Source organism: Treponema primitia ZAS-2 (assembly GCF_000214375.1).
Classification (GTDB): domain Bacteria; phylum Spirochaetota; class Spirochaetia; order Treponematales; family Breznakiellaceae; genus Termitinema; species Termitinema primitia.
Genome location: NC_015578.1, coordinates 2,190,874 through 2,248,544 on the forward strand (window position 1 = coordinate 2,190,874; position 57,671 = coordinate 2,248,544).

The 57,671-nt window shown below is 49.6% G+C and carries 40 protein-coding genes and 1 tRNA gene (2 of these 41 only partly in view); 15 read left to right on the plus strand and 26 right to left on the minus strand.

The window, feature by feature from the left end; genetic code table 11:
- From TREPR_RS09590 to TREPR_RS18635, 11 genes are all read right to left on the minus strand, one after another.
- Positions 1-156 carry the 5' portion of a hypothetical protein gene (locus tag TREPR_RS09590; RefSeq protein WP_041611121.1) on the minus strand. The gene continues 1,926 nt to the left of window position 1, outside the view, so 156 of the gene's 2,082 nt are visible here — the first part of the coding sequence; the start codon lies at positions 154-156; its stop codon lies beyond the left edge, outside the window.
- 3 nt (positions 157-159) lie between these two features.
- Complete coding sequence (locus tag TREPR_RS09595) at positions 160-711, minus strand: hypothetical protein (protein ID WP_041611122.1); 552 nt, start codon at positions 709-711, stop codon at positions 160-162.
- Positions 711-1,085, minus strand: a complete 375-nt coding sequence (locus tag TREPR_RS09600) for an ABC transporter permease (protein ID WP_425358179.1) — start codon at positions 1,083-1,085, stop codon at positions 711-713. The genes TREPR_RS09595 and TREPR_RS09600 overlap by 1 nt, the downstream gene beginning before the upstream one ends.
- 47 nt (positions 1,086-1,132) lie before the next feature.
- Entirely contained in the window at positions 1,133-1,513 is a 381-nt protein-coding gene (locus tag TREPR_RS18970) for a hypothetical protein (RefSeq protein WP_015708116.1), read from the minus strand.
- The gene (locus TREPR_RS09610) at positions 1,510-2,034 is read right to left on the minus strand and encodes an NlpC/P60 family protein (RefSeq protein ID WP_245534716.1); all 525 of its coding nucleotides are present in this window, start codon (positions 2,032-2,034) and stop codon (positions 1,510-1,512) included. Before TREPR_RS09610 ends, TREPR_RS18970 begins: the two co-directional genes overlap by 4 nt.
- Entirely contained in the window at positions 2,031-2,258 is a 228-nt protein-coding gene (locus TREPR_RS09615; RefSeq protein ID WP_015708118.1) for a hypothetical protein, read from the minus strand. Before TREPR_RS09615 ends, TREPR_RS09610 begins: the two co-directional genes overlap by 4 nt.
- A 19-nt stretch (positions 2,259-2,277) precedes the next feature.
- Positions 2,278-3,789, minus strand: coding sequence for a hypothetical protein (locus TREPR_RS09620; RefSeq protein ID WP_015708119.1), 1,512 nt, complete (start codon positions 3,787-3,789; stop codon positions 2,278-2,280).
- Positions 3,786-4,664: a hypothetical protein gene (locus TREPR_RS09625; protein WP_015708120.1), complete on the minus strand. Its 879-nt coding sequence runs from the start codon at positions 4,662-4,664 to the stop codon at positions 3,786-3,788. The genes TREPR_RS09620 and TREPR_RS09625 overlap by 4 nt, the downstream gene beginning before the upstream one ends.
- On the minus strand, positions 4,661-5,095 hold the full coding sequence (locus TREPR_RS09630) for a hypothetical protein (RefSeq protein WP_015708121.1): 435 nt from the start codon (positions 5,093-5,095) through the stop codon (positions 4,661-4,663). Before TREPR_RS09630 ends, TREPR_RS09625 begins: the two co-directional genes overlap by 4 nt.
- Positions 5,096-5,118: 23 nt before the next feature.
- Positions 5,119-5,730 (minus strand): head-tail connector protein, encoded by a 612-nt coding sequence (locus TREPR_RS09635; RefSeq protein ID WP_245534717.1) that lies wholly within the window; start codon positions 5,728-5,730, stop codon positions 5,119-5,121.
- A gap of 69 nt (positions 5,731-5,799) precedes the next feature.
- Entirely contained in the window at positions 5,800-5,958 is a 159-nt protein-coding gene (locus tag TREPR_RS18635) for a hypothetical protein (protein ID WP_169313393.1), read from the minus strand.
- 177 nt (positions 5,959-6,135) lie between these two features.
- On the opposite strand from TREPR_RS18635, the gene TREPR_RS09640 reads away from it, so the two are divergent.
- The 5 genes from TREPR_RS09640 to TREPR_RS09660 all read left to right on the plus strand — a co-directional run bounded on the left by TREPR_RS09640 (position 6,136) and on the right by TREPR_RS09660 (position 9,703).
- Positions 6,136-6,975, plus strand: coding sequence for a type II toxin-antitoxin system RelE family toxin (locus TREPR_RS09640; RefSeq protein ID WP_015708123.1), 840 nt, complete (start codon positions 6,136-6,138; stop codon positions 6,973-6,975).
- 61 nt (positions 6,976-7,036) lie between these two features.
- Positions 7,037-7,702: a hypothetical protein gene (locus tag TREPR_RS09645; RefSeq protein WP_015708124.1), complete on the plus strand. Its 666-nt coding sequence runs from the start codon at positions 7,037-7,039 to the stop codon at positions 7,700-7,702.
- 152 nt (positions 7,703-7,854) lie between these two features.
- Positions 7,855-8,409 (plus strand): hypothetical protein, encoded by a 555-nt coding sequence (locus tag TREPR_RS09650; RefSeq protein WP_015708125.1) that lies wholly within the window; start codon positions 7,855-7,857, stop codon positions 8,407-8,409.
- A gap of 21 nt (positions 8,410-8,430) precedes the next feature.
- Complete coding sequence (locus tag TREPR_RS09655) at positions 8,431-8,709, plus strand: hypothetical protein (protein ID WP_015708126.1); 279 nt, start codon at positions 8,431-8,433, stop codon at positions 8,707-8,709.
- 226 nt (positions 8,710-8,935) lie between these two features.
- On the plus strand, positions 8,936-9,703 hold the full coding sequence (locus TREPR_RS09660; protein WP_015708127.1) for a hypothetical protein: 768 nt from the start codon (positions 8,936-8,938) through the stop codon (positions 9,701-9,703).
- Positions 9,704-10,259: 556 nt separating this feature from the next.
- On the opposite strand, the gene TREPR_RS09670 is transcribed toward TREPR_RS09660, so the two are convergent.
- From TREPR_RS09670 to TREPR_RS09690, 5 genes are all read right to left on the minus strand, one after another.
- A complete protein-coding gene (locus tag TREPR_RS09670; protein ID WP_015708128.1) occupies positions 10,260-10,676 on the minus strand; it encodes a DUF6884 domain-containing protein in 417 nt (138 codons plus the stop codon).
- A gap of 15 nt (positions 10,677-10,691) precedes the next feature.
- On the minus strand, positions 10,692-11,255 hold the full coding sequence (locus TREPR_RS09675; protein ID WP_041611125.1) for a hypothetical protein: 564 nt from the start codon (positions 11,253-11,255) through the stop codon (positions 10,692-10,694).
- A gap of 369 nt (positions 11,256-11,624) precedes the next feature.
- A complete protein-coding gene (gene dnaE / locus TREPR_RS09680) occupies positions 11,625-14,573 on the minus strand; it encodes a DNA polymerase III subunit alpha (RefSeq protein ID WP_015708129.1) in 2,949 nt (982 codons plus the stop codon).
- Positions 14,566-15,783: a DNA polymerase Y family protein gene (locus tag TREPR_RS09685; RefSeq protein WP_015708130.1), complete on the minus strand. Its 1,218-nt coding sequence runs from the start codon at positions 15,781-15,783 to the stop codon at positions 14,566-14,568. Before TREPR_RS09685 ends, dnaE begins: the two co-directional genes overlap by 8 nt.
- 2 nt (positions 15,784-15,785) lie before the next feature.
- Positions 15,786-16,589, minus strand: coding sequence for a DUF72 domain-containing protein (locus TREPR_RS09690; RefSeq protein ID WP_015708131.1), 804 nt, complete (start codon positions 16,587-16,589; stop codon positions 15,786-15,788).
- A gap of 112 nt (positions 16,590-16,701) precedes the next feature.
- On the opposite strand from TREPR_RS09690, the gene TREPR_RS09695 reads away from it, so the two are divergent.
- From TREPR_RS09695 to TREPR_RS09710, 4 genes are read left to right on the plus strand one after another with little or no spacing between them, the layout of a single operon-like run.
- Positions 16,702-17,325: a LexA family transcriptional regulator gene (locus TREPR_RS09695; protein WP_015708132.1), complete on the plus strand. Its 624-nt coding sequence runs from the start codon at positions 16,702-16,704 to the stop codon at positions 17,323-17,325.
- Positions 17,326-17,352: 27 nt separating this feature from the next.
- On the plus strand, positions 17,353-17,715 hold the full coding sequence (locus tag TREPR_RS09700; protein WP_015708133.1) for a hypothetical protein: 363 nt from the start codon (positions 17,353-17,355) through the stop codon (positions 17,713-17,715).
- 1 nt (position 17,716) lies between these two features.
- Entirely contained in the window at positions 17,717-22,717 is a 5,001-nt protein-coding gene (locus TREPR_RS09705) for a DEAD/DEAH box helicase (protein WP_015708134.1), read from the plus strand.
- 44 nt (positions 22,718-22,761) lie between these two features.
- Positions 22,762-23,913 (plus strand): hypothetical protein, encoded by a 1,152-nt coding sequence (locus TREPR_RS09710; RefSeq protein ID WP_015708135.1) that lies wholly within the window; start codon positions 22,762-22,764, stop codon positions 23,911-23,913.
- A gap of 466 nt (positions 23,914-24,379) precedes the next feature.
- On the opposite strand, the gene TREPR_RS09715 is transcribed toward TREPR_RS09710, so the two are convergent.
- Positions 24,380-24,937, minus strand: a complete 558-nt coding sequence (locus tag TREPR_RS09715) for an ASCH domain-containing protein (RefSeq protein ID WP_041611126.1) — start codon at positions 24,935-24,937, stop codon at positions 24,380-24,382.
- Positions 24,938-25,470: 533 nt separating this feature from the next.
- Between TREPR_RS09715 and TREPR_RS18435 the strand changes: the two genes are divergently transcribed.
- The 3 genes from TREPR_RS18435 to TREPR_RS09720 are packed head-to-tail and all read left to right on the plus strand — an operon-like array spanning position 25,471 to position 26,575.
- Complete coding sequence (locus TREPR_RS18435) at positions 25,471-25,710, plus strand: hypothetical protein (RefSeq protein WP_148257283.1); 240 nt, start codon at positions 25,471-25,473, stop codon at positions 25,708-25,710.
- Between the two features lie 57 nt (positions 25,711-25,767).
- Positions 25,768-26,097, plus strand: a complete 330-nt coding sequence (locus TREPR_RS18215; protein WP_015708138.1) for a hypothetical protein — start codon at positions 25,768-25,770, stop codon at positions 26,095-26,097.
- A gap of 58 nt (positions 26,098-26,155) precedes the next feature.
- Positions 26,156-26,575, plus strand: coding sequence for a hypothetical protein (locus TREPR_RS09720; protein WP_015708139.1), 420 nt, complete (start codon positions 26,156-26,158; stop codon positions 26,573-26,575).
- 38 nt (positions 26,576-26,613) lie between these two features.
- Here TREPR_RS09720 and TREPR_RS09725 read toward each other — a convergent pair whose 3' ends face one another.
- From TREPR_RS09725 to TREPR_RS09765, 9 genes are all read right to left on the minus strand, one after another.
- Positions 26,614-27,918: a phage major capsid protein gene (locus TREPR_RS09725; protein WP_015708140.1), complete on the minus strand. Its 1,305-nt coding sequence runs from the start codon at positions 27,916-27,918 to the stop codon at positions 26,614-26,616.
- 68 nt (positions 27,919-27,986) lie between these two features.
- On the minus strand, positions 27,987-28,682 hold the full coding sequence (locus tag TREPR_RS09730; RefSeq protein ID WP_015708141.1) for an HK97 family phage prohead protease: 696 nt from the start codon (positions 28,680-28,682) through the stop codon (positions 27,987-27,989).
- Positions 28,663-29,385 carry a response regulator transcription factor gene (locus TREPR_RS09735; protein WP_015708142.1) on the minus strand — a complete coding sequence of 241 codons (723 nt, stop codon included), beginning with the start codon at positions 29,383-29,385 and terminating at the stop codon, positions 28,663-28,665. Before TREPR_RS09735 ends, TREPR_RS09730 begins: the two co-directional genes overlap by 20 nt.
- Positions 29,375-30,625, minus strand: a complete 1,251-nt coding sequence (locus TREPR_RS09740) for a phage portal protein (protein ID WP_041611127.1) — start codon at positions 30,623-30,625, stop codon at positions 29,375-29,377. Before TREPR_RS09740 ends, TREPR_RS09735 begins: the two co-directional genes overlap by 11 nt.
- Positions 30,622-31,857 carry a phage terminase large subunit gene (locus TREPR_RS09745; RefSeq protein ID WP_015708144.1) on the minus strand — a complete coding sequence of 412 codons (1,236 nt, stop codon included), beginning with the start codon at positions 31,855-31,857 and terminating at the stop codon, positions 30,622-30,624. The genes TREPR_RS09740 and TREPR_RS09745 overlap by 4 nt, the downstream gene beginning before the upstream one ends.
- 2 nt (positions 31,858-31,859) lie before the next feature.
- Positions 31,860-32,396 carry a hypothetical protein gene (locus TREPR_RS09750; protein WP_015708145.1) on the minus strand — a complete coding sequence of 179 codons (537 nt, stop codon included), beginning with the start codon at positions 32,394-32,396 and terminating at the stop codon, positions 31,860-31,862.
- A complete protein-coding gene (locus TREPR_RS09755; RefSeq protein ID WP_015708146.1) occupies positions 32,380-32,706 on the minus strand; it encodes a helix-turn-helix domain-containing protein in 327 nt (108 codons plus the stop codon). The genes TREPR_RS09750 and TREPR_RS09755 overlap by 17 nt, the downstream gene beginning before the upstream one ends.
- Positions 32,707-32,835: 129 nt before the next feature.
- Complete coding sequence (locus TREPR_RS09760) at positions 32,836-34,275, minus strand: tyrosine-type recombinase/integrase (protein WP_148257284.1); 1,440 nt, start codon at positions 34,273-34,275, stop codon at positions 32,836-32,838.
- 176 nt (positions 34,276-34,451) lie between these two features.
- Positions 34,452-34,523 (minus strand) — tRNA-Cys (locus TREPR_RS09765).
- Between the two features lie 490 nt (positions 34,524-35,013).
- Here TREPR_RS09765 and TREPR_RS09770 point away from each other — a divergent pair.
- From TREPR_RS09770 to TREPR_RS09780, 3 genes are all read left to right on the plus strand, one after another.
- Positions 35,014-53,538, plus strand: a complete 18,525-nt coding sequence (locus TREPR_RS09770) for a hypothetical protein (RefSeq protein WP_015708148.1) — start codon at positions 35,014-35,016, stop codon at positions 53,536-53,538.
- An 81-nt stretch (positions 53,539-53,619) separates the two neighbouring features.
- Entirely contained in the window at positions 53,620-54,651 is a 1,032-nt protein-coding gene (locus TREPR_RS09775) for a hypothetical protein (RefSeq protein WP_015708149.1), read from the plus strand.
- Positions 54,629-57,671 carry the 5' portion of an Ig-like domain-containing protein gene (locus tag TREPR_RS09780; RefSeq protein ID WP_015708150.1) on the plus strand. Its footprint extends 1,355 nt past the window's final position, so only the first 3,043 of its 4,398 coding nucleotides appear in the window; the start codon lies at positions 54,629-54,631; its stop codon lies off the right edge, out of view. The genes TREPR_RS09775 and TREPR_RS09780 overlap by 23 nt, the downstream gene beginning before the upstream one ends.

The window sequence follows — 57,671 nt, forward strand, 5'->3', positions numbered from 1 at the left end:
CGTTCTCTTGTCCCCCCGCAGGGTATAGGAATCCCCGGTAATAGGGCTGAACCGCAGGGCATCCCTGCCCCAGCGGTTCAGCTTCCAGGAAGGGACTTTGCTCCCCAGGCTTACCATCAGCGGAAAATCTTGCGGTGATTGTAAAAATTGTGCCATGGTTTATTGTCCAAGAATAGTTATTTCCCACAGCACCTGCAGGGTATCGCTGATAGTAACATTCACCACCGGCGTAATCTGCGCATACGCCAGGCAATTAGAAGCCGTGGCGTTCCCGTTGAGCAGACACGCTTCGTTTATCCCGTTTGCGTTCAAAGCCCCGGCGGCAAAACTCGCCCGGTAGGTAATAGTGGTATCCCCGGTATTCCCCCAGGCCGCCTTCAACGCCGGGTACCCGCTGTCCAGAGCTTTCATACTCCCCGTAGGGGTATTGCACCGGACATTAGTCTTAACGCTGTTCCCGGTCCAGCCTGTCCCCACTTGAATAAATCCGGCGGAACTACTCACCTTTGTTTTCGTAGGCGAAACCAGCAACGCATCAGCAATCAGCGCGTCACCCTCTCTCGTAACAATATTGTGATGATGGTACAGCATAGGCCGCCCCGGCACACGAAAGAGCCTACCAAACCACCCAGGCGCCCTCCGTTTGATATTCCCGTCCTTATCCAGAACCCGAACCGTAACCATCCCACGAACCCTAATCCTGTCTTTCATTAGTTCCCCCCAAATATCAAAATACTTCCGGCGCCTAAAACAAGCCCGGAAAAAAGGCAAATCACCCCCGTAATAATCATCTTTTTCATTCTGCCCGCTTTTTCATCCCGGTACTGCTGTTCCCAGCGTCGCGCCTCCGCCAGGGCCGCCGCCGTTTCCCGCCGTGCCGTCCCTTCCCGGTCCAGGGCAGCCATGGACGCAGCCTTTGCCGCCTCAGCCGCCGCGCTTTCAATCGCTTCCTCCGCTGCCTCGGACAGTTCCGCCACCAGCGCCGTCACTTCTGTATCGCTGTAGAATCTCATCCCGCCGTTCCCGGAATCGCTCAACATTACTGTCGGAACTTCCCCGGACACCGGGAAGCTCCAAAAACTCATAAGGATCACGAGCGCTGTACTCCTCCCGCAATTCCTGTATTTCACGCTCAGCCTCCCATTGTTCGATAATCGCCAGGTCCCGTTCCCGGAGCCGAATCGCCGCAAGCGCCATCCCCACTAGCAGCAGAGCCGACCCCGCCCCGACAGCCACCCCCCGCCAGAAATCCCCCATCCCTGCTTCCTCCTCGTGCAATAACCTTGAGCCCCACAATCCCGAACAGCACCATTACCATAACCGCAAACCATATCCAGTCCCGGATAAGCCCCTTCACTAAAAGCCACGTTGCCAGGTACAAGCAGAAGGGCTTAAACCCCAGCATCTTGGAAGGCAGGGCAATAAGCCGCTTTCCCAGAATCACCAACAGTTCTTTTTCCGAATGTTCCCAGCTTGCCTTGTCGCTAATCTGTATCCCGTCAGAATCGCTCATAAAGCTATTTCCATATAGCGCCTGAGTTCCGGGTCCACATCGTAGCGCGATCCTTCATGGGACAAACGGACCAGTGCTGCCCGGTCCAGCCCCCGGATTGCGGTAGACGATCCCCGGTTCCAGAACCACGCAGAAAGGAAGTCCAAACTGCGGACCCGTGCGCCCCCTTCCTGGGAATTAAGCACCACGCCGTCCCCAACCAGCCCCGCAACATGGGAAGCCGCCCCGGTTTTCCCGTCAACAAAAAACGCCGCCCTGATACCGTCAGGTGAAGGGCGCTGTGCCGTAAACACCCGCTTGTACAAATCATCCGCAGTAGTCCTGATAAAGTGCCCGGTAGCCGCAAGCAAAGCCAGGCACACTGCGCCGGAACAGTCCGACGATTCCGGGTTTTCCTTCCCCCAGCCGTAGGGCGAATTAAACTGCAATAGCAGAAAGTAGATAAACTTCTCCGCCTCTGTCATCCGGTCAAACTGACGCTGTTCGTTCTCAAAAACCCTGTCCCATTTAATACCCATCATTTAGCTCCATGCCGAAAAAAATTGACAATAATACTCACCGCCAGCGCCGCCCCCGCAATAAGCACGCTCACCGTAGCCTTCAAATCCCCCCTCCGTTCTTTCTCCTGTTTTTCCAGCTTTTCAACCCGCCCCATCACATGAACCTTAAACTCCCGCAGTTCCCCTTTCAGTTCCCGCATTTCCGCAATGGTATCAACCAACAGCCGCTGTAATTCCTCGCCCATACAAACCCCCTAATTCCTGCTATTCTTCCATAATCCTGAACGCCGCCACAAACGCCGCATCCCGCTTATACCGCAGAGAAAAGGCATTAACCGTCCCCTGCACTGTTTCACCATTGGCTTTGATTTGCACCGTTGCGCCGACCCGCCCATGAAACAAAGCCCGGTGGGTCTTGACCGTAAACTCCCGCCGCTCCTGCAAGCGATCCGCAAGTTCCCGGGCCGCCCAGTCCTCGTATTGAGGGCGCCCATTAACCACATCTTCTGAAAAATAGGAGCCCGTAACATTCAGCGCACAAGTTCCCTGCAAATCAACCGCATTGCTGTCCCGCAAGAAGCAGGAGCGGTTCAGGTCCAGCACAATAGACCGCCCATGAATCGAAGCAATTACCAGATCCCCTTCTTTCCGTTTCTCAACTTCAATAGTAATGTACGCCCGGTCGTGCCTGGTAGTAACATCGTAGTGGGAATACGCAAATGAACAGCCGTCAAACATCAGCCGTTCCGTAGCTTCTTCCACCGTATCTATATTGTCAGCATATAGAACCGCCCGCTCATTTCCCTTTTCATCCCGGACCCGGTACTTTGCTTCATATTCTCCAAGCACAATACTCCGCAGGTTTATTAACCGGAACGGATAAAAATCCGTCATCCCATCATCATACAGCACTGGAGGGTCCGTATACCGCCAGATTTCCTGTTTTTCCAGAACCACCGGCATATTGATTTTAAGCCGCACCGTATTCCGGTACCGCTCCGCCCGCGCCGTTTTCCGCAGATAAAAAATATCCCTCCCGGAAAAAATATAGGAAGCGGAACCCTCCGGGTTTCCATCGTCAGCAGTATCCGGTTCCGCCTGGTAGGGCGAATGGGCAAAGACCAGGGGCTTCTCAACCGGGCATTCCAGGTGGCACCGATACGCCGTGGCCAGTTCAGACAGTTCTGCCCAGATATTTTTGGTTAATTTCACATAGGGCAGGGCAATAGGAATAGTTGCGCAGTCAATATCCGCCGCCTCAATCCCCGCCCGCTTCGCAATCAAATGAACCAATGATTTTTCCGGCTGTGTTTTGTCGCACACAACCGAGTAGGTAAAAACCTCATGCTGGGTCCAGTCCCGGCTCTCGTCAGACCGCCGCAGAAACACTGAACGGTCCCCCAGAGCCAGCCGCACCAACCGCCGCCGCCCCGGCCCCCGAATATCCTGGAACCCCTTATGGTCCACATACAGGACAAAACGCTGAAACCAGGGCAAGCCCTCACCCAGGGAAAAACTAACCCGCACTTCCCGGCCCGCCCCATTGCCGCTATAGGCATAGTTCCCAGAGGTGTTATCCAGCAGCAGTTCCCCCCGTGCCGTAGTCCCCCCGGCAGTTTCCTTGAGCCCAAAAAACGAAGCTTCAATAATATCCCGTTCAGATACGGTTTCAAAAACCCCATTCCCGGCAAAATCAAGGCTAACCCGTACCCGGACCGCCGCCATCCCCTTGTCAATCGCCTCTTTCAAAGAATCATCGACCGTATAAAACCTCATTCGATAACCCCTTCTTCGGTGTTATAAACCTCAGCCGAAAAACTCCCCGTACAGTAATACCGCAGTGGTCCGATAAGCGCATCAGCAGCATTAACCGCCGTTTCGTCAGCCATCAGCGCCAGCCGCGAAAGGGAAAGCCGGAACGCCCCGTACATACAGTGGACATAATGATCATTCAGTAATTGTGCGGTAATTTCCAAAGACTCAATAAGCGGAGGCAGTTCCCCCGTTTCTCCCAGAACTCGGTGTATCCATACCTCCGTTTGCGTCCCACCTGCCCTGCGGACAGCAATAGTCAGCCCATAGATATTCTTTTGCTCAATGCCGTTTATCCGGTAGCTAACCCTGTCTTCATTAAAGCGTTCTCCCCCGCACACCGCCGCCTTTTCCAGATATGGATACGGAACCGGCGGCATATCCCCGGCAATATCCAGTTTCAGCTTGATCAAGGAAGCTTGCTTCCATTCGTTCCTCATAACCCGCAGTTCAAACCCCCGGACCCGGCACCCTTCATACAATGTCCGCACCGCCCCCCGGTCCTGTATCAGGTCAAAGCTCAGGCCGCTTTCCATAGGCACCAGGCATACCGGATGGCAGTATAAAACCCGTGTCCCGCTCACATACACCGGAAGGCCGGCCCGCCCCAGGGCCAGCGCAAAAAGCAGCGGCGCCGTCCCGATGGAAAGGGGCGTAACCACGCACCCCGTACCCCCCCGGCTCACCCGGATAGCCCCGCAGTTTCCATCCCCTTCGATAGCCGCTTCTTCTTTCAATAGAGATACCGCTTCCCGGATCGTTTCCTCCGCGTAGGGCAGCCCCAATTCCCGGTACCCTGTTTTCAGGGTGATACCGCAGTCCCGTCCCTGTACGTTCATACCGTTATTCCCTCCACCGTAACCCGCAGGGTAACAATCAGTTCCCAGCAGTCCCCGCAGTACGGTTTCTTTGGGGGCACATATTTTTTCCCGGTTATAACCGCCCGGTCCGCCACGCCCCCCAGGGTAGGGTCCTCCGCCAGGGCCGTGCTAATCGCCGCCCCATACGCATAGACATCCCGTTCGCTGTCAGGCGTTTTCGGCACTTCCAGACTTAAGGTCAGCGCATACGCATCCACCCGGATAATCCGTTCCTTCTCTGACTGCTCATATTCCGCAAGCCGCAGGATCGGCACAGCAGAAAAGCCACCCAGGGGAACGCCAAACTCTATAGGGGGAATCTGAAATTCCGCTTCCCCCAGCAGTTCATTGACCCGCCCGGTCAGCATCTCTTTAATTCTTTGCAGAATAATTTCCTCTCTATATTTCACTCGACCCTCCCCATTCCTCATTGTTAAATTATCCTCCGTTGATACGGCTCCAAAAGTTCCTTAGCCCGCTCCGGCATCTTCGCTTCCAAAAACTCCCCGTTCATTCTTTGGCCCCCGCTGCCCCCTGCTACCCCAACCTTCTTCCCCCGGAACCGCGCCATGTTCCATACCGCCAGTTCAAGGCAAGCAGAAGCCAGGTCCGCCGGGGCATCTGTGGGCTTATACCCCGCCACATACCGTACCCGTACCGAAAACGGTGACGAAACCACTCCCGGCCGAATTTCCAGGCAAAACGGAATATCCTCCCCAACCCCGCACTGCGGTATGCAGTGGAACAATTCAGGATCAATGTCCTCAACGGGTTTCCAGGGCCTGTATTTTTGAGCCTCTAAAATTTTCCGTACCGGGTATTGCTTGAGCGGTACAAACGGATCGTCCGAATATTCATGTATTTCCGTCAGTTTGCTTATCAGAAGCCGCCGCCTGCAATATTGCTCTATGCTGTAGGTGGCGGTTACAAGACAGTACCGGGAGAGGGCATCGTCCCGGTCATCAATGCCGAGGATCTCCTTAAAGTCCGCAAGGGAGATCAGTGAATGAAAGGAACCTGCGGTTCCCATTGTTTGGTTTTCCATGAAATCAGGATAAAACGGCTTTCAACAACTGGATATTTCACAAAGGTAACTTTTTGGGGGAAATTTGGCCTAAAAGGTGACGGGCATTATTTTCACTTCGGTGTAGGTAGCCGTAATCAGAACATAGCGGGTCAGGGCATCCTCCCGGTCGTCAATACCGAGCAAAGCCTTAAATTCCCCCAGAGGGACCAGGGAAAAGAGCCGTTCTTGTTTTGGTGTATTGCCCATAATGGAGAAAGGATAAGCCCGAAATTTCAGGCCAAAACATAGGGCCGCCGCCCTATCCGGAAGCTTTTAGAAACAACTTACCAGAGTTATTTCTGATTTCTATGTAATAAAAATTATTGACTTTATTGTAAACTTAATGTTATTATAGTTGAGATTAATAAAGGCAGGAAATGGCTTATGACAAATCTCGTATTATCATCCAGTTTTTTTACCTCATTTATGGAATTACCTAAGCATGCCCAGGATAAAGTTAGAGACTTTTTCGAAAAATTTTGTAAAAATCCAAATTTGCCAGGAATACGATTTAAGTCAATTAATAAACATAATGGCAAGCAATTATATTCTGTACGAATTAATGATAATTATCGTGGAATAATTTGTAAAGATGAAAATGATTCAATAATTCATCTTCTATGTGTCGATAAACATGATGACGCTTATGAATGGGCGGATAGTAAAAAACAATTAAATGGTGAACCCGCAACTATTTTATTTTATGGTAAAGATTATTATAAGGAAAATGGGATAACTTTAAAACAAGGAACAAAATTATTTGCACGTATCTCTAATAAGGACCTTCTTTATCTAGGTGTCCCACAACAGCACCTATCTCTGATAAGAGGAATTTCAGATATTAATACTTTTCAAACATTTAAAGATTTATTACCTGAAAATGTATATGCAAATTTGGAATGGCTGGCCTATGGTTATCACATAAATGATTTGCGGGAAAATGATAAAAAAATAAGATTGAAATTATTTGATTTCATTAACATACAAGTACTGCAACCATGTTTAGTTCATCCTGATTTAGATGAAGATAAAAAAGAAAGCATAAGGGATACAATAAGGATGTTGCAAAATAAAAAAACGGTAAAAGAAATAGTTGATTTTATTGATGATGCCTTAGATAGAAAAAGAGGAAAAGAAATGCATAGCGCATTAAAGGCATGTGGCTTAACAACATTTGAAGATATAGAAAGCGATATTAGGGAAATGGCATATAATACAATATAAACAGTGTCTGTATTTATATTAAGAACTTATTGGGTTTACCATACTTAAATGGAGGGTTCATGTGAAATTCTTTTTTATTTCCATTATTTCAATTTTTTTTATAGTTAGCATATATGCAGAAGGAAGTACTGACTCACAAAGTCAAGCGCTTTTATTTAAACAGAAACGAACCGAATGGGAAGGGGCTCCCGATAGTGCTGTGTTTTATGAGTGCTATTTAGTTCGATATAATAATGACAGTACAACGCTTCTTGATTTTTACTTAAAAACAGGGCAATCTAAAGATTCTATTCTTTTCGTTAGTAATGACACTTCTATGAAAATTAGAGCACAAAATGCAGAAATAATGTTAAAGGAACCTTATATAATATATAAATGTATTGTTTTTTATTCAGTCGCTATGCTGGGTGAAGCAGTAGTGAATATATTTAAGGCCGATCCTGTTAATATAAGAATCGGAATATTGTACGGAGATAAAGCATATTTTTCTGATAACCAGCGTACATGTATTGTATTAGACCAATGGCCGAATCCAACTCTTTTTACAATTTTAGACATGATAGAATATTGGGAAAAAGAATATAATGAGATAATTAGTAATTATGATAAAGGATTAGAAGAAGCAGAAACAGAACAAGAAAAATATTCACTGTTAGAAAGTAAGGCAGAATATATAAAATATTATGAAAATATTATATCACAACCATTATTGAGCCTTGAGTTATAGGGATAGAAAATATGAAAGTAAGCGTTTCACAATTCCTGTATATAGCACTACCATCTTTGGAATAAACGATGATTCTTTTTCATGCAAATTATGGCTATAAAATATAAAAAAATTATTATTTATGCATATAAAATAACAAAGGAGATAATAACATGAAATTGGAAAACAAACTTACTAAAAATAATATAAATGAAGTTATTGATAAATATTTAGAATGTTTAAAAGAAATAAATATGAATGAATTTATGGAAAAAATGTCAAAGCTAAATATCTTAGATTATTTAACTTATTTAAAACGAGATTCCTTTAACAAAGGGCCTTATCCAGATGTATCTATATTTGAAGCTTCGAATAGAATCATGACAGACATGGTAATATTAAATGGTATAAGTATTCTTTTAGAAGGAAGATATCCAAATATTAATTTTTCTGAATATATTGTTGAATATGGAAATGATAGGAATTTAGAACATGACATAAATGCTAAAGAAAATGGTTATATTTTACATGGTGAAGCTTTTAATGTAGCACCATCTTTTTTTCAAAGCAAAAAAACAAAAGCGTTGGCAAAATTAAGAAAAAATATGATCGATAATAAAACGATTTCAATATTACTATTTAATAAAGATTCTGTAAATATTAAATATAAACCAAAATTAAAAAATAGCGAGTATTTTATTCCAGTTGAAATAAATGTTAAAATATAAATTTTATAGGTAGGAATTATTATGATTATTCATAAATTAGGTTCTAGATATTATGTTTTACGTTGTATAGATTGCGGAGCAGAGGAAGAATTTTTTTCCAAAGAAGATGCAAGAAAATTTATTTATGAAGAAACAAATGGATGGATTTATGTTGAGCAAGAAGGAACATATTGTAGTTCTTGTAGAAAATCTATAAAGGTAGAAAAAACTACATATAGATTCCAATTTTCTAATGGAAAAAGTTTTTTGGAGGAAATTGAAGATCTTAAAGATCAAGGATTTGACCCTCATGATTATTAAAATTGGTCAATGCGGGTAACCTGGCACCGAAAATGTAAAGGCCAATGGATTTCATGGGTTAAATATTGTTGAGAAAAATGAGCGAGAAGTTTTTAACATAAGTTGATTTTTCATCATTGTAATATTATAGGCTGTACAGAATAATAGCCATAGTACAATTTTGTAATCTGACGCTTTTTTCATTGTCAATTTATACTACAGGCGAATTAGATAAGGAGATATAAATATGAATAAAATATTATTTTACTTTTGTTTTTTAATGTCATTTTTGATTATTATATTTTGTGGATTTAAAATTTATATCTTTCCATCAATAGGAAATTTTCCCTATGAAAATTTTAACAAAATAATATACGATATTTCTCTTGGGATTATTTCTGCTTACATATTTTATTTTGTAATAGAATATATTCCAAATATTGAAAATTCAAAAAAAGCATATAAAGTATTACATTCGCAATTTGTTGATATTAAACACAACCTAAAAAATATTGTTGGTGTTTTAAATGGTATAGTCCTTATTAAAGAAGATAATAAATTTGAGTATGATGATAATAAAATATATTTTAAAATAGAAAACGTATTTTATTATGAAAAAATAAATGAATTCATAGATTACAATATTAAATATTTATATTCTAAAATAAATAAATTAATATTTATACCAATATATAGAGATATAGATAAAAATATTTCAGATATTATTTCAAAAATAAATTCTTCTACTTTTCTTGATAACACATTAAAAAATGTCTGTAAATCAGATAGTAAAACAAGAAGTAAAACTGTGTATGGAAATGCTTTTAAGGATAATAAAAACTTTATTATTTTGTATCAAAAATTAAATAAAACAAAATCATTTTCAAAAGCGATATTAATGGAAAATGAAGAAATAGCTATATATAATGAAAGAATAAATTCTGCTAATAGTATAATAGAACAAAATTATAAAGGGATACGATATTTAAATGGGATTGGTATAGGAAAAATATAAATTGAATTAAACTACAAATTACATCACCACAGAAACCACCCCATTATCCTCGCAAGCCCGCCCATATACCAGCAGCGGCGCCTGGCCAAACTGGGGCGTCAAGGGTGACAGGCACCAGAATTTTGTAGTGTCCCTTTTCAATGAGACACTACAGATAGCGTATAGTGCATAAGGGCAACGCAAGTGCCCGGCCTGCCCGTAGCCTTGCTATGAATAATGGTTTTTTTTCCAAAATACCATTTGAAACCATCTGGACGGCATTTGAAATTTTATTTCAAGTCATTAGTATTACATTAAAAACACTGCCAGTAAAATTTCCCTATTTTTTTAAATATACTCAGAATTTATTTTACAAAATATAATGCCATGGTTATACTATATTTATCAGCATTTCAATGATTTGTTGGGGACGCCCCGTTTTATGTGGCTAACGGGGCGTCCCATTTTTCTGGGAGCAAACAGGTGCCTGTCACCATTTTTACCGGTAGTATCCTTCGCGCGAGAAAAACTAAGATAAGCGGATGTCAGGCACCCTTGCGTTGCCACCAATGTAAAATCATGCTTTATATAATTCTTTATTTAACCATTTCAATTTTTTACCAATTGGTAAACCAGACATAGGAATTTCCTTATTATTAATTTTATCTATAAATAATTCAATATATTTATCAAATGCTAGTATTATAAATTTATCATTATTAATATCGCACTTTGTTTCTAATTGCTCAATAATATTTTTACTCCATAATTTTCTGTCACTTATGCTCTTTGATCTTAATTCAACATTGTATGGTTCAATTTCATCATCACTTTCTAAAACACCATATTTTGAGGAGATAATAAAAATACGATCTGGTTTTAAAATATTTGCATATTCATAAGCTTTTTCAAAATATGATCCGTGATATAAATATTTCGCTTTTGTTTTATAGTTATTCTGAGTTTTAACACAAGACAACAAAACAATTTTCATTTAATTATCCTTTATCTATTGTAATAATCTACTATATGTTCTTTTATCAAAGAATGATAATATCCATCTTTTATTTGGATGATTATAATAAAGTAGTTCTGCTCTAGTCTTAATTTTACTTTTTACAAATTCAATTTCAATCATTTTATTTGTTTTATTACGATTGCCAGGGTCATTTACAGAAGAGTCCAGTAATTCAATAACATAAGAAAAATCACATATGTTCCAAGCAAGGCAAAGTAATGCAAAAATTTTTGTACCAGATTCTTGACCATATATCATATTTCTATGAAAAGACAAAATCAAATTATATTTTTCCCTAGTACCATATTCTTCTTTATATTCTATAGGGTGTTCGTTTATAAACTTTTCAATACCCTCTTCAATTGATTTTCCACCATAATCAATATCATAAAAAAGGTCATCTAAAACTTTACTGCCATATTGGCTGTCATACCAAATTGAAGAATAGAGTAATGAATAGGCTATCACTTTATCAGAATCAACATCCTGAGCATATAGGTTATTCATTGTCAAAAAAATTAAGCCAATTATGGATAAACATAGCATTCTCTTCATTTTTCACCTTTAAATATTTTAATGCAAAATATTGCTATTGCCTGGCACCGGTTTCGGCTGCCAAAGCCTTCCCGAGTTTCTTTTGAATAGCAACGGTATGCCATCTTTTACTTCTTAAAAATACATGACTTCAAAACATCAGATTAACAATAGGGCTTGGGGTGAAATTAGTCAAGTAAATTGGAAAAAAATACCACCAATAGGACGGTATATCCATCTAGCAGTGGGTTGGAAAGGTGACAGCCACCAAATTTGGGTTTAGACATGAAATTTGCGGGTTTCCCTTGCATACTACACAATAGTATAGTATAACGAAGCTATGACACAACTAGAGATTGGAACTTGCTCCGGTGCCAGGCACTCTTTTTATCACACCCCGACCACCCGCCCCACCTCCACCGAAACCGCCCCGTTATCCTCGCACACCCTTCCATACACCAGCAGAGGCGCCTGGTCAAACAGCAGCCGCCCATACCGCTCATACACCCCGGGAAAAATCACCGTCTCATACAGCGCCGTCTCATCCTCAAAGGTCAGAAAGCTCATAGCAAGCCCGTCCTTAGTCCAGACCTCTTTCTGCGTCACCGGCCACCCCAGAAGACAAACCTGCTGCCCAATATATTCGCCGACATACCGCCCCTTAACCCGCCGCAATCCTCTAATCTTATCCTTCCACAGCGCAAGCGGATGCAGCCCCCGCAGAAACCCCAGCGCCCGGTACTCCTCCCATAACTCCTCATCACCCGTTTTCTGCTTCACCGGAGCCGGAGCCAGTACAGCCGCCCCACCAGCCCGGTAAACAGGCGTAATCTCCGCAGCAAATAATTCATCCTGCCCCTTACGGCCCGCCCCGGTATGGGCCTTCAACAATTCCCGCGCCTGCAACGCCCTGGGCAAGCCCCCGGCAATGCCGTCAAACACCCCTGCAGGGCAGAGCGCGATCACATCATCCCTGTCCAAGCGTACCCGCCGCAAGAAATCTGCCATCGACCGGAACTCCCCGCCCTTCTCGCGCTCCGCAACAATCGCCGCCCCCCCGGAAGCAGACAGCCCCTTAACCGCCATCAGCCCCACAACAACCCGCTTCCCCATGCCGTAGTACCGCCAGCGGCTCGTATTCACATCCGGCCCTTCCACAATCAGCCCCATCCTCCGGCACTCCGCAATATACGCATGGGGCCTATAATATCCCCCCTGATTGGACAACACCGCCGCCATAAACTCACCCGGATGGTGAACCCGCAGATACGCCGACTGAAACGAAACCATCGCATAGGAAGCCGAATGGGGCTTACAAAAACTATACCCGTCAAAAGACAGCATCATTTCCCAAATCTTCTGAATCACCTCATCAGCAACACCATTCTTCCTGCACCCCTCAAAAAACTGCTTTTCATAAACAGCCAGCTTAACCCCCGCTTTCTTGGCAATAACCTTCCGCAGCTTATCCGCCTCAACTTCGTCAAACCCCGCCAGAGCCACCGCAGTTTTACTCACATCCTCCTGGTAACACAGAATCCCGTAGGTCTCGTCCAGGATATACGCCAGCCGTGGATGAAGCGGCGCCCATTCCCCGCCCTTGAGCCGCCTGACATACTCGTTAATAAACTTATTCGCCGCAGGCCGAATGATACTGGAATGAATAACAATATGAGCAAAGTCCCCAGCCCCGGTCTTTTTCTGCAACTGCCGCATAGCCGGGGACTCGATATAGAACACCCCCATGGAATCCCCACGGGCCAACGCCGCCACGGTAGGCCCATCCTCAATAGGCCGCCATGTATCCCGGTCAATGGCAATCCCCTGTTCCCCCAGATTTGCCAAGGCATCCCGTATAACCGCCAAAGACCTATTCCCCAGCAAGTCAATCTTCACAAACCCCGCGCTTTCGGTCCCATCCTTTTCCCAGCTTAAAAGAGGGTATCCATCCAGAGAACTTTCAATCGGCACATACCGGTCTATCCGTTCCGGCGTAATTACCAATCCCCCGCAGTGCATGGATAACCCACGGGGCAGCCCTTCAATTTTTTTTGCAATGCCCAGTATTTCTACCCAGAGCGGATCACTCACACCCGATTTATCCCCAAAGTGAAACAACTGTTTTTCTATTTGCGAAATCTCAGCGTCCCCAAACCCATATGCCTTTGCCGCTTCACGAAACGCCGACCGGGGCCTGAACATATTATGATTGGCCACCCGTGCGCAGTGTTCAGGCCCAAACCGCTCTATCACCCGCTTAATCAGATCGTCCCGTTCATCCCAGGCAAAGTCTACATCAATATCAGGCGGGTCAGGCCGCGCCGGATTCAGAAACCGCTCAAAATACAGCTTGTGCGCCAGGGGATCAACATTGGTAATCCCCAGGGAGTAGGACACAATAGAAGCCGCCCCCGATCCTCTCCCGCAAGTCCGGGAAGCCATGCGGACAATATCGTCCATCACGAGGAAATAGGGCGCAAACCCCTTGCTGTTGATAATCCCCAATTCATACTCAATCCGCCCCAGCTCAGCGTCCCCCAGTTCCCCATACCGGGCCGCCGCCCCTTCCAGAACCCGGCTATACAATTCCTCCCCAGGCGATAGTTCCGTTGTGTATCCGGGAAAAATCCAGTCCTCAAATAGTTCATGGTACACGCAGGCCGCGCTAATCTCTTTCGTTCCCTTCACTGCCTCAGGCCATGACCGCAGGCGCCCCTCCAGGGCCGCATCAGAAAGGAGCAAATGGCCGTCTTTTTTTACCGTGTCCCCTTCGCCCAAATTACCCACCGTTTTACCCAAGCCAATAGCCCGTAAAGCCCGGTGAACCGGGTAATCCTCTTTTTCCAAAAACAGTGCGGTATCCAGAAAGGCCAGGGGTATACCAAGCCTGCGGCAGGGGCCAATGGCCCCAAGGGAATCAGGCGTTATTGCCCCATACAAAGCCTTAGTGCGTCCTGCCAAAGCTTCTAAAATAATTTCATCCGATGAAGCCAGAATAAGCCCGGCAGAATTTTGCCGCAGCAATGATACGGGCTTGTAATTTTCCGTATCCCGGTTTCTCATGGTCAGCAGTTCGCAGAGCCGGGAATATCCCCGCCTGTCCCGGACAAAGCAATACACCAGCCCCTTATCAGGCACGGTAAGGCAAGCGCCAATAATAGGGCGCACTCCCATTTCCTTAGACTTTTCCAGAATAACCGGAAGCCCGTACAGATTATCCCGGTCAGTAAAACTAACGGTATCGGTGCCACAGGTTTTGACAGCTTGTATCAAATCCTCCGGCCTCCGCACCCCATAGAGCAAAGAGTAAGCCGAACAAAGCCCCAGCCGTTCAAGCATTAGAAACACCCGGTAAAGCCAGCGCAGGCCCCCTCCGGGAAGCCGCCAACACCGCCCCGGTAGTCAGCATAGCCAGCCCGTATTTATTCCGCACCTTATCCGCCGCTTCCTGCAATTTCCGCTGTTTTGTATCTTCCGCTATCTCGAACAAATCAGGCGACCACCCCAAAGGCCGCAGATCCCCCAGGGTCAGCGTAATACTCCGAACCCTCAGCCGCCGCACCACCGCTTTCAGGTACACCCGTTCCGCCACCCCCGCAATATCCCTATCCGTAACACAAAGCCGCCTGAGTTTTTCCTGCCCCTCCACCCGGACCCCATCAGCGTACACAATGCCCAGAGCCACCGCCCCAGCCCCCCATTTCTGCCCCCGCATTTCAATGCCCCCCGTTTCCGCCAGAAACATAAGAGCGCCCCGGATAACATCAAAATCCAGAGTATCCTCCGCAAGCTCCAAATGTTTTTCTATCCGCCGTTCCCCCAGAAAAGCCGCCACCACCGGGCTATCATCAATACCCCGCGCCGTGTCCCTGAGCCGCCTTCCATGCTTCCCGAAAAGGGCAATCGCCTCCCCGTCAGAAAGGCAAGCCAGCTCCCCAATTTCCCGCAGCCCCGTAACCGCCGCAGTCCGCAAAAGGGACGGCCCCATACCGGGAAGCAAACACAAATCCTGGTGAACCAAAAAATCCGGTTCCCCCCCGGCCTGAATCTGGATAAGCCCCATAGGCCGAATAGTCCGGGTCGCAATCTTGCCAACCAGCTTATTACCCGCCACCGCCGCCGCAGGGCGTATGCCAACCCGTTCCAGCATCTCCCGCAGAATCCGGCTCGCACAGTCCGCCGCAGGCCCGAACAGCCGGGCCGTCCCGGTCAGGTCCAAATACAAATTGCCAAATTGGTCATTCTCATAAATCGGCGCATACACCGAAGCAATCTTTTCCATTTCCCTATTCATAGCCGCATACGAAGCAGGGTCAGGCGCCAACACCGGCAAATCCCTCACCAGCCGTTCCGCCGCCGCCAATGCCATACCGGGGCTAATCCCCTCCCGCAAAGCCTCAGGCGAAAGGTCCAGAACCAGCGCCCGCCCCCCCGTAGCCCCGGCAACGACAAAAGGCCGCCCCCGGAGCGCCGTATCCTTTTGGGCCGCCACCGCCGCCCGGAACCCGATAATATTAAGATGGCAAACCGCCCGGTTTATGTTCCCCATGTTCAGCCCGATGTTTCGCCCAATCCCGCCCGTTTCAAAATTTCCAACAGCGTTTGTGCGTTCTGTACCGCCTGCCCCCGCGCATGGTTGTTAAAGTACACCAGAATTCTATCTGCCTGCACTTCAATCCGCCGTATCCGGTCAAGCCAGGCTTCAAGCTCCCGCTCATTATACAGGTAGTCATACCGGGCCACCTCATCGGACCCCCACCATGCCCCGGCATTCCGCCCATGGAGCCGGATATACGCAAAGGGCGCCGTAACCACATCCAGAGCCGGGGGCAGCTTCGCCAAATCCGGCATATCCAGCGCCACCAGCGCCGCCCCCTGTTTTCGCATACCCTCGATCATCCTCGCGGTATACCAGTCCGCCACCCGGAATTCCACCGCAAGGGGAACCCCCTGAAAACAAGAAAGCACATCCCGCAAATAGCGCCGATTCTCAGTTGTATAATGGAACGAATAGGGAAACTGGAATAAAACCGCTTCCAGCCGCCCGGCTTGCATAACCGGCTCAATGGCTTCCCGGTATGTCTCCGCCTCAGCCTTCCAGTTATTAGGGTCAATTTTATGGGTCAGGCTCTGGTGCGCCTTTGCGGAAAAGCCCAAGCCCGGCCCCCCGTCAACAAGCATTTTTGCCAAATTTACCGCCTTGGGCATGGAATAGTAGGTATAGTCCAGCTCGACCGTATTAAACCGCTCCGCATACAGGGATAGATAGCCCTCTTTTTTGGTTCCCAGGGGGTACACCGGCCCCAGCCAGTCGGTATAATAAAAGCCGCAGGTTCCTATTAAAATTTTCGCCATAATCAGCCCTACAAACCCCTTTACAAATCGGCGTATTGCCTATAAAATTCACTCATGGTGATTAAAATAATCACTTGATTTTAACTGTAGATCAGGGCAATAGAGGGTGTCAATGGAAACCGAGGAAGAACGCTATAATTTTCTTCAAAAACGCTCCGGTTTATCAAAATTGGAGTTTGCCCGGAGCCTGGGGGTCTCAAAAGAGCGGGGGTATTCCCTCTCAAAAGGCATTTACCACGCTTCTCGTGAAATCCTGGACAAATTGTCCTCCGTATATAACGTCAACCTAAACTGGTTCCTTCTGGGGGAAGGCTCCCCCTTTGAAACCGAAAAAGCCACTATCAAGCTGCTTCGTCAGGAAGCCGCCGCCGGACGGGGCCGGGAGATAGAAGACTACGCCGAGGAGGAGACCCTCAAACTCCCCCGATCCCTTATCAGCCCCTACCGCCCGGAAAACCTACAGGCCGTCTATGTCGCCGGAGACTCCATGATAGGCGAACACATCTACAATGGCGATGCGGTTATTTTTTACCCTGGCCTTACCGAAGGCAACGGCATCTATGTCCTGTCCCTGGACACCGCATTACTGGTCAAGCGGGTGTCCTTTGACAACCTCCCCCGGTCAGTCTCCCTCATCAGCGCCAACCCTGCCTATCCTCCCCGGCAGATAAGCGGGGCGGAACTGGAAAATCTGCGGATCGAGGGGCGGGTGGTTACTTGTGTCCACAAAGTTTGATAGTATAGCTCATAAGGAAGGCCATTATTGGATAAAAAACGGGGAACTATGAATAAAGAACAGCCCAGCTTAAAAGAATTTATTAAATCTACGTTGCTTGATATTAATTGTGCGGTTATAGAAGCAAAAAAAGAAGGCATTCCAATAGCATACAGACAATATAACAATGATATATTGCCAATCTTAAAAACAGTAGAATTCGATATAGCCATACAAGTATCGGAAGATGAAAGTTCAGGTAAAAATAAAGGAGCTGGCTTTGGCATTTCCGTTGTCAATTTAAATATTTCATCTGACAAGGAAAAAACTCATCTACAAAATTTGACTAATAGAATTAAATTTTCTGTGGATTTATTTTTAGGTTTAGAAAAGGAAGATAATCAAATATAACATGAACCCCTTTGAAACAGTCATCCAAAAATACCGTGACACCGCCTTCTCCGAACGGGACAAAGGCTACCGCTTTGAAAAACTCATGCAGGAATACCTCAAATCCGATCCACTCTATGCTGCTCAGTGGAGCAATGTCTGGCTATGGGGCGATTTCCCCTCCCGGAATGACTTTTCAGGCAAGGATACCGGAATAGACCTGGTTGCTCGTACCATCCACGGCGATTATTGGGCTATCCAATGCAAATGCTTCAAAGAAGATACCCGGATCAACAAGCCGATGGTAGACACCTTTCTGTCCACCTCCGGCAAATCCTTCTACGATGTTCTGGAGCCAGGTAAAAAAGTCCGCTTCTCATGCCGCTTATGGCTTGATACCACCATAGCCGGGTTTAACCCCGAAGCCGAAAATGTCATAAAAGGACAAAGCCCCGAAGTCAAACGCCGGGGTTATTACGACCTTGTTGACGCCCCCGTAGATTGGGCCAAACTGGACAAAGGAAGTTCCGGCGAACAGGCCGTAAAAAAGCGGTACAGCCCCAAACCCCACCAGCAGACCGCCATTGATGCTACCCATAACTACCTAAAGACCAGCGACCGTGGCAAACTAATAATGGCCTGCGGAACCGGCAAGACTTTTACCAGTCTCCGTATAGCGGAAAACGAAACAGGGGGTAAAGGCTTTGTACTTTTTCTTGTCCCTTCTATTGCCCTTTTGGGCCAAACCCTCCGGGAATGGTCCGCCCAGGCACAGGAACCCATATACCCCATCTGTATTTGTTCAGACGCCCAAGTCTCAAAGACCAAAGATGATGATTCTGTCGTTGATTTAGCCTTGCCAGCTTCCACCAGCATTAAAAATATTACCCAACAATACGACCGTGCCATCGCTTCACAAAAGAAGTCAGGCGGCTTAGTGGTAGTATTTTCAACCTACCAATCCATAGACGTAATCAGCCAGGTACAGAAGTCCATAAACAAACAAAAACAAGGCTCATTTCTATTTGACCTCATTATATGTGATGAAGCCCACCGCACCACCGGCGTAACTATTTCCGGCCAGGACGAATCAGCCTTTGTAAAAGTCCACGACGACAAATTCCTCAAAAGCAAAAAACGAATCTACATGACCGCAACCCCCCGGCTTTATTCCGAATCGGCGCAGAAAAAAGCAAAAGAGGCGGATGCCCTTTTATGCTCAATGGATGATACCAAACTATATGGCGAAGAAATGTACCGTATCGGCTTTGGCGAAGCCGTAGATAAAGAATTGCTGTCCGATTATAAAGTCATCGTCTTAACCATCGAAACAGAACAGTTAAACGAAAAATTAAAAGCCTCCATTGAAAAACACAATACCAACGAAAACAAGGAAATCGAAGTAGAAGAAGCTCTAAAAATTATCGGTTGTATCAATGCCCTCTCCAAAAAATCTTTAACCGATAAAGAAATATTTGAAAACATAGACCCCCAGCCCATGCACAGCGCCGTTGCCTTCTGTCAGAACATCGCCATATCAAAGGCAACCGCCGAAGCTTTTAATGATGTAAGAGAAGCCTATTTTGAAAGCCTCACCGAAGAACAGCGCAAGGAAATTGTTACCGTAGAATCGGACCATGTTGACGGCACTATGGGAGCGCAGACCAGGGAACGGAAATTGCAATGGCTTAAATCGGCGGATACCGGAAAGCAGGATTGCCATATCCTCAATAATGTCCGCTGTCTTTCCGAAGGGGTAGATGTACCTTCCCTGGACGCCGTTATGTTCCTCTCCGCTCGGAACAGCCAGATTGATGTAGTCCAGTCCGTAGGCCGGGTAATGCGAAAGGCCCCCAATAAAAAATACGGCTATATCATTATCCCCGTGGTTGTACCGAGTACAGCGGAACCGGAAAAAATCCTTGCCTCCGACCGCTTTAATGTGGTATGGACCGTCCTTAATGCCCTCCGCGCCCATGATGACCGTTTTAACGCTACCATCAATAAAATCGAACTCAATAAAAAGAAGCCCGATAAAATCAAAGTAACCGGAACCAGCATAGGCGGGGCCGCCGTTGATGGGGATGATGACAGCGGGAGCGGCGCCACAAAGGATCGGAAACTAAAATCCGAATTCCAGAAACAAATGGAACTGGAATTCGCCCAATTCCAGGGTTATATTTATGCCAAAATGGTACAGAAATGCGGCAACCGTTTATATTGGGAACAGTGGGCCGCCGATGTTGCCAATATTGCCGAGCGGCATATCGAACAAATCACCGCCATTGTTTCCCAGCCAGGAAAGCCCAAGGACGAATTCACCCGCTATCTATCGGGCTTGCAGAAAAACATAAACCCTTCCGTATCACAAAAAGACGCTATAGAAATGCTGGCCCAGCACATCATCACCCAGCCGGTATTTGAAGCCCTTTTTGAGGATTATTCTTTTGTCAAAAACAACCCCGTATCCCAATCCATGCAGGGTATTATCAATGTCCTTAATGAAAAAACAACCAAAGAGGACAGCGAGCAGCTTGACCGCTTCTATGTATCTGTCCGCAAACGTGCCGAAGGTTTAGACAATGGCGAAGCCAAACAGAGGGTAATCAGCGATCTTTACGATAAGTTTTTCCGTACCGCCTTCCCACTGGTAACTGAAAAATTGGGGATAGTGTATACCCCGGTGGAAATTGTAGATTTTATTATTCACAGCGTCGAGGATGTTTTACAAAAAGAATTCTCTCGCAGCCTATCCGACGAAAATGTCCATATCCTTGACCCCTTCACGGGGACCGGGACCTTTATAACCCGCCTGCTCCAAAGCGGCATAATCCGCCCGGAAGATTTAGAACGGAAGTATAACAAGGAAATCCACGCCAACGAAATAATGCTATTGGCCTATTATATCGCTTCAATTAACATTGAGAATGTGTACCATGATTTATTAAAATCCATTGACCCCTATAATGAAGCATTTTTAGAGCCTATTAAGGAATTAGCCGTTGCAGATTCCGGGGCAAAAGCCAAAATTAAGAAATTCCCAAAAAAAGCGGCTAATCAGGGGTACACAGCTTTTAACGGTATTTGCCTTACCGATACGTTCCAGTTAGGGGAGACAAAAGAAGGCGAAGACCTCTTTAGTGAGATATTTCCTCAAAATTCACGCAGAGTGCAGGAACAACAGAAAACACCGTTACGAGTAATTATTGGTAACCCACCTTATTCAGTAGGGCAAAAGTCTGCTAATGATAACGCGCAGAATCAGCATTACCCAAAACTTGAAGCAAGGATAGCAAATACTTATGCCGCAAATTCTAACGCAACTAATAAGAATTCTCTATATGATTCTTACATAAAAGCCTTCCGTTGGAGTACAGACAGATTGAAGGTTCAAGATGGAGGAGTTATCGCCTTTATTACTAATAGTGGCTGGATCGAGAAAGGTGGTGGTTTAGATGGTATGCGGAAATGTTTAGAAGATGAATTTTCATCAATCTATATTTTTAATTTGCGAGGAGCAATTAAAGGCAGAAGCGGCGAATTAGCAAAACGAGAAGGGCAGAATGTTTTTAATATTTTAACAGGTGTTGCAATAACGATTTTAGTGAAAAAGAAATCTGATATAAACACCAAAGCAACAATCTATTATCGTGATATTGGTGAATATATTAACCGCAAAGAAAAACTTGATATACTAAATAAAGAGAAAACGATATTAGATAGAATAGCAGAATCAGAAATATTGAAACCTAATATACAAAGTGACTGGATATTACAAAGAGGAAATTTATTCTCAACATATATTCCATTAGAGCCATTTAAAAAACTTGATGCAGCTTCAAAAAGTTTTTTCGTTTTATATTCCAATGGTGTGAGTACAAATCGTGATCCGTGGTCTTATAATTCATCAAAAGAAATATTAATTAAGAATATGCGCTCTCATGTTCGATTTTATAACCAACAAGTTGATGAATATAAAACTGCATTGCAAAATAATTCTTCATTGAGTATAGATGATTTTAAAAATAATTCAACTGATAAAATTAAATGGTCAAGTAGTCTTGAAAATAATTTGAAAAACCTGAAAAAGGCTAAATTCGATGTTAACAATATTGTAATATCAACATATAGAACTTTTTTTCAACAATATCTTTATTATGGCGATAAAATGGTACATCGGCCAGGGCAATTTGATCAGTTCTGTCCAAATATTGATACAAAATATTATATTATTTGTGTTCCCGCCATTGGCAACAGAGGAGACTTCTCAACTATAATGACGAATAACATTACTGATTTACATATTTCATCAGATGGTACTCAATGTTTTCCCCTTTATTGGTATGAAAAGAAAAATAAGGTTCAAGGTGGATTATTTGAAAATGTAGAGGATGAATATATTCGCCATGACGCTATTTCAGACTTTATTTTAGAACAGGCTAAAACCCGCTATGGAAACCGGGTAACAAAAGAGGATATTTTCTATTATGTCTATGGTATTCTCCATAGCCTGGAATATCGCAAAATCTTCGCCAACGACCTTAAAAAAATGCTCCCCCGGCTTCCATTAGCAAAAAAGCCTCATGATTTTTGGGAATTTAGCAAAGCCGGAAAAAAACTTGCGGATCTTCATCTAGCTTATGAGGATCAGAAGAAACCCACCGAGGTTAAAGTAACAGGGACAGAGAAAAGAGATTTTATAGTCAACAAAATGGAATTCGCTAAAAAGGATAAGAAGGAACAGAAAGATACTATTATCTATAATGCCCATATAACAATTTCTAACATCCCCGCTAAAGCCTATGAATATGTGGTAAATGGAAAATCCGCTATCGAATGGATAATGGAACGCTACGCCGTAACCACCCACAAGGAGAGCGGTATAACCAATAATCCCAATGACTGGGCTGCGGAGCATGGGGATCCTCGATATATACTGGATTTGTTGTTATCGGTTATTACCGTCAGCGTAAATACGATTGATATTGTGAATGGATTGCCAACGGTAGAGTTTCAAATTTGAATTTACATATATCAAAAATTAACATTGTCAGTAGGTTTGCCTAAATGCCAGATTTAACACACCTTGTTAAAGAAGAAGAAAACCGCAAATTTATACTCACCACCAAGAAACATGGAAATATCCAATTTGATACTTTTTTAGTATGGCGCATAGAATTAGTTTTAGAAAAAGAAAAAGATATTGAAAATATTCCATCAAAATTATTTTGCCTTAATGTTGCCAAATATTTTTTGCTTGATTTCAACGGCTTAAAAATTGATAAGGATTATTATAGAAAAATTAAGGATTTATCTGAAATAAAATTAATCCTGGATGATAATGAAATGCTTAATTTTACAGAATTACTCATAAAAAACAATATTGATGCTATAGAACCGTATGAGATTCAAGATAAACCGGGTGTAAAAGATGATTTCGATATAATTAAACAATATTTTGTTGATGAAAAAAACCGATATGATGCGCTAGTAAAAAGTATGACGGGATTTTTAAATATAAATCTTACGCCCAAGATATTCTCCAACCTTAACGCAATATCAAAATTAACTAACATTAGTTCTATGCTTAATCACCCAGGTATTGACGCAATATCAAAATTATCTAGCGTTAATCCCGCCTTTATATCTTCAAGTCTGGATGAATTATCAAAAACAATTGATATTAAACCTTTACCTATACCCATAACAGAATCTGTAAAAATACCAGAAATTCATGACTATAAATTAGATACTCTTAGGGATATAGAAAAAACCATCCATTCTTTTATTGAAAAATACGAAAACAATGTCTTACTTAACAATGAAATTATAAAACTATCAAATGGAATTTTAGAGGATGTAAATAGAAATATCAAATCACAAATAGATACTGCTGAAAAAAACAGCAAAGAAGCAAAATCGCAAAGTAATTTGGCAATTACAATTTCATTAATTGCTTTACTCATATCTTTTATTTTCGGTGGTATTCAAACATATTTAACGTATAAGTCAAATGTTCAAATTGATATATTAAATATTGGCATTCAAAATTTAAATAACTCAATTAGTACCAATAATGAGTTATATCAAAATATTAAGGAAAATTTACATCAAACGAATGAATATCTTGAATCTTTACCGGAAGACCTGAATAAAACAAATAGAATTTTAGAATCTTTGCCAAATAAAATAATACAATATATACAACCTAAAGACTAGGTTAAAAAGGTGACTGGTACACACAAATTAAATATAAAATGCAATGCAAGAGTGACAGGCACCAGTTAGAGGGGGGAAGTCTCCCCCCCACGCTCCAAACCTGCGGTTTTCCGCTCCCCCCCTCAGCGGGGGGTACCCCCGCAACGCCCCCATGGCAGGCAACGCAGGGGTGCCAGGCACCGGAAATGCCTAGTGTCCCTCGCGCGAGGGACACTACCAGTATCATAGTGTTATTTTTCATTTCAAAGTACCAGGCACCAAAAATCCTAGAGGTAAAGCAAAGGAAAAATCAGCTCTGTTAATTTAATTGAAATTATACAAGGCGTTTTATGAGGGATAACTACGAATACATAGACCCCAATTATATCTATACCTGGGGCAGGAAGCACTTATATGCTTTTCAAATATAAATAACTATATTGGTATCTTCCGAAAACTGAAAATTGATAAAATAAAAAAACCTAAACTATTTTTCATACTCCCATAGCCGCAATTTCCCCATCACATTCATAATCGGTTTTTCATACAAAACAGCCTTGTCAAAAATCCAATGGAAACAGGAAGGCTCAGCAAATTCATCTTTCGAATCATCGATAATATCGGCCAGCTCAGCCTCCCCGACAATACATTGGCTAGGCATAATAAACCCATATTTCTTGGCAGCATTTTTTGCTTCTTCTACAGGCATTTTATAAGTAAGTTTCTCGCCCAAACCATATTGCGTAACTATCTCATTTAAAAACTGAATATACCCTCTAAAAGAATCCGGGGCATCTTTAGGCAGAGGATCATACCCATAATATTTAAGATGGTATTTAGTAAAAACATCCGGCATATACTTTAATTCCGGCCATGCAAGAGGCTTGCCCGAAGCGTGAATAAGCAGCTTCCCCCGGTATTTAGTATCCCAAGTCCTATTTTCAACAGTTTTTATCCCTCTGCAAACAAGCGTAGCATACGGCTGCCGTATCGATAAAACTTTCATAGAAAGATTATAAAACATCAGCAGAAATGATTCAAGCAATTATAAATACTGTTAATCTATACCGCCCCCCGTTCCTTCCCACCCCAGCCCAGCCCAGCCGCATTATTATCACCCCCTAAACAGGGGGTACCCCCGCAAGCCCCCATAAGTCGGAAGAAATTACTACGTAATTTCAAAAACATTTACCTTCGTCCTCCGCCGCCCTTACCCGTTCCATAGGGGTACTCATTCCGTAAGCCCCTTTGGCATGGCCCTCGCCTATGCGCCGGTGAGCGGCGCGCAAGGGCCACGCCAACCCCCTACGGGGGTCGGGTCATCTTTCCCAGCCGCATACCGGGAAATTTACCCGCTCCACCCGCCACCTTTTCTAAAACTAACGTTCACAGTAGCCATCACCCCATTTTGCTGCGGCCGATGGCTATTTTGTTTTTCCCCTCGGGGGGAGCCATGGGGGCGGGGTTTGTGAGCCCCCATGGCCCCCCCCTCTACAGGGGAAAAACAATGGGGGGGTCTGGGGGTAGCGGTGGGTTATCCCATCCACTATCTGTCTGGGTTCATAGAGGGGTTTTGCTATGCGTAGTTACTTTCTAGCTTCAGTTCTGGTTTTCCCTTGCCACCATAACAGAGTCCATTGCTGTCCCTCTGTCTCTTCGGCCAGGGCTTCCATTTTGCCGCCCCCAAGCCTTTCTGCCTTCGGAAACTACTACACCCTAAAACGGTATTTCCACAGCAGAACTGCCGCCCAGCAGTGGGCTGCCCAGGTAGTTGCCGCCCACACTGTGGGCACGGATGGGCAGCTCTCTTTGCTCTAGGTTTCTATACCCCGGCCCTGGCTGCCGGGGGTTATTACTTTTTTGAGAGGTATTCATATGAACGAATACGACGATTTGACCATGGCCGGGATAAATGCCCGCAGAGCACCGCCCCCTTCCACCGCATTAAACACCCGGAAAAAAGCAGCCCCAGCCTTTAAGCCCTATACGCCACAGTTTTCCGAGACTGCTACCGTCACGGTCCGCCGCCTTGCTTGGGCATTAGGCTGCAGTATGCCCGCCACAGTAAACCACCTGGTAGAGCTATTGCCATCACTCTATGCAGCAGAAACAGTCTGCTCCCATTGCCAGGACAAGGAAAAATGTAGCCTCTGTTCCTTCAAAACAGCCGCGCCTACACCGCTAAAAGATTTTATTTACTTATAGGATCCTTCCCCCCGGCCCTAGCGCCGGGGGCTATATCATTTTTTCAGGAGCTTTATATATGAAAATTGATTTTGAAATAACCAACGAACTAGCAACCATCATCCCCCGCAGCCAGTTACTGGTGACCGCCGCCAATCCCGAAAGCTATGCCGAGCCAATAGAACGGCTTGCAAGACAGCTTGAAAAATGCCCCAGGCTTTACGAGACAAACGGAAAAGACGAGCACCCCGCCATTTTCCATTACTTCTACGGCGGAACCGATATTTTTATCTGCGAGTACGACCGGGAAGATACCATGTTCGGCTATACCATTCTGAATAATGACCTTGTAAATTCAGAATGGGGCTATACCAGCGTTTCCGAAATCTGCCGTATAGCCCCCTTGAATATTGATTATTGGTTTGAAGAACAGACCATCGAAACCGCCCTATACCAGCGTAATCCTGATTATTTTAAAAAGCCTAAATCATTGGACTAACAAAAAAGCCCCCGGACATAACCGGGGGCTTTTCTTTCTTACGCTCTAGTTTTCAAAACAACCATATTCCCCCTCGGCCTGGTCACCAAAAACCCGTCCCGCTTGCGGAACCGCAGGAACAGTTCTCCATACTCCATTGATTCCGTGGTCCCGTCAAACTTCTTGATTTCAATACCTTTCCTGTTGCCATGCTGGATCCTCTTGGGATTCATGAAGATAGCAAAGGGGGTGTCGTTTTCAATCGCCCCATGCTGGGGCAGGATGGACACTTCATGATAGGGATACAAGTCCAGCTTGCCCGGCATAGCCTCAGTAGGATGCCGCCAAATCGGGCGCCCATCAGCATCTTCAATATTGGCGATATGGTTCAGGACTGTTTCATGCAAGAACCAAGCGCAGTCCTTCCGTTCCTCCGCAGGAACTCTATACACCGCATCCCGAAAGTCTTTCCAGGTCAGCGCGTTGATATCCGCCCCGGCAATCTCGACTTCCTCTGTCCCATCAGCCGCCAGCGCCCCGGTAAAGGGATCATCGTCAGCCAGGAGGCATTGACGGTCAAACTCCTGCCCATACACTTCGGTAAACTCATCGATGAACATGGCGCCCAGGTCAGTAAAGACATCCTCCTCAAATTCGTCAAACCAGGGAATGAACCCCGCCAGGGTATAGGCTTTAAGCTCAACGCGCTGCGCCCCTTGGGGCTTGCTCCCGGTAATCTGCTGCCCGTAAGCGGTTAGCCAATGAAGCTGCACCCCGCCCCGGTCCCGTGTCGGCAGAAAGATTGACGGCCCCATCATCGGGCGGTGACGCACCAGGGGCATCATCACCGATTTTTTTGCGGCATCCTGCATAATCTCGTTTTCATAAATCGGATTGATAAGGTATTGGTCATTGGTTGCCATGTTCCCCATCGGCGAGCCAAGGGCTGCTTTCTCATTGACGTTCCAGCCCTTCTCCCCCCATGACACATCCCGGGGATTCGTCCAGTTGTCAGCCTTGAGGTTCGGGGTAAAGGACAGTTCCGCCAAGGCCCCATGGTTCCCTGTCCAGGCCGCCGCCAGGGCTTTGCCCAACCGGTACTGCAATTCCTTCCGGGTCAGCTCCCGGGGATTTGCCGCCTGCCCCTTGAGTTCCCCCCGTAGCTCCTTGACCGTGCTTTTCAGAGCTTCCGTTTCCTGCAAATGCCCTACCGCAACCGCTTCCAGGGCTTTGACAATATCCTCCAGCAGCTCCTCTTTTTCCCGGAAATAGTCCGCCGCCTTCTCCTGGTCCCGGAACCCAGCCGCCTCGATTTTCTGCATATCCGCCAGCTTTTTTTTAATCGCTTTAATCAGTTCGTCCATACCACACTCCCAATAAAATAGTAATACTGTCAAAGGAGCAGCCAGGCTGACAGCCGGGCGCCCCCTGGTTACCCCTGAATAAGCCCGCCCAGGAATTGCCGGGAAGCCTGCAAATCAAGCGCCACCGGGCCGCCTTCCGCCGGGGAAGCTTTGGCCAGAGCTGCCTTCGCCAGCGCCCAGGGATTCGCCGGGACATTGCACACGCTGAATTCCAAAAGTTCCTGCTTGCGAAAAATCAGCGTAGTCCCATCCTCCGCATCCTTCTTTGAAGGAATCTCGATTTCCAGTACCCGGAACCCCACGGACCCTGCCCTGATAACCCCGGCCTTTACCCGTTCCCCGATACCCCAGCCAAAAGCGTCATAGTCCCTGTCATTAAAGATGATGGACCCGTGCAGCCCCTTGCCATCGGCATACAGCCCATCGGCCCGGCCAATCGCCGGGATGTCGTATTTGTGCGCCCACTGAATCACCGGGTTTTGCATAAACTGTTTATAGTCCCAGCCCGCAGGGTCAATGCGTTCGTCAAAGCGGTCAAGGTCAAAGGTACTGAATGTCCAGGCCACGCCAGAGGCAGTGTCCTGGACATCCCCCGTTTGAAGCGCCAGGACAAAGGGTGCCGCCGCAATCACCTCCAAACCGGATTCAACATTCCTGATTCCTCCCTCATCCTTCCCCATTCCCAATTCCCCCCGCAGAAACGCAAGCAGCCCCGCCCGGTCCCGCACCGCAATTTCCCCGCCCTTATTCCTCAGAATCACCATACACCCCCGTGTCCATCATGTTCCCGCCTTCCCCGAAAGCGGCCTTCAGCACTTCTTCCAGGCTCACATAGCCCATATACAAGGCAAACAATAAAAGCTGCACCGCATTTTTTATCCCGCACTTTTTGTAAATCCGGCTCTTGTAGTTCTTCACGGTCTCATAGGTCAGATGCAGGAGCCCGCCAATCTCCCCAGCCGTTTTTCCCCGGCTCAACAGGCACATCAGTTCCCGGTCCTGCATGGTCAAGCCCTGCTGCTTAAGTTCCCCCAGGCGATAGTCAGAAAAATGCTGTAAAGCCCCGGTTTCAGCTATTTCTTCCGGAAAGTATTCTTTCCCCTCAAGCAGTTTCCGGCAGCCCTTCAAACAGGCCTCAGGCCCATCCCGGTAATTCAAGTACCCCGCCGCCCCCAGGTTGTAGAAACGCTCCACTTCCTGGCACACCGCCTTCTCAAAACTGAAAATCGCAAACCGGGCCCGCTCGCTTTTCCCCTTCAAAACCGCCATTAGATACGGCGTAGCAATGTCCGCAAAATTCGATTCCAGAAACACCAGCCGCGCCTGAAACCGTTTTATTTTTTCCTTCAAATCCTCCAAACCAGAAGCAAGCAGCACCGGCTCATTACGGGTCAGCTGCTCGATATTTTTGCGAATATATTCTGCAATCGGTACCGAAGTACTCGCCACAATAATATTATTCGCCATGCCCTTCCCCGGAAGCACCACCGGACTGCAAATCCACCGGTACCAGGTTTTTAGGCCGGTACCACTTATTGCCCCAGGGCTTGGGATCCTTCCCGCGCTCTTTCAGAACATCATTGATAGTCTTGAGCCCCGCATTGATCTCCGCAATATCCCGGCTGCTCTGGGCATCTTCGCTTTCCTGCAATTCAGGGATATCCCAGAGATCAAATTTCCCGGTTTCCTGTAGCCCCAGGCGGATAAAAAACTGTGTTTCCAGTATGCTTTCAAATTGCCGCAGGGCAGGGATAAGGGTGTATTTCCAGAACGCAGCGTGCTGCTCCTGGGTATCCTTGCCGGAAAGGGACGTAGACTTGTCATTGATATTGGCAACCCGTGGAGGGATGCCGTATTTAGCCAGAATAGTGTAGAGGTTCCAGCGTTTCAGCTCGAACAGTTTTATAACTTCCGGGGTAAAGGCAAGGGGCTCAAAACTGGTCCCCTTGCCCAGCACCGCAATTTTCCGGTTAGCCCGAACCGCCCCGTATTTGCTTTCCCAGCGCTTTTCAAGGGCGTCAGCTTCCTCCGGGCGGATAGCCTGGTCAGTTTTCAGAATCCCCATAGGGACAGCGTTATTTTTAAGCAGCTGGCTATTAGCTTTGTTGGCAAAATAGTCTTGCTCCAGCTCCAGGGCCAGAGCCGCCAGCGGATTAACACCCCGAACCGGGTTCCAGGGGTTCCAGTCCCGGAAATGGATAAGTTCATCCCGCAGAATAGGTATCAGATCGGTATCAGTCTGATAAAACCACCGCCTGTTTACTTTTTGAAATGGATCACATACGCCCCCCGCCGCACTGTCCTCATGCCGCACCCTTCTCGGATCAAGAATATAGATCTCATGCGGCAGCCCACCCCCGTACTCGGGACCAAACCACCAGAATGCCTCGCCTTCCAGGTACCACCAGGCAGCCGTTTCCTTCCAGAGATCGTACCGGCTCATAAGCCGGTTCGGCCTCCTGAACAGATCAAACAGCCGCCCGCCCTTTACATCGTTCCCCCCCCGCACAATAACAAAATCTGCCCGTGCAATATTGCGGACTAAAATACCAACCGCAATATTCACCCAGGCATTGTGCAAATACCCATTGCCAGAATATATAGTACTATAGTTATCATAATTGTCAAGAAAATTTTCTTTCTCCATGCACTGAGCCGCCATGCCACGAGTTTTCTGTTTGCTAAAAAAGAAATCCCATAGTTTCATTGCGCGATAATCCCCTGCTGGACATCAGAGAACACCGCATAGCGCAAGGCATCCATAAAGTGGTCATTAAGCTTTATGATTTCCCCCGCCTCATCCCGGCAGTAGTCCCAAATCTCCGAAAGAACGCCAGTACAGCTATCAGCAACAAAAAACTGACTCCGCTCAATCTTTGCGTTAATAAAGTCAATCCCGCTTTCAACACTGTTATTAGCCTTAGTTCCATTCGTAATCTCCTGAATCCGCTCTCCCCCAGCCGGATCGCAGTAAACCGGAAAATCGAGATACTCATACCTGCCATCAGCGATACTGTCAAACCAATGGCGTGATTTTAGCTCCTCGTTAAACGATTTCGTGGTCATATTAAAAGCGCCGTAATCGGCTAGCACAAAAATTGCGCCATTCACCCACCCAATTTTTACATTCGTAATATTGAGCCCAAAATCCTGGCCCGCAGCAACCCGGTCATATTCAGCAGGCATATCCGCCGCTTTCAGAATCATGGTCTCGTCAAACAGTTCGTAGATAACCCCCTCGGCCTTAACCCAAGACCCATCCCGGAACCGTGCCCGCTGTTTTTCTGGCAGCGCATCCAGCACATCGGAAATATAGTCATCGGGCAAATGCTCCCGGTTATCAGCCGGGTTAAGCAGCATGGAAGCGTACAGCTCCGGCCGGGCCAGCGGTTCACCGTTCAAAAACTGCTGCTTGCGAATGAAAATCCTATACGCCCAATGGAGCGGCGAGCCTGGGTTGCAGTCGTAGAGAAACAAATTCCGGCACCCAGGAACCCGCATAGCCAGCCGTGAATACGCCGTAGTAACCGCAATATAGCTAAGCTGTGAAATCTCGTTAAAATAAATCGTGTTGTATTCATGCCCCAGAATCTTGTCCGCCTGCTCCCGGTCCCCCAGTCCGCCAATCCAGATTTCAGACCCGTTAAAAAGGGTAATCATGCTTTCATGGGCCAGATAGCTGTAGCGGCTGCTGCCCACCGTATTCGAAAGTGCAGGCAAAAGCGTTTCCCGCAGCACCGAGGACCGCGCATCCTTGGCCCGGTACCGACAAATCAAATGCCGGGACCCCGCAAAGCGGATCGCCCGGTAGACAATCACCATCACCAGGACCGTAGTCTTGCCCGACCGGGACCCGCCAAACAGCAGAATATGTTTCGCCCCGCCCTTAACCAGTTTGATAGCTTGCCGCTGAACCGCAGTAGGGTTAAACACCGCCATACTCAAAGCCCCTCAAACTCAGGGAGAAAGGTAATCTGCCCGTTTTTATCGACCGACCCCTCCGGCTTATCCTTCCCAGCCGTAATCCCCGCAGCTTCCCGCTCTGCCCGGATCGCCGTGGAAACCCACTCCGTTACGGTTCCCTGCGCCAGGTCCGCCGGGTCCATCAGGTCCAGCTTCTTGCTCACCACCTGCAGCATTTTCCCCGTAACCGCCCGGTGGACCTTCCCCTGCTCCTCGATAGTTTTTCGCAGCTCCGCCTGTTTCAGCTTGTCCAGGTACCCGTCATAATCCGCCGCCCGTTCCCGCCACCGGAACGCCGCCGCCCAGCCCCGCCAGACCCGATACTTCTTGCCCTGTTTCGTTTCGTCCTTCTCGGAGACCTCCACAGCTTTACGGATATTCCGCTCCGGCCCAAAGTCCCGAAACGCACAGAACGCCGCATAGGCCACAGCACTTTCCCCGGCCAGCCGTTCCCAGGACTCAAAGGGCATAACTACCGCCTGTACTTCCTCGATGACCTTATTTATGTCCGTCATCACCGGCCCCCTTGGAAATGCACTCCGCTTCCAGCCCGGTAAACAGTTCCGGATTTCTTTCAGCCTCCCCCTTCCCGGAACGGATGCCCGCCGCATCCCCGCCTTTCATGCCCCCGTTAATCCATGCCGCAATTTCAGAAGGCCGGAACCGCAAACCGCCCCCAATCTTGATAAAGGGAATCGTTTCTTTCAGTACAAACTTGCGGATCGTGCAAACCTTGAATTGGGTAATCCGTGCCACATCATGCACCGTCATCAGGTCCTCGATGACCGTCACCTTTTCCGCCCACACCGTTTTGTCTTTATCCATGCCCCCACTTTCGCCCGGAATTCGCCTATTGGATATTTCACAAAGGTAATTTTTTGCCGAGTTTTTGACGTGGAAGCAAAAAAAACGCCCCTGGGAAACCAGGGACGTTCACAAACCTTTTTATAAATCCTAGACAGCGCCGGCACTATTCTCCGTTACATTACGCTCCTTGCATTCTTCCCACTTCTTCCTGTTCACCACCTCGGCAATAGCCGAGAAATCAACCCGCTCAAGCCACACCATAGGATCGCCTATTTCACCCGTTTCCGAAGGCACCACCACATTAAGCACCTGGATATTGACCGCCCCATCCTGCATTGAGCCCGGAGCCGGTATCTGCGCGGGGAACTTGCCGACTGAAGTCGGCGTTGCAAGTGGCGCGGGGACAGGCATCCCCGGTTTCTGGTCCAGCATTTTTTCCTGCGCCGCGCGCACATCCGTAAACTTGGAGCCGTCGAAATGGGTATACCGCTCTTTCGTTTTCTTGTTAAGATGGCCCGTCATAGCCATCACCTTATCATCGGTAATATTTTCGGTTAGGAGAAAGGTGTTGAAAAAATGCCGCCAGCCGTGCATATGAAGGTTCCGTTTTCTCTGCACATCCCGGGCAATCCCTGCCTTTTCCAGTGCCCGGTGGTACTCAATAGTTACACAAGCCCGTGATATCGGCTGTGGGGCATTGGGCCTCCAAACGAAAATAAACCCATCCCCATTTTTCGCAATAAGCTCCCGCAGCTCATCCTCAACGCCCGCCGGAATAGTAATATACCGGGGCCTTTTTGTCTTAACATTCCGGTAGCCCAGACTGTCAAACTGTTTCCTAACATAGATATACCCGTTACACACATACTTAGCCTTCAGCCCCAGCAGTTCCCCTATCCGCATACCCGTGCAAGCCGCTAGCATATTCAGCACATAGTACAGTTTTTTGCTCCAAACCGTTTCCCAGTTTTCAGGAAACAACAGCTTCACTTCTTCCGGGGTAAGAATAGTCATATCTTCCTGGTACTCATCATCTCCATCATCCTGGTTTTTGTCTGAACCGAGCTTCTCAACCAAATCAAACGGGTTGGAAGGGATAAGGCGTAATTTCCTATGGGCGTAGGTCAGCATGGTCCTGAAAATGTTGTAGGCATTATTGGCGGTAGACTTTTTTAAACCCTTGCCCACCAGAGCAAGCAGCCAGTTATCGATCATGACATCGGTAATCAGATCAATGCGGCTCTTTTCAAAATAAGGCAAAATATACTGTTTCAGGTTATACGAAGCAGTATCAAGATACCGTTGGGTAAGACTATTCCGGGCGTTACGGCTCTTGGTATACCGGCAGGTCTCGAAATCCCACCACCCCTGGGAAAACTCCCCAAAGGTCGGTACTGGCTCTTTTTCCGGCAGCAGCTTCCCCGCCTTCAAAAGCTGGTTGCAAAACTCCCTTGCCGCTGTTTTGGTCGTTTTCCCCGTGGAATGGCCGCACAGCCGTTTTCCCGCCTCGTCATAGACCTGATAATAAAAGACCACCCCCGCCGGTGTCTTCCGCTGGTACAGTGAATAAGACTCTCTTACTCGCATGGTAAACCCCTTTGCGGGTATTGCAGACATACCTGCATACACCCGCAAAACTAAGATTTAAACCGCTATTCACAGCTGATTTATTTCTATGTCTGGCAAGGATTTACCTAAAAGCGACCTTTTGTATATTTCACAAAGGTCACTTTTCACTACTTACAACGTAAAGATTTAGACAAAGGCGCCGATTGGAATCGAACCAACGCATAAAGGTTTTGCAGACCTCTCCCTTACCGCTTGGGTACGGCGCCAAATATTACAATATACAAATCATATCCCAAATCACAAGGAATGTCTAGTCACAGCGCCAGGGGTTCGACTTTTTTCAAATTGGTGCCTGGCACCTTTTTGGAAATCGGGAAATCTCAACGGGCCCTCGTTTTTGGGGTGTTTTGACGCTTTTGGCGATATGGATGCTCTATTGGCGGTATTTATAGAGGTTTGTTTTGTCTAAAAGAAGGTATTTTGTGCTTTCTACGATTAAAGTTTAGCTTTAGTCCGGTATTTCAGAAAAAAACCAGAGGGAATTTGGGGCTTATTTTGTATTTTTATCATTTGTTTGGTAGAAAAATAGGAAAATCGATTGGGAATTAATGAATAATCTTTTATTTTTTTAAACATTTAGTAGACTAAAAGCATAAAGATCTAAAAATAATGGGAAATCACATTATTTTGTCGTTTTTAATTTTTATTAACAATGAATAATCTCGCGCTTAGGTTCTGGTTTGAGAGAGGTATAGTATGAAAAGGTTTCTTGAGAAGGGTGTTGTTCTGGCTTTGGCGTTTGTGGCCTTGATTTCCTGTGAAAATCCTGTAGAAGCAGGGTTGGGTATCCGGGTTGATGTTAACCCGCCGCTTATAGCCATAGAATGGCCTCCTTCAGGAGCCTTTATCGATGGGGATCTGGTCTTCCGGGTCTCAGTCACCGACGATATGCAGGTGGACCATGTGTATGTCCGTTCGGGCATGGAAGCGGATTACCCTAACTCCACATGGGCGCCGATCTTTGCCCCTGAACCGGGGTCGTATATTTGGACTTGGCCCAAAAGGACCACCGATGACGACGATGGAACCTTCAAAGTACGCTTTAGGGCGGTAGATACTTCAGGGAAAGTTTCGGAAACCTCGGATCTGATTTACAAAATCAAAAACCTGCCCCCCAGAATCGACCTTAACCGGCCCAATTTTATGTTGAAAAACCGAAGTGTGGTGGGGGAAAGCGAATTGGCGGCCATCAGGAGGGGGCTGTCCATTCCCCAGGGGGATTACCTGACCGGTATTTCTACGGATTCCAAAGGTATCAGGGGGGGATTCCCCAGGATAAAACTATGGCGGGAAGGAACCGATGTTCCCAGCGAATGGGCAAAAATGGACTTTTACTCCACCGAGGCTGATGGGGCCACGGATCTAAATTTCCGGTGGATGATGCGGGTCCACCCGGATGATCCGGAGGCGCCTAATGCTGAGAAAGACGTGAATAAATGGGATGCCTACGAAACCGGAGTATACCGGATGCAAATCTGGGTGCAGGATTCCGGGGATTCTGAGCCCCCGGTGGAAACGATCTTCCCGCCGCCCTTTACCCTTGATGGCAGGGAATACGATTACCTGCCCATCACAATTACTCCCTTTGTTGAGCAGGTCCTTCTTTCTGTTGAAATGGATACCAGAAGTCAGGACCTTGCTTACCAAAGCCAGCCCTTCTCCTTCTCAGCCACTGCGTCTCATTCCTCGGGTATCGAAAATTTCAAACTGCGGGTACGGAGGGCCCAGGGGGATTACCATGAACTTATTTGGCGGTATGAGGATACCACCGGCATTCCCGGCATGGACATTAACGGCCATGAAACTTTAAGCGCATCCGCAGTCAGCCTGTCAGTAACCCCGGGTTCAGAGTATCCTGAAAAAGGCGGGGGGGCCTTCAACTTCTCCAGCGGTGCCTACACTTTCCTGATTGAGGCTTATCCTTCGGGGTCCCAGAATAGCCCTGTAATCTGGCAACAGAAGATCACCATTGACAATGATCCACCCACAGTAACAATACCCAGAATTGACCCAGCGCTTGTGGTAAACTACGCCGCACCGCCCCTGGACATTGCTTTTAAGAAAGACCGGCCCCTGGGTATCAGTGAAGGCCGGGTGGTAAATGGCAAGGTGATCATCAATATCAAAGCCGATGACCCCAGCGGGCTTGCGGAACAACTGGCGGAACCCAATAACACTGCCAGTAAATTGTACCGGCAATTCAGATATCTATTGATAAAAACACCGGCTTTTACTACCGAGCCCCAGGCTCAGGCTTATCTGGAAACGATACTGCCATCCGTTAATAATACTATCAATGCCTCTGCTGTCTACAACTTCAATAAAGATAGCATTACTACACTCAATGATCAAAATCGTTCCCATGGCTTTATTTCAGCCCCTGCTGCGCCTCTGGGGGCAGCAGGATCATCCGAATACTGGGCCGGCTTTGTGGATGATCTTCCCTATGCCACAGATGATGTTTTCAAAATCCTTAAATCCACAGACAGTGCCCCGGATATCCTGACCATCAATACTACTATTCCTTTCCCGGATGCCAACAGTACCGGGGAATTGTTCTTCTTCCTGGCAGCGAAGGATAAGGCGGATAACCTGGCAACTCTGGCCAAGGATGGCGCCCCTATAGGCTATCACTTCCATGTTGATCAGCAGGATGATAAGCCTACAGTCAAATTTACGGACCTTAACGGGGGAATAAACGAAGCGGAAAAACTGGCCGGGGCATTCAGCAATATCCTGGACCTGAACGCCCGGCTCCGGGGTATCCTGGAAGACGATGACGGGATTAACCTGGCAAATCCGGGTAATGCAAAATTTGAACTCTACAAAACCGGAACCCATGCCGGGGACGAGGCGCCGGGATATGTTCCCCAGGCATCGGACAGTAAAACTATTCCCCATAACGAACAACTGATCGGCCGGCAGGACAGGTCCATCAACTTTGAATTCAGTCGCGCAGACATGGGCAGGGCCTATGGTTTACCTGCTCTGGAGGATGGGATCTACCGGCTTACCATTACGGTGACCGACGATATCACTAAAAAAGATGGGCTTAGCGCAGTTAGTAATACTATCGGACCGGTGTTCTTTGCCATAGACAGCGCAAACCCGGCGATCACCATAAAAACACCCCAGAATTATGGCTATGCAGGGAGGGATTTCCCGGTCCGGATCGAGGCCTTTGATGGGAACAATCCCCTGTACCTGGAAATACGCCCTCCCCGGGCTGCTGCCTCCACCGCTAATTTTAACGGTGGCGCCCTGGGCTTCAATGGAACTACGCCCTATTATACAGGAAATTTGCCCGGCATAGTCCAGTACTGGGATATCAATTATATTAACTGGATCAAAAGCGCACCGGAACTGGATTGGTTTAAAGGGGACGCTACTTCGGATACCAGTACCAATAAACGGCTTGCAAAGTACGGGGAGAAGCGCTTAAGCGAAATACGGGCAGATGCAGCGGCCTGGACTAAAATCGGCGGAGATGCCAATGGCATGGATAACCTTAAAAAGATTCTGGAACAGGCAAAGCTGGATATGGTCGGTATCAGCGGCCCCAGTGATACGAACCCTGCGGTGACCGGAACCTGCCAATGGGACTTCCATCTTTCCGGGGTTGACCAGGATCACCTTACGGTAGGGATACTGGCAAAGGACCGGTTCCTGAAATCAACCGAAACAACCCTTACCGTAAAATTTGACCAGGTTCCCCCGGTTGTTGAAAGCACCTACCCCGCAAGCGGGGCCGGATGGTTTAGTTCCAACTTCAGCATCGCAGGAAGCGCCTGGGATCCTACCAGGGATGATCAGGACAAGGAAGCGCATCCTCCGGTAATCCCCGGAGCCAATGGGGAGATTGCAGATGTTAAATACTGGATCGGCAAAAAAACTGCTGTTCCGGTAACTGATTTGAATTTATGGGCCCACGCAAACCTTGCCAATCGGAACGCCCCCCGGACCAGCTGGAGCGTGTATGTCCCGGTGGAAACGGCAACTGAGGAGGGGGAGTTTGTACTCTATATCGCGGCTATTGATCAGACGGGGCAAACAAGCCTGGCCCTTAACGGGTCGGTTCCCTATTTTACCCCTGCCCTAACGACAAATTTATTTGCAAATACTAACATAGTATCCATACCCTATGGAATAGACAAATACTTTCCCCAGGCAAGCGGCAAAATAACAGGCTCAAGCGATCCTGAAAATGTTGCGGCCTATACTTCTTACAAGGATATACTCTTTGACCTTTCCGGCACTATTTCTGACACCAACGGGCTGCAATCCTACACCATAACCCAGCAAAGGAACCTGGAAACGCCGGTTGATATAACTAATTTTAGCACCACCCTTACTGCCGGCAGTACCAGCCTGAACTGGTCCCTGAGTTCACTGCCTAGAAAAACTGATAAAACTGTGATTAGCCCCGCTGATCTGCAAAGCGGCGCCTATGATGGTATCTACACCTACACTATTACTGTCATCGATGTAGCGAACCAGACCAGCACTATCACCCGGACCGTGTACCTGGACACCCAGGCGCCTACGGTAACGGTAAAACAGCAGCAGAGTTCCTATCTGGACCCGGTGATTAGGGCAAACTTTACTTCCGAACGCCTGACCTTTGTGGGGGAGGCTAAGGATAGGAGTCCGGGAACCGTGAAAAATGTCTACTACTGGGACGGGCCGGAAGGGGTTTCTCCCACCCTTAGCTACCCTACCCTTGCCCAAGTTGAAGCCCAGACAGGGCTCCCTGCTACCTGGGAATGGAAACTCGCCGACGGGGTCCCCGGTTCATGGCGCATCGAAATTAACCTGCCTAACAATACTCCCGAAGGAAAGCGGCGGATAAAGATCATCGCCTTTGACAACCAGGGGCACCGGAGTGAGAAGCTTTTTTACACAGGCCCCGGGGGATCAGAGACTGACGCTGAAACCGAGCTGGGGGTCACTGATCCGACAAAGCGTTACGATTTCCCCTATGCCCTGGATAAAACCCCTCCTGCGGTAAGTGGAAAAATATTCAACACACCTGACTTGGCTGCGGGAACCGGGGCATTTACCTACTACCGGGATCTTCGCTTTGATCTTACCGGGCTTATTTCCGATGCCAACGGACTAAAGTCTTTTTCCATAATCCAGCGGAAGGACTCAGGCATGGATAGTACCCTTACCGGTGAGCTCACCGCACCGCTATTGGTGCCCGGGGCAGGCTTATATAACTGGACCCTGCCTTCGCTGCCCAGAAAAACTGACAAAACTGTGATTAGCCCCGCAGAACTGCAAAGCGGCGCCTATGACGGTATCTACACCTACACTATTACTGTTATAGACGTGGCTGACCGGATCAGTTCCATTACCCGAACCGTCCATGTGGACACCCAAGCGCCTGAGATTAGCGTTATTACGCCCCATACTTCCTATGTGGATTCAACGAAACGGGCTTATTTTTCCACGGAGCACTTGTTTTTGGCCGGAGAGGCAACAGACAGGAGCCCGGGTACAGTAAAAAATGTCTACTACTGGGACGGCTTAGCCTCGGCTTCCCCAGCTCATGGGGATCCAAGCCTTGCCTGGATTGAAGCCCAGACAGGGGCCCCTGAGACCTGGGAGTGGAAGCCCGCCCAGGGCACCCCAAATTCCTGGCGTATTGATTTTAACCTGCCCATAGGCGAACACGAAGGGGACAGGCGGATGAAGATCATCGCCTTTGACAATCAAGGCCACCGCTGTGAAAAGCTTTTGTACTCCGGAGCTAGCTTGGGTACCGATGCTGAAACCGAACTTGGAGGCCTTGACCAGGACAAACGCTACGATTTCCCCTATGCCCTGGACCGCTCTGATCCGCAGTTGACGGAAAACACCATTGGTACGGAAAACCAAAAACTGGTGGCCTCGGAATTCAGCCTGGGTGGGCGCTTCGGGGACACCAATAAACTGGTTTCCCTTAAAATTGAACAGGAAAAACAGCTCAGTTCCAACACCTGGGACACTGCCACAATCATTACCATTCCCCATGCGCCCTTTTCAGGGATAGACGAGCTTTGGAGTACCGATGATCTGGGACCAGGAAAGAAGCTGCCCGTGGATGCCCTGGGCAACCATGATCCTGTTGCAAGCGGCGTTTACCAGTACACTATTACTGCTACGGATATAGTGGGCAGAAAGACCCGGCTGGTACGCCGGGTAAAGGTGGATGTCACTCCCCCGGGGATAAAAATCCAGTTCAGTTCTTATCAGCCTGATAAATGGTACGATACAACCACCAATATCCGGGGTGACGCTGACGATAGTAACCCTGATAATACCGCCGGTTCCGGGGTATCCGGAGTCTATTACTGGTACGGTCCCCAAACAGGTGCGGGAAGTACCCCGCCGCCCTATACTACCCTTGATCTGCTTCAGTCGAACTGGCTATCCGCCTCAGGAACAGATTCATGGAGCGTGCCCCTGGATATATCCGAGCCCGGTTTTACGGAAGGGCTCTATACCCTTTGGGTACTTCCCACAGATGTGGCGGGCAATATAGGCGGCAATAAACCCACCACCCCCGGCGTCCCTCCCCTGTCCGGGGATCCCCTGAAATACGATTTCAAGGTAGATAAGGCCAAGCCCGAAGTGGAAGAGACCTTTATCGATCCCGATGTAACGGCCCCCTATACCAATTCGCCTGAAAACCGCAGCCCCTTGAGAAAAGATTTTTTCAACCTGAACCTGAATTTCAGGGACAGCTATATGCTTAAATCCGTTACGGTTACCCAGTCCATAAATGGCGGGCCCTCCCTAACGCTGGCGAATATTACTAATTTAGCCACCCTCAGCGGCTCCCTCCCCATGAGCAGCCTTCCCTGGGCAGCTCCCAATACCCCGGTAGCTACCCTGGCGGACGGCGTCTATACCTATGCAGTAACCGTAAGTGACCAGGCGGGGAAAACCGCATCCCTTATCCGCACCATTACTGTGGACAGGGAAAAGCCCAAGGTACACATAAAAACCCCGGACAATGACAATTCCCAGGCCATTGGGCAGATAACCATCGAAGGGGAAGCCAAAGACCTTCCCTACGGCAAGGTAGTAAAAGTCCTTTACTGGACAGGGCTGAAGGAAGATGATTCCTCATACCCCGCGGTGGCGATTCCGGTCCCGATCCCTGTTTATAACCCGGCGGACCCCATTTATGATCCCACCAATACCAACTACAATACCCGGCCCTGGCAAGAAGTTGACGGCATAAGCCCGGGCCTGTCGTCCCTGTGGTTTAAGACCATCCCCCTGGGGGGCACAGCGGAAGGCAAGCGCCAGGTGGCGGTGATCGCGGTGGACCATTTGGGCAACTTCAGCTCGCCTGAACTGTATAACCCGAGTACCAACACAGATCATGTGGGCATACGCTACTTCTCCAAGGATGACAGCCAACCCTCCTTTGAGGAAACGGTCATAAAAGGCTCCACAGAATCCATGCAAAAGCCCCAATTTTTACTTAAAGGGAGTGCCCAGGACAGCAATGCTATCGACCGGGTGGTGCTGAAACAGGAATGGACAGGAACGGGGCCCTCCCCTATTCCCCAGACTATTACGGTGACCCTGGTTCTTAACAGGCACCCGAGCTATAAAAAACAGACCCAGTATTGGTGCTTTAATGACCTACCCTATAAAGACACAGACACCGAGGCTCATGGTTCAAGCAATTTAAGCACCGTTAGTAACGGCGGTACAAACAGCTCTGATCCCATAAGCTTTACCCCCGCCCTTGCGGACAGGTATACCGGGGACGGCAAATTCCGCTATACCCTCACTGCCTACGATGCTGCGGGTTCAGTGGTTCTGCTGACCCGGAATGTGGCCATAGACACCACGCCGCCCAGGGTCTTCCTGGACGCCGGAAATCCCCTCCAGAATTCCTTCTTCGATCAGAACGCCATTATCCGGGGGAGCGCCGAAGACACCGGGGCCAACAAATCCGGAGTAGAGGATATCTACTACTGGATAGCCCTCAGGTCGGTGACAACGATTCCGCCCCATGCAGGGAAAAACGATCTCACCGCTGCTGCCAATGGCTGGCAGCGGGCTGAACACGCCGTTTCCGGGGGAAACGATACCTGGCGCCTGAGCATCGATACTACAGTTCTCAGCCCGGAAGGGGAATACCAGCTTCAGGTGCTGGCCCTGGATTATGCGGGAAATACTGGCGGCGATCCGGGAACCCCGGCCAGCCCGGTTCAATACCTCTTCGGAGTGGACAAGGCTCTCCCGATGGGGGATGAACTGGCCATGGGCACAGATAAATTCACTGCTATAGCGTTCTTCCTGGGGGGTACCCTCTACGATACCTACGGCATAAATGACTATACGGGTGTCAAGATAAGCCAGAGCAAAGATGGGGGTACAGAAGTACTACTCAAGGCGTTTACAGACAACCCCGGGACAAACTACACCGAATACGCTACCCATGGCTCCATACCCGGCGGCAGGCCCGCAGAAACCAGGTGGTGGGAACTAACCGGCCTGCCTAGGAACCCCGGTAGCCCGGCCACTACCCTGTTAGCGGACGGCAAGTATACGTATAAAATTACCTTCAAAGACAAGGCAGGAAAAGAAAGCGCCATCACCCGCACTATTTCTGTGGATAATACCGATCCTACCCTGAGCATAAAACCGGCGGATCCGGATCATCCCAACGACTTGGCTATCTATGCCGGGTCCGTCACTATCCTGGGAACCGCCAGCGATCCTGCGCCGGGCACGGTGACCACGGTGTATACCTGGATTGGGGCTGACGGCTCAAGTCCGGCATCCACCCTGCCCCTGGACGGCATCGGTATTGTGCAAGCCGGCTGGAAACTGGCAAACGGAACCGCGGACTGGAACACCACCTATACCATAGGAGCGGGAAAGGATATCACCACGGAGGGTAAAAAACGCCTGGTGGCCTATGCCTACGACGGGGTTGGGCGCCACAGCCTTATGAAGGACGTCCGTTTCTGGGTGGATGAAAGCGCCCCCACAGTGACCGAAACGGCGATCAATACCAACGATACCAAATTGACCAACGACCGTTTTACCCTTGAAGGAACCGCAGGGGATACCAATGGGGTAGAAACAGTGGAAGTGTTCCAGCGCAAAGTGGGGGTTAGCCCCATCGATACCGCCCTACCGGGCAATCTGGTATACAAGTATACTGGTACGGGAGTCCAAAATGTAAGTTGGGCCGTACTTTCCAATACCAGCGCCAATCCCGGCCTCAGCCTGCCCCGTAACCCGGGCAGCAATACTGCGGCGGCATATCTGAGTCCCGAGGGCTACGGCAAGGAAGACGGAGTCTATGTCTACACTATTATTGTTACAGACATAGCGGGGAAAACCACTTCCATAACACGGACCGTAAACCTGGACTCCCACGCTCCCCAGCTCGGGGGAGACGGCGGCCTTAGCGGAGGTGTTACCATTGCAAGCCCCCTGGTGCCGGTGAACTACGACTCTACCCATGCCAGTACCTGGCTCAAGGGGACCCTGGCCAATATCAGCGGAAGTTCCCTGGACTATATGCCCACCACATCCGGCACCATCACCCCTTCCGGGGTTGCGGATGTGTACTATTTAGTGAGGGACGGGGGGTTTAGCGGGACCCTTCCGGATGTGAAAATTGCGACAAATATACTAAGCGATGCAACCCAGCTGAGTTTGACCAGTGTCTGGGCCAGGGCTAACGGGACCGCCCCCTGGTCGGGGACCATCAATCTCCAGGTCTTGGGTGAAGGCATAAAAAAACTCTACGTGGTGGCTAAAGACGGGGCGGGCAACTATAGTGCCGCAGAAACCCGGCTGTTCGGGATAGATATGTCTACCCCCCAGCTCACGATTACTATCCCCGCCGGGAAAATCAGCCCCCAGCCTCCGGCTTCCAGCCCGGATGTGGAATATGTGGAGGATAACTACTTCCAGCTGAGCGGTAAAATCCGGGATCAGAATCTCCTTTCCACTCCCGTTTATATGACCATCACCCAGCAGTACACCCCCACAGGCGGATCCATCGGCGCAGTGGTTCCTCTTACCAATATTACTAACTTTGTCACAGTTCAGGATGGAATTGATCCCAAGCTATACACCTGGGCCCTGCCTTCAGGCTACCGACTGCCCAGAAATCCCAGCAATATAGGTATCGAAGACACTCTGAGCGTGGACGGACAGTATGTCTATGTGGTGACCCTCTACGATGCAGCGGGAAATGCCGCCAGCCTGACCCGGAAGATAAATATCGACAAGAACGGGCCTATAGTAAGCATACTTTCCCCATTACAGAACAGTAATAATGTAGGTGGGCTGCTGCGTATCAGTGGCACCGCCCTGGATACCAATCCGATTACCCGGGTGCTCTACTATCTGAAAAAAGTGGATGGGACCTACAACGGCGGCGTGAGCGACGATGGAAGCCGGGACCTTGACGGGGACGGTACCGGCTATGCGCCGGCTATCCGGGCAGCCCTGGGCGGGGTCCCGCCAAAATACGATTACAAGCTTAAAGCCGCCGGGGGTTACTGGCTGGAAACCGAGCACATGGGCGCAGCCTGGGACAGCGTGGTGGACATCAGCAGTTTCGGCATAAGTGAAGGCCAGCTCAGGCTCTGGGTGGTTGCCTCGGACGGGGGCAATTGGTCGGAGAATCCCAAGAGCGTGGACTTCTACCTTGATCAGAACCCACCCCTTATCAGGACCTTCAAAGGCGCAGCCATAATGGAAGACTTGAGTTTCTCAGCCAATGTTACTGCGGCCCAGGGGGCGAATTACGCCACTGCGGATTTCAGTTTCAACTTCGATGCCTGGGACACCAACAAGCTCAAGGCACCAAAACTCCCCAATGGCGCAACCAGCAGCGCCGCAGTAAAGGTGGAACGTTTCGCAGGCAGCGTTGCTACGGTCTTGGCCGATACAGGTACCGGGGCGCCGGTCCTTATAGGGACCTCGGGCTTTACCACATCCCCGCTTTCGGATCCCTATGACCGGGTCCATGTTACGGTGAACCAAAAGGTGTACGACAGCGTGAGCAACCCTACGGGGGAACTGCACGACGGAACTTACCTCTACCGGGTAACTATCAGCGATACTGTGGATAAGACGGTGGTTCTGGAACGGACCCTGGTGGTGGACCATACTCCGCCTGAGGTCTATGTTACCAATATTACCCCCCTGGTGGGGGACAATGCGGATCGGGTCAACGGGGTTATTTCTTTTAACATCAACGCCTCGGATGATAATGGGGTCCTGGGGGTCAGGTACGTACTCCTGCCTATGGGCGCAATGCAACCCACCAGCTGGGATGACACCCGGTTTGCCAGTCCGCCCCTGGGGGCCGGTACCGCCGCCACTCTGGGCGCAGCCCCCTACCGGGGGGTTATCGACACCACAACTATTAGCGACAATACCCAATACCAGCTCTGCGTGATTGCCCGGGACCGGGCGGGAAACGTCAGCACCAACAACAGCGCTGCGAATAACCGGATCTTTACGGTGGACCAGTCCACGGACAAGCCGGTGATCCTCTTCACGGGCTTTGACAGCCGGCCCTCCTATGCCCCGCTGCCCAACAGCTACCGGACCATTGATACCAAGGATCAGGGGTATAAACTTACGGGGGTGATTTCAGATGATGACGGAATTGCGCCAAATACCTTACAATTGAAGTACACCCCTGACGGAAGCACCTGGATAAACGTGACTGTGGACCCGGCCAAGGTAAGCCAGGTTACCCCGGGCTCTTCCAGGGAATACGCCTTTGAATACGAGATTCCCAAGACGGGTTCACCCGGCTCCCTAGCCGACGGGGTCTATAGCTTCAGCGCCTATGTGGAAGATGATCCCGCCAGGAAGTCGGTAAACGGCTTAGACGGGGTTGCCATCACCAAGCCTGCGGCGAATAATACTGCCTACACCACCTTTGCTGTGGATACCGAAGTCCCGCTACTGGAATTGGATGCAGCCTTTATCTCCGCGCCTAATGCGCCGCCCCAGACCTACGGTACCCAGCCTGTAATAACCGGGACCCTGAAGGAGCCGAACCTGGCGTCCTTTAAGGTCAGTGTTGACGGCGGCATAGAGTACTCCTATGTGCCCAACCTGGAACTCAGACTTGGGGCAGCAAACGGGGCAGGGGTCAGGGCCTGGAACTTTACGGTTCCCTTTTGGGATACCATGACCCAGGGACCCCACAGCTTAATGTTTGTGGCTGAGGACAACGGCAGAAAAACTACGCCCCTGGGCTATACATTCTACAAGGATACTGCGGGGCCGAATATAAACTTCACCAATATTAACGAGGACAATCTCTATATCATTAAGACTACCCCGGAAGGCAATACCCAGGTTCTTTATCCAGATGCGGCGGATTACGCCGCCCTTCCCGGCAGAGCGGATATTATAGCCGACCGGCTTGCGCCAAAACTCAACGGCTCCTTTTCAGACGAATACTCCTTTGTCTTTAAGAACGGGGAAGAACAGTTTTACTACCGATTTGACTACACCGGGCCGTCCACTGCTGTGGGGAATACCGGGGGAACGGGAACTGAACCCTATGACTGGAGGGTCTCGGAGCCCTCGTGGATAGGCGGCGGGGGGAAGAATGTGACCTGGCAGCTGCCCCTGAAAAACAGGAACGGGACCATCCTCAGCCAGGGCTACCATACCGTGGACATCATGGTGTATGACTCGGGCAGCAATGTTAACGGCATGACCCTGAACGGCTTCCACAACGGCATAAACTACAGCAACGCGTTCTTCCAATATGAACGGGTGGCCTTCCGCATTGACAGCGAGGAGCCGGATGTAACGATTAGGGTTCCCCAGTTTAACAATACTGTGTACGGGGACACCGCCGCGGACTATTACTTTGAAGCAACTGTGGAAGTGTCGGATTACACCCTCAAGGATGTTAGTGCCACCATCAGCGGCATGGGCACTGCGTTCTACCACCAGACCTACAGCGCCGGAAGCGCCGGAGGGCCCATTAACGGAAACTTCACCCAAAAATTCACCAAAGCCCTGTTTGCAACCCTCACCGGAGGGGCGCCGGGGGTGTATACCTATACCTTCACGGTTACCGCCACTGACGGCAACGGCTGGGTGGGCAAGGACGAGCGCATCTTTACAATAGATGCCTCGCCTCCGAAATTTGAGCTAAACAACCTGGTTTATCCGACTAGTTTGATCCCCAATCCTCCGGATTACCCGACCACCCTGATCGAAAACAATCCCCGGATCCAGGGCAATGTCTCAGACGAAAGCGGCCTAAAGCTGGCCCAGTACAAGCTGCAAAAATGGGATTACACCCTGCTGGGCGGCTCAGGCGATTGGGCAAGCACTATTACTACCACCTACAATACCTGGAAGGAACTGAAATCAGGCATTCAGGGATCAAAACTGGAGAACTGGGAGATCAAGCTCGGGACCGACGGCCTGGGATTAAACGACGGCAAGTACCGCATATCCTTCAGGGCGGAAGACCAGGCTTTGCCGGTGGCGAATAAAGATGAGAGCAAGGCAGATATCGTATTCTTCATCGACAGCAAAAACCCGGTTCTCCGCCTGATGAACCCCTATGATACCGCCACGGCGCTGCCAAACAGATACACCAAGCTTCCCCTTTTCTACAGCGGAAAGGAAGCGAAAAACAACGATGCTTCAAAAACCTACGCCGCCTTCTACCTTGTCGCCACTGATGAAAACACCATCGTCTCGGTACGGGGAAAAATGGACGACAACAACTTTAGCAGCGGGACCGTGATAAACGGCACGGCGCCTGTGTGGACCAATGCGCAGCCTACGGTTTCTCCTACGGATCAGGTGGGCAGCCAGGTCAACTACTGGATACTCCTGGAAGCCTTTAGCGGCGCCTCGATGTCACAGATTTCCAGCGGAGCCCACACTATTTATGTGGAAGCCCGGGACGGCGCAGGCCGGACCACCACCATCACCAGGGAATTTACCTTTGACAGCGAAGCCCCGGTGCTGGAGATCAACGATCCCTACATGGATAAGTGGGTGGAATCCCGGGTCATAGTCCAGGGGGTAAGCTCTGACGATAACTCGGTGGCGGATCTGTACTACCAGCTGGGAAAAACGGAAACCTCAGGCAATACGGTCTGGCACAAGTACAGCGATTCTATTACAAAACCTGTAGGCGCTACACCCAGTAAAACTATTTTCATAGGCAGTAACAGTATAAACAACTGGAAATTCGAATTTCCGGACATTCTGGACATAACAAAACTCAGCGATGCAGCTGCATATGTTACCTACGATACTACGGATCAGATCTACGAACTTCCCATGCGCTTTAAGGTGATTGACAAGGCGGGCAACGAATCTACCCGATCCATGGTATACGCCTCAAGCGGAGCCACGGGTAAAATCGCGGTGGATATTTTCAAACTCCAGATTAACCCCAACGGGGACCTCCCGGTGGTGGTCATCAATTTCCCGCTACCCAACGACCCGGACTATCCCAACGGAAGGGAAGTAGGTGGCGAAGCTTCGATAAACGGCCTGGCCCAGGACAATGACTGGGTCCATTCCATGGTGTACCGGGTTAAGGATAATCTTGGAAACCTCTTCTATACAGCAGGGGGGACCCCGGGGGATCTGGACCCTGAAAGCAACGCCGGGGACATCATAGGGGGCTGGAGAAGATTCACCCCCGCAATAACCCCCGGAGCCTTTACCGCCTGGTCCTTTACCATCAACCGGGACGGATCACTCAGCCCGGTGGGGGATCAGGACAAGCGCAGTTTTACTGTGGAGGTTATGGCCTGGGACGCTTCCTACAGCGACCACGGGACCCGGAAACAGAAGGGCCTACTCCATTCTACCAAGGTCGTTTTTGTGGCCGGGCAGCCGGAATACTACGGCGATTACCGGGTCATAAAAGACAATGTCTCCTATCCCCTGGCCACGGCGAGTACGGCGCCAAACCTGGGCGGGAGCTTCACCGTGAAAGCCCGGGTACGGGACGATACGGGGCTGGAAACCATCACCTGGAAAAAGGAAAGCGATTCGGGGTATACCAATATTCTGGCCTCCCCCTCTACTCTCAACCCCGGGGCGCCTCCCAGCTGGCCCCAATACGCAGTTCCTGCGCTGGAACACCTGAAGCGGCCCCAGGAAATGGTAAACGGCCGCTGGTACATTATCTACACCCAGCCAAGTTCGGCGTACAGTTATACTACCTATGGGGCGGCGCAGAACATCCGGGGAACCCTGTTTAAGGCAAGCTTCACAGGTACTCCTGCATCCAGCGCCGATAGCTGGGTGGTGGAAGCAGTCAGCGCCTCCGGTACCCACCCTGCGGGGGACCTGTACTCAGGCACAGGCAAGTTCTATGTGGAATACGAAATATCCCTCACCCTGAACGCAGATGATCTCATCAGCTTCGACATAGCCAGGCCCTATAACCTGTCCCTGCGGGTAACGGATCTGATCGGAACAGCCGCGATACTGGACATACCCCTAAAACTGGACCGCTACTACCCCTGGGGGTCCATGACTGGGAACGCCGTGGCGGCGGGTACCAACTACCGCCTGGTCGGTGAAGCCTGGGATTCCGATACGGGGATCACCGTTCAGGGCATCGACAAGGTGGTGGTCTGGTTCAGCCGCAACAACGGTACTGCGGACATCCCCATGGCTATTAAGGAAAAAGCCGGGGGCATATACCAGGCAGGGGACACTATCCCTGTGTATAAGGGCCGCCAGGTTGCGGGGGGCGTTCCCAACCAGGGAGGCCCGGACAGCGTCCGGCTTCCAAAACTGGATGTCCCTGCTGGGAGCAACAATGTTTCTGCCATCGTGATTGACAACCCGGCGGAAACCGCGGACGATACTGACGGCGACGGCTTTATAGACGGCATCACGGACAACGGGATTCACAATGTTTGGTACTCCTATCTCAACACCACCACCTTCAACGACGGCCTGGGCAAGGTACACTTTGTGGTCTTTGACAGCGCCGGGAATGCCAGTTACTATGAATACCGGCTGTTCTTCTCCAACAATCCCCCTAGAGTAACCAGCGTCACCATCGCTACGGATGTCCTGGGCAGCAGCAAGCTCCCGGACTTCAGCGATGGGCGGGAATACCGGGCCATTACGGCGAACTACGAAACTACCAACATCACGGTCCGCAACAAGCGGCTGGGCTTCAAGGTTCATATTGAAGGGGAAGGAGCCCCCTACCACTATCGTCTGTACTATGTAAGCGCCTATGCGGCGGCCACAACCCCGGCGACAGCTTTGACTGCGGGGAAATACTACCGCATTGAAACGGTGGCGGACACAGGCTGGGAAGCGGTGGGCGCCCCTGCAGGATTCACCCAGGGAACTATCTTCATGGCCATAGGCCACGCAGTGGCCGGCTCAGGGACCGCTAAGGAACTTACCCTAACCTTGGACCGCTATGCCAACATAAACGGCCAGGACTTCACCATCGGTGTGGGGGGCGAACAGAGCCCCTTTGGGGATTCGGAATTTAGCTACATCAGCGATGTGGGAAACAACGGGGCCAAGTTCATCCTTAAGGTCTACAACACCATAAAGATCCCCATGATACCAGATGACCATCCCGCGTATATTCAAATAGGGGGGGTTAACGTATACGATAATGCAGGGCCCTACACGGTGTGGGATCAGCCCTTCGACATTAAGGTGATCGGCCTTAATGTGGCCAACACCGATACGGTGAAGCCCAAAGTCAAGCTCTGGGACTTCAACCCCGCAGGAGGCGCGGCCAACGGCACAAATACTGCGGCCTCCTCAGGCATTGGGGACAACCTCGGTAGGCCCGGGCTTTTTAACCCGAAAGGGAGCGCCAGCAACATACAGCGCTCCGGGCACATAGAGCCCCGCAGTGGGAATACCAGCACCATTGACAGCAGCCTGAAGAGCTACTTTATTGAAGCCAACAGGCCCACCAAGTTTACCCGGGACACCCTCAGTGGTTCAGTAATACTGCGTGGCTACGCCTTTGACGAACAGCGCATCGGCGATGTATCCCTCAAATTTACTTCATCCGCGGGTACCAACGAATTTAAGATACTCGAAAAGGATACTGACTATACCGGTACTAACCCCACCAGGGGGGTACTAAAACCCGTAAGTACCGGCATACCCGGTTCCTACGATGCTCAAGCCAACAAGGCCTATGTGTTCAACGATATTGATCTGGACGGGCACCGGGCTGAGTGGGCCTTTGTGTGGGATACGGAATCCATACCGGCTAATACCATAGTCGGTTCGGACATCAAGGTCGAAGTAATCGTCAGGGATGTTACCAATAACCAGAACACCCAGCGAAACCACCCCAACTCAGGGAGCGGTGGGACCAACGACGGCTTCAGCCTCTTGACGGCAAACGAAGGGTACAGCCGTATCGGCGTGGACATCCAGCCCTATATTCAGGGCTATGCCCGGGACGCCTCCAAAGGATATAGCACCATCCGTTCCAAACAAGGCTGGTTCACCTTCAGCAGGGGGGAAACAGTAACCATGAACGGCTGGAACCTCAACGCCCCGAGCACCACGAGCACCATTAAATTTTACACCGAAGGCGCCGATGCGGATGTGACCCCCGGCGCGGCGGATCAGTCCGCCCATGCCATCAAATTTACTGTGCCTGCCGCAGCGGTTACCGGATCGATCCGGGTAGCCGCAGGGGGAGGCGCACAAACCGTAAATGACCGGAACAACAACCTGAACAGCTGGAACCGGGGTGGCTATAACCCTGCAGAGCCCGGGGGCGAACTCTGGAACGACGATCATGCGGTCCATATCTGGCAGTCCGACGATCTCCAAACCAACGGCAACCGGGGGTATTTCTCCCAGAGCACCCGGCCGGTGGACCCCTCTATGACCATGGACCCCGCAAACGGAACCCTCTGGGGCGCCTGGACGGAACTGTCCGACCAGGGCCTGTACTACAATTCCAATGCGAATAATACCAGGACCACCATCATTGCCTATAACGGAGGGGGCACTATGGATCATACGGATATCCATATACCCTACACCAAACGGTCGAGCAATCCGGGCAACCCGGCCAACCCGACGGTATTCTACAACAGCACCCGGTCCTACGCAGGTAACTTCAATTACTACGACAGCGGCGGGATTAAAGGTTACGATCCAAACGGCGGAGGCCGTTACGATTCTGCCATGTCCAGTAATATTACCGGGCAGTACAACGTAGAATTGGTGTACCATAATCAGATCATCAACCAGTTTACCAACCCGCGGGTGGTAACCCGGGGCAATGATATCCACATGACCTATTATGATACCAAGGATAAATCCATGAAGTACTGGTATACCAAGTCAGGCATGGCAACCAGTTCAGGGAACTATAACAGCGGCAGCAATCCTGCCACTAACTATACCGCTAACAGCGTTACCCTGTCATTGCGGGCCCGCCGCTGGGCAAACCTTGACGGCGGTTACGACGCGGATGACACCCTGGGCACCAACCGTGTCAGGCAGGGCAGCTTAGCCCGCTCGGTTTCCGCAGGGGAATGGAGCGCCATAGACCTCCAAAACGACGGGAAGCCCGTGGTCGCCTATTATGACGCGGATCATCAGACCGTGCGGATCGCCTACGCCTCGGTGGCTGTTAACCCCCTGGCGGAATCAAGCCAATGGACGGTGCAATACGCCATGAACGCATCGGACCCCAACTACAGTTTCTCCGGGCAGTACATCAGTATGCAGATCGATCAGACCAACAACGACGCCCACCTGGCGTTCTTCAAATCCAACAGCACGGACTTGATCTACCTTAAACTGGCCTGGAACGGCACAAGCTATGCCGCCGGCAGCAGTATTATTGTGGACGATGTAGGCGCTGTGGGCCGATGGGTGGATCTGAGCCTGGACCAGGGCAACCGGCCCTGGATATCCTATCTGGACATTACCCGGACGAACTTCTACGATGGGGTTAAAATGGCTTATTATGACCCGGTGAAATTCACCGGGGATGTGGCGGATAGTAACGGCGTGTCCCAAAGGGGATGGGAAACCATGGCAGTGCCGGCCCGGTATGTTATAACGGAAAACCGTACCAGTATTGAGACCTGGCCTGGACGGGATACCCCGGCCAGCAATACCACCACCCAGTTCTGGAAGGCGGCTATTGGATACACCAACAGCGACTACTATCGGATTGCCTACTATGTTAAGCCGAAGAATTAAGGCTGAAAAAACGGAAGGCTAAAAATGGCTAAAGGACGAAGACCGGCCTCCCCCTCTAGGGGGGGAGGCCGGCAGGAAGGATTGAAAAACAGGATTATAACCAGAAAAAAGCTCCCCCGGATTTTATTGGGAGGGCTTATCCTTCTGGCTTTCGCCGCAGGGGCGCTGATACTCATCCCCATCCTCACGGAGCCTAAAGTCACCTGGTATGTGGCGCCGGAATATGAAAAACAGTGGGGGGAGATTCTCGCCCGGGCCTCCCCTCCCCCTCCTTTTATGCAGATACAAGTGTATAAAAAGGAAAGGTCGAAAAAACGAGAGCCCGACGGAATTATTATTACCCGGGAGACTCCGGAACTTCCAGAGCCGGTTTTAGCTGCTGGGCCGAAAGAAGCCCTGGAATCCCTCCGAATTATTCCCATAGATTCCGGAAACCGGGAATATAGGGGCGCAAGGGCATTGGCTTTTAACCCCTGGATGGTGTATCGTAAGTATGAGGGCCCCCAACTAACCAGGGCGCGGCTGGACCGCCCGGGCGGAGAGGGCACCATCCTGATTCCCGGGGCTGAACCGGCGGCAGTAGAAGCCTGGCTGGCCCAGCTTTTACAGGAAAGTCCCGGGGTTTTCCCGGAAGACCGGGAAACCTGGGATAAGGCGGAGGATAGGCTGTTCCTGGATCGCCGTTTTCAGCGGGGGGCGCTGAGTTATTCCTGGTTTGATATATGGATAGCCCTTTTCCAGGAAGGGCCGTCCTGGGTGTACGCCCCCCTGGGTAAGATCAGGGAACTACCCCCGGACCAGGCGGCTTCCCTGGATGCGGCCCAATTCCCCATACCCGGGAATTGGAACCGGTACGGGATGCAGGCGGATATACTTTGGGCTATCCCCAAAGCTCCGGGAACCAGTGAAAGGGTGAAAAAAGTGCTGGAGGATGCAAATTTCTGGCTTGAGAAACCGGAAATTCAGGCCCTAATAGCCGATACTTTAGGGTGGGTCCCGGCCCATCCCCAGGGGAAACCCTATGATACCATCGCCCGGGAGGCTCAGGTGGTGTGGTTCAGCAGTTCATTTATATGGCAAGGAGCTAAAAATGTGCAAGAAGGCTACAGATAGGAGCCGTATTTTAAAATTTACCCTTCAAAGCCTTTTTCCGATTTGTATTTTCATCATCCTCGCCTCTCCCATGTGGGCTCATGGTAAACAGGAGAACTGGCAGCCCGTGGACGGCCAGGAAATTTGGCAGAAAGAATACGATATAAGCGGCCTTAAAAGGGGCAAGCATAATTTTTTAGTCCGCGCCAGGGACGCCGCTGGAAATCAAACCATCGACGGTCCCTATAATATTGTGGTGGATCGGAATGCGGGGCTTCCGGAGGTCCGCATCGTGTACCCCGAGGCCAATGCGGTTATCCGCCAGGATACGGATTTTCTGGGGGTAGCCTCAGGCCGTTTTGGGGTGGACCATGTGACGGTGCGCCTGGATGACCAGGCTTCGGTTCAGGCGGATGGCAAAGAATACTGGAAATTCCCTATCTCCACCTTTGTCCGGAGTGTCACCTTAGCAAACGGGTCTACTGCGGAACGGAGCCTTTCAGAAGGCCTGCACGTAATGCATGTTAAGGCCACAGATACCCGCAGAACCGAGGGGCCGGAGATCCAGATACCCTTTATCTATGACCGGACACCGCCGGAAGTTGAATTCATTGGCATTGAAACAGGCCAATTGGTATCGGGGAATATCAAACTCCAGGGACAGGCTTCTGACACCAACGGTATAGCCACAGTGGAATTCAGCGCCGATGGCGGCCGGAGTTTTGAATTTCTGGATCTGAAACCAAATAAAAAAATCCTCGGGTCGTTTAGCTTTATGGTGCCCTTCCCCACCCTCAAAAGCCGTGACGGCCAGGTTTTCTTCCAGCTCCGGGCTACGGATACCACAGGCCTGATTAGCACCAAGCCCTACCTGCTCTATGTGGACAATGAGCGCCCGGTGATTGAAGTCCTGTCCCCTGCGGATGGGGATGATTCACTAGGCCCCACAAGGGTAACAGGGCGCATCTATGATGCGGTGGGCCTTTCAAAATTCTACTATGAGTGGGTGGGAGAAACCCATGACATAGAAATACGCCCCGGTGACCCCTACTGGGACATCAACCTTAATATTTCCTACCAAAACCGGAACCCCACCTTGCGGGTGTACGCGGTGGATAAAAGCAATAACCAGACTGTACTGGTCAAACGGTTTAGCGATAGCCGCAAGGTTAAAACCCCTACCCTCACCATAGACTACCCCACCACGGGGCTGAACAATCTGGCGGCGGACCAGTCCATCATCGGTCACTTTAACCCCGGCTTTATACCAGCCACCATAATTATGGAAGGAAGGGTGGAAGAACTCCCCGCCGAACCGGGCTTCCGTATCCCCCCGGACCTGATCCCCCAGGGGAGAAGTACCATACGGCTCTGGGCAAAGGCGGTGGATGGTACCGTGGGTTCCCCCTATACCCTGCGGGTCAACAAGCCCGCGAGTAGGGACAATGCGGTGCCCCTGGATCCGAAACCTTCTCCCATAGTGATCTCCAACTATAAGGCCTATGACTTTATCCGGGAAGGGCAGATTAGCCTCCGGGGGCGTATCGCCCAGCAAACCTACGGGGCTTCTTCGGGCGTCCTGGACGCCTCGGTGCTGGAGGAACTTTCCGCCATGACCGATATTTCCCTGGCAGCATCCCTCTTGGAATCCCGGGATACGGAAATTGACGAGAGCGCCCCGGATACTCCGGTGGTCGCCGACGAAATACCCTATTCCTCCCTGATTGCCCAGGGCGGGGCATTCCGCTTGGAATACCGTCTGAACCCCCAGGATGATTGGGGTTCCGTGACCATACGGGGGGATGGCACCTTTGACCTGCCGGTGGATATGAACAGCTTCCGGGAAGGGCCGGTGCATATAGAACTCCGGACCCTACAGCGGGAGGTTCCGGCCATCCCCCTGTACTTCCCCCTGAACCGGGCGGAATCGGATCCGGTGGTACACTTTATTTCCCCTGTTCAGAATGGTACCACGGTAAACGGTTCTACCACTGTTACCGGCCGGGTCAATTCTGTTGTGCCGATACGTGAAATCGCCTTTACCACCGACGAAACCATTTTTACCCCCATAGAGATGAAAGAGGGCTTCCAAAAGTATGAATTCTCCACCCTCTTTGATTTTACCGCCATGGATAGGGCCGGGGGCAGCTTTTCTATACGGGTAACCGACAAAAACGGCGATGCCTTCCTCACCCCCCTGGATGTGCCGGTGGACGCTGCCAGCGATGATCCGATTATCACCTTTAACCAGCCTTTGGAGAAAGAGGTCATTGTGGATGATCTGTCCATCACCGGTATAGTCCAGGACGATGATCAGGTGTACGGCATCCACTGGCGGATCATTAAAAAAGACGAGGATACTACCGCCCGCACCAAGATGTTTGCTTGGGAGGATGAGGAGCTTGAAGAGGAGTCCCCTCTTTCTTCGGACTTTACCTTTATTGAAACAGATCAGGTATTTGACATCTCTATCCCCCTGGCTTACCTTTCGGATGGCGAATGGATCATTGAAGCCTTTGGTGAGGATATCTACGGTATCCAGGGGGAAGTGACCCAGCGGATCATACGGGTCAGCCTGGCAAACCCCCAGGTAACCATGACCGATCCGGTGATGACGGTCTACAACCGGGGGGTTATCTATATCCACGGCAATGCCTTGGACAGAAATGGTATCCAGGGCGTATGGGTGTCCATGGATAACGGTAATTCCTACCAGCAGGCTGAGGGCGGGGAAGAATGGCGGCTCAGCCTGAATACGGCTCTCTATGAGGATGGGGAGTACGCCGTGCTATTACGGGTGCGGGACCGCTACGACCGGGAGACCATAGACAGCGCCATGCTCAACATTGACAATACCCCCCCGGATATGGTCTTTGAGGTACCCTACGACGATGCGGATATCGGGAACACTCTTGATATCGCAGCCCGCATCCAGGACAACATCGTTTTACAGGAAATTACCCTGGAGGTAATCTCAGTCTCCAATTCCGACTACCGCCTGACCTATACCCTGGACCCCGCCCCGGTCATTCTGGAAGCCC

Excerpts from the sequence above, each read along its gene's own strand:
- TREPR_RS09595 (WP_041611122.1), bottom strand. The coding sequence starts at position 711 with ATGAAAGACAGGATTAGGGTTCGTGGGATGGTTACGGTTCGGGTTCTG.
- TREPR_RS09600 (WP_425358179.1), bottom strand. The coding sequence starts at position 1,085 with ATGAGTTTTTGGAGCTTCCCGGTGTCCGGGGAAGTTCCGACAGTAATG.
- TREPR_RS18970 (WP_015708116.1), bottom strand. The coding sequence starts at position 1,513 with ATGAGCGATTCTGACGGGATACAGATTAGCGACAAGGCAAGCTGGGAA.
- TREPR_RS09610 (WP_245534716.1), bottom strand. The coding sequence starts at position 2,034 with ATGATGGGTATTAAATGGGACAGGGTTTTTGAGAACGAACAGCGTCAG.
- TREPR_RS09615 (WP_015708118.1), bottom strand. The coding sequence starts at position 2,258 with ATGGGCGAGGAATTACAGCGGCTGTTGGTTGATACCATTGCGGAAATG.
- TREPR_RS09620 (WP_015708119.1), bottom strand. The coding sequence starts at position 3,789 with ATGAGGTTTTATACGGTCGATGATTCTTTGAAAGAGGCGATTGACAAG.
- TREPR_RS09625 (WP_015708120.1), bottom strand. The coding sequence starts at position 4,664 with ATGAACGTACAGGGACGGGACTGCGGTATCACCCTGAAAACAGGGTAC.
- TREPR_RS09635 (WP_245534717.1), bottom strand. The coding sequence starts at position 5,730 with ATGGAAAACCAAACAATGGGAACCGCAGGTTCCTTTCATTCACTGATC.
- TREPR_RS18635 (WP_169313393.1), bottom strand. The coding sequence starts at position 5,958 with ATGGGCAATACACCAAAACAAGAACGGCTCTTTTCCCTGGTCCCTCTG.
- TREPR_RS09640 (WP_015708123.1), top strand. The coding sequence starts at position 6,136 with ATGACAAATCTCGTATTATCATCCAGTTTTTTTACCTCATTTATGGAA.
- TREPR_RS09650 (WP_015708125.1), top strand. The coding sequence starts at position 7,855 with ATGAAATTGGAAAACAAACTTACTAAAAATAATATAAATGAAGTTATT.
- TREPR_RS09655 (WP_015708126.1), top strand. The coding sequence starts at position 8,431 with ATGATTATTCATAAATTAGGTTCTAGATATTATGTTTTACGTTGTATA.
- TREPR_RS09660 (WP_015708127.1), top strand. The coding sequence starts at position 8,936 with ATGAATAAAATATTATTTTACTTTTGTTTTTTAATGTCATTTTTGATT.
- TREPR_RS09670 (WP_015708128.1), bottom strand. The coding sequence starts at position 10,676 with ATGAAAATTGTTTTGTTGTCTTGTGTTAAAACTCAGAATAACTATAAA.
- TREPR_RS09675 (WP_041611125.1), bottom strand. The coding sequence starts at position 11,255 with ATGAAGAGAATGCTATGTTTATCCATAATTGGCTTAATTTTTTTGACA.
- dnaE (WP_015708129.1), bottom strand. The coding sequence starts at position 14,573 with ATGCTTGAACGGCTGGGGCTTTGTTCGGCTTACTCTTTGCTCTATGGG.
- TREPR_RS09685 (WP_015708130.1), bottom strand. The coding sequence starts at position 15,783 with ATGGGGAACATAAACCGGGCGGTTTGCCATCTTAATATTATCGGGTTC.
- TREPR_RS09690 (WP_015708131.1), bottom strand. The coding sequence starts at position 16,589 with ATGGCGAAAATTTTAATAGGAACCTGCGGCTTTTATTATACCGACTGG.
- TREPR_RS09695 (WP_015708132.1), top strand. The coding sequence starts at position 16,702 with ATGGAAACCGAGGAAGAACGCTATAATTTTCTTCAAAAACGCTCCGGT.
- TREPR_RS09705 (WP_015708134.1), top strand. The coding sequence starts at position 17,717 with ATGAACCCCTTTGAAACAGTCATCCAAAAATACCGTGACACCGCCTTC.
- TREPR_RS09710 (WP_015708135.1), top strand. The coding sequence starts at position 22,762 with ATGCCAGATTTAACACACCTTGTTAAAGAAGAAGAAAACCGCAAATTT.
- TREPR_RS18435 (WP_148257283.1), top strand. The coding sequence starts at position 25,471 with ATGCGTAGTTACTTTCTAGCTTCAGTTCTGGTTTTCCCTTGCCACCAT.
- TREPR_RS18215 (WP_015708138.1), top strand. The coding sequence starts at position 25,768 with ATGAACGAATACGACGATTTGACCATGGCCGGGATAAATGCCCGCAGA.
- TREPR_RS09720 (WP_015708139.1), top strand. The coding sequence starts at position 26,156 with ATGAAAATTGATTTTGAAATAACCAACGAACTAGCAACCATCATCCCC.
- TREPR_RS09725 (WP_015708140.1), bottom strand. The coding sequence starts at position 27,918 with ATGGACGAACTGATTAAAGCGATTAAAAAAAAGCTGGCGGATATGCAG.
- TREPR_RS09730 (WP_015708141.1), bottom strand. The coding sequence starts at position 28,682 with ATGGTGATTCTGAGGAATAAGGGCGGGGAAATTGCGGTGCGGGACCGG.
- TREPR_RS09735 (WP_015708142.1), bottom strand. The coding sequence starts at position 29,385 with ATGGCGAATAATATTATTGTGGCGAGTACTTCGGTACCGATTGCAGAA.
- TREPR_RS09740 (WP_041611127.1), bottom strand. The coding sequence starts at position 30,625 with ATGAAACTATGGGATTTCTTTTTTAGCAAACAGAAAACTCGTGGCATG.
- TREPR_RS09745 (WP_015708144.1), bottom strand. The coding sequence starts at position 31,857 with ATGGCGGTGTTTAACCCTACTGCGGTTCAGCGGCAAGCTATCAAACTG.
- TREPR_RS09750 (WP_015708145.1), bottom strand. The coding sequence starts at position 32,396 with ATGACGGACATAAATAAGGTCATCGAGGAAGTACAGGCGGTAGTTATG.
- TREPR_RS09755 (WP_015708146.1), bottom strand. The coding sequence starts at position 32,706 with ATGGATAAAGACAAAACGGTGTGGGCGGAAAAGGTGACGGTCATCGAG.
- TREPR_RS09760 (WP_148257284.1), bottom strand. The coding sequence starts at position 34,275 with ATGCGAGTAAGAGAGTCTTATTCACTGTACCAGCGGAAGACACCGGCG.
- TREPR_RS09770 (WP_015708148.1), top strand. The coding sequence starts at position 35,014 with ATGAAAAGGTTTCTTGAGAAGGGTGTTGTTCTGGCTTTGGCGTTTGTG.